Origin of the sequence: Anaeromyxobacter oryzisoli (genome assembly GCF_022690765.1) — a bacterium.
In the GTDB taxonomy this organism is placed as follows: Bacteria; Myxococcota; Myxococcia; order Myxococcales; family Anaeromyxobacteraceae; genus Anaeromyxobacter; species Anaeromyxobacter oryzisoli.
On the sequence record NZ_JALCZA010000033.1, the window covers coordinates 1 to 51,323 of the forward strand.

The following is a 51,323-nucleotide window of genomic DNA, read 5'->3' on the forward strand; positions in this document are numbered from 1 at the left end:
GGGGCCCCACCCCTGGCTCCGCGGGGCCCACGCGCGCTGGCGCGCGCTGTCCCGCGGGGAGGGGCGCTGCCCCTCCCCACCTGCGGTGGGGCCCCTCCCGTGCTCGTCCTCGAATCATCATCGGCCGTTCAGGCGACCCGGGCGCGCGCGTCCCACTTCCCCTCGCGCCGCAGCGCCTCGACGAGCTCGCGCGCGCGCTCCCGCAGCACGAGGTAGTCCGTCTTCGCGACGCGGTTGAGCGGCAAGCCGCCCGGAGGCAACACCTCGACGTGGCTCGGGCGCGCGTACGACGCGACCGCGCCGCAGGCGCGCTGTACTTCGGCGGCGGTGACGGCGGCGCCGGGCGCGACCTCGACGAAGGCGACGATCGCCTCGGTCCAGACCGCGTGCTCCGCCCCGACGCAGGCGGCGGCCGTGACCCGGCCGGCGAGCCCGGTCACGATGGCGTCCTCCACGTCTCCGGGGAACACCTGGAACCCCTTCGGCTTCAGGGTGAGCTGGGTGCGGCCCGCGAGGCGCAGCCCGCGCTCGTCGTACGTCCCGAGATCGCCCGTGTAGAGGATCCCCTCCCGCGACACCGCCCGCGCCGTCGCCTCGGGGTCCCCGAGGTAGCCGAGGAACACCTGCGGCCCGGAGAAGCAGACCTCGCCGATCTCGCCGGGGGGCAGCTCCGCGCCGGCGGCGCCGTCCGGCCCCATCGGCGCGCGGATCGAGATGGGGCAGAGGGCCGTGTCGCGGCCGATCCCCGCCGCGAGGTCCTCCGCGCTCGCGCCCGGCCTGGTGTAGGTGCAGAACCCGGAGGTCTCGGTGAGGCCGAGCCCCGTGCCGATCTCCGGCGCCATCTTCCGCAGCCGCTCCAGGAACGCCCGCGGCACGCCCTGGCCGCCGTAGATCGCCGCGCGCAGGCTGGACAGGTCGAGCTCCGCGTAGCGGCGGTGGTTCCACTCCATGTTGAAGAGGGCGGGGATCTGGCCGACCACCGTCACCCGGTGCTGCTGGATCGCCTCCAGGCTCTTCTCGGCGTCGAAGACGTGGAGCAGGACCGAGGTGATGCCCGCGTACAGCGCGGTCCCGAGGAGCTCGGTCGTGCAGCCGACGTGGGAGGGCGGGAGGTTCACGAGGAGCCGGTCGTCCGGGCGCAGCGCGAACCCGACCGTGAGCCCGATGTTCTGCGTGAGGATGCTCTCGTGCGAGAGGAGGGCCGCCTTCGGCGAGCCGGTCGAGCCGGTCGTGAAGATGACCAGGCAGCCGTCGCGACGGGAGACCTTCCGGCGGGCGCGGCGCACCGTGCCGAGGAGCCGCGACACGACGTAGGCCGACTTCACGCCGCGGGTGAAGTCCTTCACCCAGGTGGCGCCCGGGAGGATCCCCGCGGGCTCCTTCTGGAACTGCACCCAGTGCACGACCCCGGGGAAGGCGCCGACGAGCTCGCGCATCACCGGGAGGAGCGCCGGCGCGCCCGCGTAGAGGTAGCCCCTGGGCCGGAGCTTCTCGAAGCAGGTGCGGAGCTCGCTCGCGCGGAGCCGGAGATCGAGCGGCGCCATCACGACGCCGATCCGGTAGCAGGCGAGGAGCAGGAACACGTGCTCCTTGAGGAGCGGCAGGCTGGTCGCGAGGAGGTCGCCCTTGCGGTACCCGCGCCGGAGCAGCAGCGCGGCGAACGCGTCCGCGGCCGTGTCGAGCGCCTTCCAGGTGACCCGCTCCCCCGTGTTGTGCTCGACGAGGGCGAGGCCGTCCGGATCCCGGCGCGCGTGCGCCGCCACGTGGTCGGCGATGTTGGCGAGGAGGGCGGCGTGACGCTCGCGGCAGGCGCGGTCCTGGGCTTCGGTGTGCATGGAGACGGAGACCTCGGTGCCGTCGCGCCGGTCCCGGGGTGGTCGGCTCGAGCGCGCGGCGGGCCCTGTCCTTACCACGCGGCGCCGCCGGCCGTCATGACGCCACGGCGCGTCGTGACGGGAGACGGCACGACCTCACTTCCTGCCGGCCTGGGTCCTCCCCGCGAGCTGGTACGTCGCGATCCGGCGCCGCTCGTCGCACGCGACGCACAGCCGATGGCCGTCGCGCTCGCGTGCGTACGAGGCGAGGACGCTCTCCCCGCACGCGTCGCACTCGACGGTCTCGAACGTCCGGCTCGGGTTCTCGATGCCGAGCGGGAACACCGGGCTCACGGTGAAGAGCGCCTCGTCGGAGGCCTGGAGGAGCTCCTCGATGACCGTCCCGGCGACGGTCGCGCAGTCCCCGGCGAACTTGCCGCTCGACGAGCAGACCCGGAACCAGTCGCTGCCCTCGATCTTCGCGATCGTGTCGAGGTGGGGGACGACCCGGACCGCACACCCGCGCGCCTGGTCCACGAGTCGCACGCTCGCCTTGCCGTGCGGGATCCGGACGATGAGGTCCTTGCCGAACGTGCAGCCGGTCGCGACCTGGATCCCGTCCGCGAACCCCTGGGCGTAGTGGTCGCTCCCGAGCTCGACGAACGCGAACAGCTCGCGATCGAGCGCGCGGCCGACCCCGAGGCGGGTCATCGCCACGAAGCCCGCCCGGATCCCGAGCACGAGCGGCGGGCACGCGTGCCCGTGCGTCAGCGTCCCACAATCGACGAAGGTGGCGAGCTCGTCCATGGTGATCGGCACGGGCGCGCGCGGAACGCGCACGCTCCCGCGCTGGATGAGAGCCGCCGCAGGGCGCGCCGGTTCGGACGCCGACGCCCTCGGGCGATCCGGCGCCCCGCGCCGCGCCGGCGAAGGTGCCATGCATCGAGCCGCAACGCGGATCCGGCGGAGTATCATCGATGAGATCCCGACCGTACGCCGCCTCTCCCCCCTCCCAGGAGCGCTCGCACATGTCCCTCGCCGACCTCGTGGCCCGGAACCGCAGCTATCGTCGGTTCCACGAGGACGAACCCGTGCCCCTCGAGACGTTGCGCGACCTCGTCGCGCTCGCGCGCCTCGCGCCGAGCACCGGGAACTTCCAGCCGCTCAAGTTCTTCCTGTCCGCGGACCCGGCGCGGAACGCCGCGATCTTCCCGCACCTCGCCTTCGCCGCCCGCCTCCGGGGCTGGGGCGGGCCCGCGCAGGGTGAACGGCCTGCCGCGTACGTGGTGATCCTCGGGGATCAGCGGCTGAAGGCCCAGTCCGGCTTCGGCGTCGACCCCGGCATCGTCGCGCAGACGATGCTGCTCGGCGCGGTCGAGCGGGGCCTCGGCGGGGTCATCGTCGGCGCCGTCAAGCGGGCGGCGCTCGCGCAGGCGCTCGGCCTGCCCGAGCACCTCGAGGTGATGCTCGTCCTCGCCCTCGGCCGCCCTCGCGAGGAGGTGATCGTGGAGGAGCTGCCCGAGAGCGGAGACACCGCGTACTGGCGGGACGCCGCGGGGCGCCACCACGTGCCGAAGCGCTCGCTCGACGAGCTCATCGTGGGTTGAAGCGCCGGCGCCGATCGCGCGCTCAGGATCGAGCGGGCTCCGGGACGGCGCGCGAGGCCCGGGAGGCCGGCGCGCGCGCCAGCGCGACCCGGGCGCGGGTGACGAGCGCGCCGGCGTCCGAGGCGATCGCGGCGACGATCGTCCCGGGCGGAGGCGTCGTGGTCGCCGCGAAGGCGCGGGCCGCCTCGCCGGCGCGGGCCAGCGCGTTCGCCTCCACCTCGGTGAGGAGCCCGCCCGGCACGAGGTGGGCGTGGACCGCCGCGAAGAGCGCCGCCGGGTCGGCGCCGGGATCGCCGCGCGGGTCGAGCGCCCGGCACGCGAGGCTCATCGCGTCCTGGAACAGCCGGAGCGCTTCTCCCGGCTGGCCTGCCGCGACGAGCGCACCCGCGCCGGCCCGCTTGCGCTCGGCCAGGGCGACCAGCTCCCGGCACGACGCGAGAGCGGCGTCGGTGGCTTCGCCGCCAGGCGCGGCGCGGTAGAGGACCTCGGCCCCGGCGAACGGCGAGGAGCTCCCGAGGGGATCGAGCGCCTCGACGGCGCGCGCCGGCAGCAGCACGGCGCCGTCCGTTCCGGCCTCCGCCCCCGCCGGCGCCTCGCCGCGGACCACCCCGACCAGGCGGCCCTCGGGGAGCCTGAGCACCTGCTGGAGCGCGTCGCCGAGCCGCTCGCGCATCGCCGCCACGGGATCGGGCGGCGGCGCCGCGGCAGGGGGCCGACCGGTGGAGGCCGCGAACTCGCCCGCGAGCAGGGTCGCGATCCGGCGCGCCATGGTCGAGCGCTCCAGCTCCACCGTCTCCCGATCGTCCCCCACGGCTGCGGCGGACAGCGCGCGCTTCCCGTCGAGCGTCCTCTCCAGGCGCTCCTCGAAGCTGCCCTCCGACACGAGGAGGACCACGTTCACCGCCTCGCGCTGGCCGAGCCGGTGGACGCGGGCGATGCGCTGGGCGAGCACCGCCGGGTTCCACGGCAGGTCGAGGTTCACGACGTGGCTCGCCGCCTGGAGGTTGAGCCCCACCCCGCCCGCGTCGGTGGAGAGGAAGACCTGGCAGCCCGGATCGTCCCGGAAACGATCGATGAGCCGGCCGCGCGCGCCCGAGGGCACGCCGCCGTGGAGCCGCACGTGCCCGATCCCCAACCGCTCGCACTTCTCCGCGGCGAGCGCCTGCATCCGCTCCCACTCCGAGAAGACGACGACCTTGCGGCCGCCCGCGACGCAGATCTCCTCGAGCAGCCGCTCGAGCTCTTCGAGCTTGGGCGCGCCGACGGTCTCCCCGTCCACGAGACCCGCCGCGTCGCACGCCATGCGCATCCGCTGGAACGCGCGCATGAGGCGTTGCTCCTCGATCGGAGACAGCGGACGTCGCTTCTGGATCGCGAGGAGCCGCCCTACGCGCTCCTCCGCGTCCGCGTGGATCTCCTGTTGCGCGCGGGTCATGGGCACGGTGAGCCGCGAGACGAGCCGGGCCGGGAGCTCGGCGAGCACCTCCTCCTTGCGGCGGCGCACGACCACCGGCGCGATCCGCGCCCGGAGCCGATCCAGGTTGCGGTAGCCGTTGGGGCGACCGCTCTCGTCGAGGCGTGTGAACTCTTCGTTGAAGCGCCAGAGTGGTCCGAACAGGTGCGGGTCCACCACCTGCATGAGGCTGTAGAGGTCGTCGAGCCGGTTCTCGAGCGGCGTGCCGGTGAGGACGAAGGCGAAGCGGCTCCCGAGCCCCTTCACCACGGCGGCGGTTCGGGTCCGCCAGTTCTTGATGCGCTGTGCCTCGTCGAGGACGAGGAGGTCCGGCGCGACCTCGGCGAGCTCGCGCTCGTCGGCGCGGGCCAGCTCGTAGCTCGTGACGAGCACCGGCGGCGCCGCGACGTAGCTCGCCCGCCGTGCCTCGCGGGGGCCCGCCACCACCGCGACGTCATCGGGGCCGAGGCCGGTGAACTGCAGGAGCTCGCGGAGCCACTGGTGCTTCAGCGACGCCGGGCAGACGATCAGCGTGCGCCGCACCTCGCCGCGCCGGCCGAGGTGCACCATCGCCGCGATGGCCTGGGCGGTCTTCCCGAGCCCCATCTCGTCGGCGAGGAGCGCGCGCCCGCGCGAGGCGAGGAAGGCCACACCCTCGACCTGGTACGGGTAGAGCTTCATCCGCAGGCCGGGCTGCTCCGCCCCGGCCGCGCGCACCTCGGCCTCGACCGCCTCGCGCCGCCGCTGGAGGTGCCCGGCCTCGACCGCCCGCTCGGCCAGGCGCGCCACCTCCCGCGGGATCTCGACGCCGGCCTCTATTGCGGCGCGCTCGAGCTCGGGCCACGCCTCCTCGAGCGCGCCGCGCAGCCTGCCGTCCGTCCCGAAGAAGCGTGCCGCCAGGCGTCGCTCCACCGGACGCGCGGCGCCCGCGAGCCGGATCCCGAGCGATTCGGCCGGGTCGAACACCAGGTGGAGGTAGCTCGCCCGTGGACCCTCGGCGAGCGCCCGCTCCACGCGCCGGGGTGCGTCGGCGCGCAGGCGGTGCAGCACCGCCTCGATGTGCTTGCAGGTGCCGAGGAGGTTCGTCTCGTAGTCCGGGCAGGTGCAGCCGTTGTGCGCGTCGTCGAGCGCGCGCAGCGTCACGTCGTAGGCGCGTGAGGACGGGGACGCGACCTGGTACTCCCCGAGGAGCGCGTGCCGCCCGCTCGGCCGCCGCCGGATCTCGAACAATTCGGACGCCCCGCGCGACTCGCGGCGGCGTCGCTCGGCGTCGCGCGGCGACGCGAGCGCCTCCTCGTCCTCGCCTGGCGCGAGCTGCACGTCGCCGATCAGGAGGAGCGCGAGCGCGGCGGCGTGCCCGCACCACGGTTCGCCGCACGTGCACGACGCGGAGAGCCCCTCGCCGCCCCAGGTGAGGCGAGCGCGCCGGACCCGCCGGTCGCCGCCGACGACGACGGCGTCGGCCCGCGCGAGCCGCAGGTCCGGGCGGGACACGCGCCCGTGCTCGACCGCGTCGCGCCCGTCGGCCAGCGCCTCCTCGCGGAAGGCGGCGTACACGACGTCCGGGGTGAGACGCTCCACGAGCGTGGGGAGGCGCGCAGCGGAGGCGAGCATGGAGGGCTCCGGAAGCGAAGGCGATTGACCAGATATCGACGGGGTCTGACGCGGCGGGCGCGCGCCACGTGACGACGCCCTCGACCTGTGCTCTCCTCACGCGCATGAGAGTGGTCGCGTTCAACGGCAGCTCGCGCAAGGAGGGCAACACCGCCACCCTCCTCCGCCGCGTCCTCGACGAGCTCGAGCGGGCGGACATCGCCACCGAGCTGGTCACCCTCGGCGGCCAATCGCTGCACGGCTGCACGGGCTGCCGCCGGTGCGCGGCGCTGCAGACCCAGCGCTGCTCGAAGGAGGACGACGTCGTGAACGCGTGCATCGAGAAGATGCTCGCCGCCGACGGCATCCTGCTCGGCTCCCCGACCTACTTCTCCGACGTGACCACGGAGATGAAGGCGCTCATCGACCGGTGCGGCTACGTCGCCAAGGCCAACCGCGACATGTTCCGGCGCAAGGTCGGCGCGGCGGTGGTCGCGGTCCGGCGCGCGGGCTCGACGCACGCCTTCGACACGATGAACCACTTCTTCATGATCAACCAGATGATCGTGCCCGGGTCCTCGTACTGGAACGTGGGCGTGGGGCTGGAGAAGGGCGACGTGGAGAAGGACGAGGAGGGGCTCCGGACGATGAAGGTGCTCGGCGAGAACATGGCCTGGCTCCTGAAGAGGCTCCGCTGACGCGCGCCGCCGCGGGGGCGGGCCGCGCCTCGCGCCAGGAGCTCGCACGCCCCGCGCCCTCGCCGTCCGGATCGACGCCTCCGTCGCCCCGAGCCACTCGACCGGAGGTCGCGTTCGCTGGTACACCGCCGCCATGGTCAAGGTGGTCGACGCGACGCACTTCCTCCCCGACGGCGAGCTCCCTCCGGCCGGCTCGCCCGTCCGCCGTCACGCCCTCGCCATCGCGAGGTTCGTCGAGTACGGCGGCCCGCTGCACCGCGGCGATTCCTGTTTGACGCTCGTCGAGTGCTCGCTCCGCCCCGGGCGGAGGCCCTGCCGCGGGTTCCTGTGGGTCCACAAGACCCTCGACGATCGCATCGAGGCCTCCTGCCCGAGCTGCGGCGAGCTGCAGTACGTCATCTCGAACTGGCGCGGCACGCTCTGGTCCGACGGGCCGATGATCCTGCCGCACGCACCCGACGTCGAGCGGGCGCACTGACGCGCGCCTCCGCGCCGACGTGAAACGGGCGCCCTGCCGGCCGGATGGCCCTTCCGGGACACCGTCGCCGTCCCCGGACCCGTTTGACACCGGGCCTCCCGGATCCATCTTGCGTCCATGTCTTCGCCCCTCATCTTCCGCTGCCCCAGCTGCGGCGCCATGAACCGCCTGGCGCTGCTCGTCCCGGAACGCCAGCCCGTCTGCGGCAAGTGCAAGGCGGACCTCGACACCTCGGGCCCCCCCGCCCACGTGGACCTCGCCGCGCTCGAGCGCGCGGTCGCCTCGAGCCCCGCCCCGGTCCTGGTGGACTTCTGGGCGCCGTGGTGCGCGCCGTGCCGCGCGTTCGCCCCCGTGCTCGAGCGGTTCGCCCGCGAGCAGGCCGGACGGTTCGTGGTGCTGAAGCTCGACACCGAGGCGAACCCCGCCGCCGGCGCGCGCTTCGGGATCCAGGCCATCCCCACGCTCGTCGTCTTCCGCGACGGCAAGGAGGTGGAGCGCGTCTCCGGCGCGCTGCCGCTCGAGGAGCTCCGCCGCTTCGCGTCCGCCGCGACGTTCAGCGTCGCGACCTGATCGGCCCGCGGCGCCGGGGTCGCGTCCTCTCGAGGCTGGAAGCGCTGCCCCCGGAGGCCGAAGACGACCAGGGCCGGAAGCCTGGATCCGTCTCCAGACCTCCGGCCCCGATCACGACGAACGTCAGAAGAGGAACTGGCTTCCGACGACGACGCCCTCCGGGTCTGCGCCCGCGCCCGCCTTGAATCCGTTGGCTCCGAACTGGTAGACCGCGCGCGTCCTGTTCTCGATCCGCGTGTACGCGGCGAAGAGGTACAGGTCCTTCGTCCAGTTGTAGCGGTAGGCCCCGGTGAAGAACTTCGCGCCGGTGCCGTCGTTGTCGGCCAGGAAGTTGCCCTGGTAGTCCGGCGAGACCCCGCCGGAGAGCACGAGCTGGTGGGTGTCACCGAACAGCCCCTGGACCAGGCTCGCGAAGTAGGAGCTCTTCTTGAGCCGCAGCTCCGGAGCCCCCGCGGCCCCAGCGGCCTTGGACTCGAGGCGCTCGAAGGCGAGCCCCACGCGCGTGTGCGTCTCCTTGATCTTGAGGCCGACGCCGGCGCGGGCGGCCCAGTCCGAGCCGTCCACCCCGAGCAGCGCGCCGCCGCAGGACGCCGTGATGTCGTCCGGGTTGCAGCCCTTGCGCCGCTCGTAGGCCACCGAGGCGTAGAGCGGGCTGCCGTTGTCGAACGTCAGGGAGGCGGAGACGACCCACGGCAGGTAGTCGCTCGTCGCCGTGGTCACGCGCTTCTCGCCCGCCACCACCGCCGCGCGGGCCTGGAACCCCTCGAGCTTCGGCGTCCAGTAGTGGATGCCGTTCGACAGGCGCGAGTTCCACCGGTTCGCGGACGTGAAGTTGGTTTGCGAGCCCGCGATCGACTGGCCGAAGACGTCGTAGTACCCGAAGAGCCCGTTTCCGGCCCACGGATCGATCGAGATCGTCGAGTCCTTCAGCGGGGAATCCCAGCGCCCGAGGGCGAGCGTGCCCAGCGGGGTCTTGAGCCCGAAGGCCGTGTTCCGCGTGGAGTTGAAGGGGCTGCTGTTGGTGGAGATGCCGTCCAACGCGACCTGCGGCTCGATCTGCGCCCAGGCCTGCCAGCCCGTCCCGAGGTCGTACTCTCCCCGGAAGCGCAGGAACGAGGAGTTGTTGCTCAACCGGTACACGCGCTTGTAGTCGGTGGACGGGACCGTGGCCCCGACCGCGCGCACGGACTCCGTCGAGACCCAGGCCCGCCCGCTGATGCTGATCCGGCTCCGCTCGGAGACGACGAACGTGCCGCGCTCGGGCTTCTTCACCTCCTGCACCTGCTTCTTCTGGACCTGCTCCTCCTTGTTGAGCGCCTGCGTCTCCTTCCTCGCCTGCTCCGCCTCGCGCGCGCCCAGCGGCGGCTCCGTCTTCTTCTGCTGCACGTCGCCGGCCGCGGCCGGCGTCCCGTCCTGCGGCTGCGCCTCGCCGGGAGCGGCGGCGCCCCCATTCCGTGGCTGCGCCGCGTTCACGCCTTGCTGCTCCTGCTGCGCCTCGACCCGCGGCGCGAGCGCGAGCAGGGCGACGATGACCGAAAGTGTTCTCATGTGTTTGTCCTTGGTGTGGTGCCTCACGGTCCCCCGGCGTCATGCGCCCGTTGATCGCGGACGCATCCTAGATAACGGTCAAACATCCAGTCAAGCGGATGCGGTCTGAAACGCGCCTCTCCGCAGGACGAAGATCACCCTCAGGCGATCCGCGAAGGATCGCTCCGATCCCGGCGGCGCCACCTAGAAGCGCTGGAACCCGCCGTTCCCGTCGCCCCCCGGCGTGCGCTTCCGGGGCTTCACCACCAAGTCCGGGAGGCGCGGCTCCTCGACGGTCGCCGCCGCGGGCCTCGGCGCGGGCGCCGTCGGGACGGGCGACGCGCCGACGCGGGCGCCGCCGATCGCGTCCCTCACCTGGAAGAACCCGACGACCTGGAGGAGCGCCTCGGCCTGCGACGACAGCTCCTCCGCCGTGCTCGAGAGCTCCTCGGCCGCGGACGCGTTCCGCTGGGTCACGCCGTCCACCGTCGCCATCGCCTTCGAGACCTGCTTCACCCCGGCGCTCTGCTCCTGCGACGCCGACGCCACCTCCTGCACCAGGCTCGCCGTCTTCCGGATCGCCGGCACGAGCTCCGCGATGAGGGCGCCGCTGCGCTCGGCCACCCTCACGCTGGAGCCGGCCAGCTCGCCGATGTCCTTCGCCGCCCGCTGCGCACGCTCGGCGAGCTTCCTCACCTCGGTCGCCACCACCGCGAACCCGCGGCCGTGCTCCCCGGCGCGCGCCGCCTCGATCGCCGCGTTCAGCGCGAGCAGGTTGGTCTGGTACGCGATCTCCTCGACGATGGAGATCTTCTCCGCGATCGACCTCATCGCCCGCACCGTCTCGGTCACCGCCTTGCCGCTCTCGTCCGCCTTCCGCGCCCCGTCGTTCGCCATCTGCTCCGTCTCGCGCGAGCTCTCCGCGTTCTGGGTGATGGACGCGCTCATCTCCTCGAGCGACGCCGTCGTCTCCTCCACGCTGGCCGCCTGCTCCCCCGTGCCGCGCGACAGCGTCTGCGAGGTCGCCGACACCTGCGACGAGGCCGCCGTGAGCGCCTCCGCGCCGCCCCTCACCTCGCCGATCACCTGGGCCAGCTTCTCGCCCATCGCGCGCATCGCCGCCTGGAGCGCCCCCACCTCGTCGCGCGAGGTGACCTGGATCGGCTCGCGCAAGTCGCCGTCTGAGATGCGCGTCGCGGCCGAGATCGCGCCGGCGAGCGGGACGACGATGCTCCGGGTGATCCAGATCGCGAGCAGGGCCACCACGACGATCGAGACGACGACCAGGGCGACGGTGACGGCCCTGGCGGAGGCGTAGTCCGCCTCGACGTCGTTCGCGGCGGTCCGGACGTGGACGCCCTCGTGCGCGAAGAACGCGGCCCAGGCCTGCTGGACGTCGTCGAGCCGCGGGAGCACCTCCGACCTCGCGAGGGCGCGGGCCTCCTCGAGCGATCCCTGCTCGATCAGGGCGCGCGCCGTGTCGAAGGCCGTGGCGAAGCGCTTCCGCGCGTCGATGACCTGCTGCATCGCCTCGATGCCGGGCTTGCACCGGAACGACTCGACCCGCTGGCGGAGCGCTCCCGCGAGCGCGTCCGCCTCGCGGTCTGCGGCGTCGGCGCCGGAGATCCCGCTCCGGGCGGCCTCGACGTCGGGGGAGAGGAAGATGGCGGAGACGAGCGCGGTCTCCCGCCCGATCTGCTCCAGCCCCTTCACGCCCTGCTCCGTCTCCTCCCAGCGCGGGCCCGCCACCTTGTCGATCGACTCCTGCTGCCTCGAGAGGCGCTCCACGCCGTGCCAGCCGACGAACGCGACGACGGCGACGAGCAGCGCGAACACGGCGGCGAGCCGTGTGCCGATCCCGAGGTTCTTCATCGCGTTCGCCTTCTCCTTGCGCCGTGGTCGTCGTCTCGCGCCGCGCTGGCGAGCACCGCGAGCGTGCAACTCGCGGCCCGCCACGCGCTCCCTCCGTCCGGGCCGGAGCGGCTGGAAAGGCAAGCGAGTTCAGTGACATCTTGGGACGACCAGCGGGACGCGACCCCTTGTCGCGGCGGGGTCCGGGACACCCAGGGTCCCCACCCGCCCACCTGAGCGGGGAAACACTCCCCACGTTGACGGAACGTGCGTACAGGTGGGGAGGCGCGCCTCGACGCGCTCGCGGAGCGGCAGCCCCCGGCCCCGGCTCACCACACCTTGACGCGCCATCCCTCCCTCTCGCGCACGAGCTCCTCCACCACCTTCCTGGTGACGGGCTCGGAGCGGCCGAGCCTCGGCGACGGCGCGAACACCAGCTCGACCTCGGCGCGGGCGGTGTCGCCGTGCTGCTCGAGCGCCGACGTCTTCCACGAGAGGAGCCGCGACGCCTCGCGACGGTGCCGGACGTACTCGTCGCGGGACACCTTCGACCGGTAGTTCTCGTCGTAGCACGCCCAGGTGGAGACGTAGTCCTGCCGCACGGCGGTGGAGAAGTAGCGATCGAGGAGCTCCCGCGGCCCGTCCCCCGTCCGATGGCAGGCCGTGCCCCCGACGGCGAGGAGGAACACGCTGGCGAGGATGCGCACGATGGGACGGTGGAGAGCGGGCATGGCGGGAGCTCCTCTGTTTTACGTATTCGCTACCGGTGCATCGACGACTGCGGCTGGCTCGTGTGGCAGACGGTGCAGCTCCAGATCCAGTAGTTGTCGCCCTGGAGCTGCATCGGGATGGTCGGGTCCGCCGAGTTCGCGGTCGCCAGCTCGGCGTGCGCGCCGTTGTGGCACGCCTCGCAGTAGAAGCGACCGTTCATGTCGCCCGAGGGCGAGTTCTGCAGCAGGGAGTTGCGATAGAGCGTCCCGGAGCTCTCGGCGTGCTTCGCGTCGTGACAGCCGCCGCACCGGGGCTCCTGGAGCCACGGCTGGCGACCGCCCTGGAGGCCGCTCGTCATGGCGTTCATGTCGCCGTGGCAGTCGTGGCAGGTCTTGCCCGCGCGCGCCATGATGCCCCGGAGGCACTGGGTCTTCGGCCCGGGGTGGCAGTTGTAGCAGTCGGGGGTGGTGCTCGCCGCGACGGACGTCGTCGACATCTTGTCCTTGTGGAAGTTGTGCATCGCGAGCGAGAGGCTCTCCACCCCCGCCTTGCCCGGCGCGCCGAGCGCGTTGTCCGAGTGGCACTCCGAGCAGGCGTGGACCTTCCCGGCCGCGTGATCCGCGGCGAGCGAGGTGCCGCTCAGGCTGTCGTGCTTCTGCAGGATGTCGAGCTGCGGGTTCGTGGTCCCGTGGCAGTTCGCGCACATCATCTCGGTCGAGACCGGCGCCACCACCGTGGCGGTCTGCACCACCTTCCCCGTCGAGTCCTTCACCGTGAGCGTCGCCGTCCCGTACGGATCCCACGTGCCGTCGTCGTCATAGGGCGTCACCGGGATGCCCTGCGCGATGTAGCCGTGGCCGTTCGGATCCGGCTGCATGTCGCCGGCGAGCGGGGTCCCGGAGATGCCGACGTTGGGCGCCACGGGGTAGCCGTACTGCGCGGCGTAGCTCCAGAAGTTCGTGTGGAGGGTGGAGTCGGTCTTCTTCGGGAAGGCGTAGCTCACCGTGAAGCCGCTCGAGTCGCCCCCGCGCTGGATCACCTGCGCGTGCAGCGTGTTGTAGGGCGGCAGGACCATGAAGTACGAGTAGTCGTCCTGGTCGCAGTGCATGCCGAGGTCGTTCCACGCGAGGACGACCGTGGACATGTTCGCGGCCGGGATCTTCTGGGTGCCGTAGGAGCGGGTGAGGGCCCAGTCCACGGTGCTCGTCGCGCTCGAGGACACCGTCACGAGCTGCGACGTCTGCAGGTAGCCGTTCCCGGTCGCCGTGAGCGTCGCCGTGCCCGTCGCCGTACTCGAGAGCGTGTACGCGCCGGCGCTGGAGGTCGTCGCGCTGTGCGTCCCGTCGGAGATCGTCACCCCCGCGAGCGGCGCGCCGGTCGCGATGTCCTTCACGACGCCCGTGACCGTGCTAGTCCCGGCGCCGCCCCCGCCGTTCCCGCCCTTGCCCTTCGCCGACGCAGCCGAGGCGAGCTGCTGCGGGGACCCGCTCTCCGCCGAGCCTCCGCACGCTGTCGCGGCGAGCACCGCCAGTGCTCCCGCGAGGTGCAATACCGTCGTCCTGGCCATCCCAGCTCCTGTCGTCCGATCCGTAAGTGAGGCTCGCCCGTGACCGGCACCCGACGGCGATCCACCCCCTTCCCACGCGCGCTCCAAAGCGCGAGGCGTGCCAGCGGGCGCATGCCCGTGATCGCGGCGGGTTGACACCGACCCAGGGGTGCGCACACCGGGTCCGCGAAACGTCACCCGGAACGTCGCGTTCCAGGTGCGCGACGCGCGGTTTCAGCGGCCGATGCCGAGCTCGCGCATCCAGCGCCAGAGCGTCGTGCGCGAGATCGTCAGCGAGCGCGCGGCGTCGGTGATGCGCCAGCGGCAGTTCTCGAGCGCCGCGACGATCTCCGCGCGCGTGGGCGTCTCGCGCCCGGGTCGTCGCGACCCGGCGGCCTCGTCCGACTCGGGCAGCGACGGCGAGCACACCGCGCGGACCGCCTGCCCCGCGACGCGCCCCGGCGGGCTCGCCTCCGCCTCCGCGGGCGGCGCGCCGACGTCGCGCGGCAGGTCGGCGCGTTCGAGCGTGTACCCCTGCGCGACCGTGGCAGCGTACTCGAGCGCGTTCTCGAGCTCCCGGACGTTCCCTGGCCAGTCGTAGGCGATGAGGGCGCGCCTCGCGGCCGGGGAGAGCCGCAGGGTCCGCCCGACGCGCCGTCCGATCCGGGCGAGCAGGTAGCGCGCGAGCGGCTCGATGTCCTCGCGTCGCTCGCGCAGGGGCGGGATCTCGATGGGGAAGACGCGCAGCCGATAGAGGAGATCCTCCCGGAACCGGCCTGCCTCCACCGCCCACCGGAGATCGCGGTGCGTGGCGGCGACGACCCGGACGTCGGCGACGATCGACCGGCTCTCCCCGACGCGCTCGAACGTGCGGTCCTGCAGGACCCGGAGCAGCTTCGCCTGCAGGTGCAGCGGCAGATCGCCGATCTCGTCGAGGAAGAGCGTTCCCCCCGCCGCCAGCTCGAACCGCCCGATCCGATCGCGCACCGCGCCCGTGAAGGCGCCGCGGACGTGGCCGAACAGCTCGCTCTCCAGCAGCGAGTCCGGGAGCGCCGCGCAGTTCACGGAGACCAGCGGCCCGTCGCGTCGGAGCGAGTTCGCGTGGATGGCCTGCGCGATCACGCCCTTCCCCACGCCGCTCTCCCCCGTCACGAGCACCGAGACGTCCGAGTGCTGCAGCCGCTCGACGAGCCGCAGGACCTCCATCATGGGCCGGGAGCGCGCGATCAGCCCGGCGAACGACGTGGGCACTCCCTTCGACGCGACCTCGTCCTCGTCCGCGGGGCGGAGCACGACGAGGTAGGCCGCCTCGGGGTCGCACGCGCCGGAGACGTGCAGGAGCGGCGCCGCCGAGACCGAGACCAGGCGCGCCCCCTCCGCCTCCCGCTCGAGCCAGGCGCGCCAGGCCTCGCGCCGCTCCCCGGCGGCGAGCGCCTCGCGGATGGAGCCCGCGGCGCCGAACAGCTCGGAGCCGAGCAGCTCCTCGGCGGCGCGTCCCTCGTACCGGCTCGCCGCGCCGGCGCCGAGCAGATCGTCGAGCTTCGGCGAGAGGTGGCGGATCTGGAACCGGGTGTCGAGCGCCAGGCACACGCGGCCGAGCGACGCGAAGGCAGCCGTCACCGCTTCGAATGCCTCTCGACTCGTGCCTCCCATCGCGTGCGTCCCATGACGTTGGTACACAAAGATGTGGGCTGTCGAGGCCACGTGTCGGGGCGCATGCGACCGCTCCGCCGGGGCCACCGCGGGCGGGTCCCCCCGTCCGCCGGCGACCCGCGCTCCGTCGTCCTCGACTCCGGCCCGCTGCGGGCGCCCCCTTTCGGCGCGATCGGGGACGCCCGACGGTCGCCTCGCGACGAGGTTCGCCCCTGGGTCAACTCACCGAGCTGGCCGGTCTCCGCGCGGGGGCCGGAGCTTTGGTTGCGGCGGCGCAGCGCGCCCGACACGTTCACGGGCGAAGCGGAGGTCCGCCGAGGACACGTGCACGCCGAATCGCCGGGGCGAGGGAGGAGCGGCCCGCTCGAGCCGGAAGAGCCCACCGCCATGCGGGGGCTCGCGGCGCGACTGCGGCTCGCCTCGCTGCTCCACCGGTTCCCGGAGCGGCGGGTCTGGGCCGCGTTCGTGTTCGTGAACGGCTTCACGAGCGTGGGCCTGCTCGCCGCGGTCGCGATGCTGTCGCGGACGCCGTTCGTCTTCCCCTCCCTCGGCCCCACCGCCTTCCTGCTGTTCTTCAGCCCGACGACGCCCGCCTCCTCGCCGCGCAACACGATCTACGGACACGCCGTCGGCATCGTCTGCGGGTACGGGGCGCTGTGGGCCTTCGGCCTCGCGCACGCGCCGCCCGCGCTCGCGACGGGCGTGGACCTGGAGCGCGTCCTCGCCTCCGCGCTCTCCATCGCGGCGACGGGGGCAGGGATGATCCTCTTCCGGTGCCCGCACCCGCCGGCCGGCGCGACGACCTTGATCGTCTCGCTGGGCATCGTGACCCGCCCCGCCCACCTCGTGGTGATCGAGGTGGCGGTCGCCGTCCTCACCTTGCAGGCCATCGTCATCAACCGGCTCGCCGGCCTCGACTACCCGCTGTGGGCCCGGCGCACCCCGGCGCGATGAGCTCGATCGTCACGCTGCGTCGTCGCAGCCCCCGCGGGCTCGCGGGCGAGGGCCCCGGCGTGCGGGACCATCCACGGCCGGGGGCGACGAGACGGCGCACTCCCCCTGGGCCCCGACGCGCGCGGCCGGGGTGGTGCATCGTTCGCCGTCACCGTCTCTCACCGCGAGGGACGCAGCTCGCAGCGCGGGGAGGCCGCCTTGAAGGTCCTGTTCGTCCACCCCAGCTCGCTGATGTACTCGGAGATCTTCCTGCGGCTCGAGCCACTGGGGCTCGAGCTGGTGGCGCAGGCGGCGCGACACGCGGGCCACGAGGTGCGCCTGCTCGACCTGCAGGTGTTCCACCACCGCGACTACCTCCGCGCCCTGGACGAGTGGTCCCCGGAGGCGGTCGGGTTCTCCCTGAACTACCTCGCGAACGTCCCGGAGGTGGTGGAGCTGGCGAAGGCGACGCGCGCGCGGCTGCCGGAGTGCTTCGTCTTCGCGGGCGGACACAGCGCGTCGTTCACGGCCCCCGAGCTCCTCGATCAGGCGGCCGGGGCGCTCGACTGCGTGGTGCGCGGCGAGGGCGAGGCGATCACGCCGGAGCTGCTCGAGGCCGCGGCGCGCGGCCGGTCCGAGCTGCATCGGCTGCCCGGCGTCAGCACGCCGGCGGGACAGGGCCCCGCCCCGAGCCTGATCGGCGAGCTCGGCCGGATCGCACCGGCGCGCGACCTGCTCGCGCGACGGAGGAAGTACTTCATCGGCGTGCTGGACCCGTGCGCGTCGGTCGAGTTCACCCGCGGCTGTCCGTGGGACTGCACGTTCTGCAGCGCCTGGACGTTCTACGGCCGCAGCTACCGCAAGGTCGCCGCCGAGCGGGCCGCGGAGGACCTGGCGAGCGTCCGCGAGCCCGGGGCCTTCATCGTGGACGACGTGGCCTTCGTCCACCCCGAGCACGGGTACGCGATCGCCGAGCAGGTGGACCGGCGCCGCATCAGGAAGCGGTACTACCTCGAGACCCGCGGGGACGTGCTCCTCCGCAACAGGGAGGTGTTCCAGTACTGGAAGCGGCTCGGGCTCGAGTACATGTTCCTGGGGCTGGAGGCGATCGACGAGGAGGGGCTCGCCGCCCACCGCAAGCGCGTCACGCTCGGCAAGAGCTTCGAGGCGCTGGAGGTCGCGAGGGCGCTCGGGATCACGGTGGCCGTGAACGTCATCGCGGATCCGAGCTGGGACGAGCGGCGGTTCGCGGCCGTGCGCGAGTGGGCGCTGTCCGTCCCCGAGATCGTGCACCTCACCGTGAACACGCCGTACCCGGGGACGGAGACCTGGCACGCGGAGTCGGCGCGGCTCACCACGCGCGACTACCGTCTCTTCGACGTCCAGCACGCGGTCCTGCCGACCCGGCTCCCGCTCGAGACGTTCTACCGGGAGCTGGTCCGCACGCAGCAGGTGCTCGACAAGAAGCACCTCGGCTGGGCGGCGCTCCGCGGCACCTTCGCGATCGCGGCGAGGCACCTGGCGCACGGCCAGACCAACTTCGTGCGGATGCTCTGGAAGTTCGGCAGCGTGTACGACCCCGAGCGCCAGCACGCCGATCACCGGCGCGAGTGCCGGTACCGGATCCGGCTCCCGGAAGGCCCGCCGCCCGCGAAGGTGGATCCCAGCCGGCTGTACGTGCTCGCGCCCGACGTGCGGGCCGGCTCCGGCGAGCTCGGCCGAGGGCGCTCCGCTTCGTCCACGCCGCCCCGGGAGTGACCGGCGCGGGTCGCGGTTGCGCGGCGCCCCCGGGCCGCTGCTACACTGGGCGCCGCCCCGGGGGGCCAACGAGAGGAGCGCCGGTCGCGATGAGCCGCAAGGTCTCCGCCGAGGAAGCCGTCGCCGTCGTCAAGTCGGGCGACCGGGTGTTCGTCCACAGCGTGGCCGCCGCGCCGCGCCGCCTCATCGACGCGCTCACCGCGCGCGCCGGGGAGCTGCGCGTCGTGGAGATCGTCTCCCTCCACACCGAGGGCGACGCGCCTTACGCGGCGCCGGAGCACGCCAGGAGCTTCCGCCTGAACGCGCTCTTCGTCGGCGCCAACGTCCGCGCGGCGGTGGACGAGGGCCGCGCCGACTACCTCCCCGTCTTCCTCTCCGAGGTGCCGCGCCTCTTCCGCGCGGGCATCCTCCCGCTGGACGTGGCGCTCGTCCACGTCTCGCCGCCCGACCGCCACGGCTACTGCTCGCTCGGCGTCTCGGTGGACGTGTCGCGGGCCGCGGTGCAGACCGCGCGCACGGTGATCGCCCAGGTGAACCCGCGGATGCCGCGGACGCACGGCGACGGCCTCATCCACCTCGACGCGATCGACTACCTCGTGGACGTGGACGAGCCCATCCACGAGCTGCCCGCCCTCCCCATCAGCGCGGTGGAGCAGGCCATCGGGAGCCACTGCGCGGAGCTGGTGGACGACGGCGCCTGCCTCCAGCTCGGCATCGGCGCGATCCCGCAGGCGACCCTGGCCGCGCTCGGCGATCACCAGCGGCTCGGCATCCACACCGAGATGCTCTCCGACGGGATCGTGGACCTGGTCGAGAAGGGCGTCATCACCGGCGAGATGAAGCGGGTCCACCCCGGGAAGATCGTGGGCGGCTTCGCGCTCGGCACCCGGCGCCTGTACGACTTCCTGGACGACAACCCGCTCGTCGCGATGCTCGACATCGCGTACGTGAACGACACCGCGGTGATCCGGCGGAACACCAAGGTCACCGCGATCAACAGCGCCATCGAGGTGGACCTCACCGGCCAGGTGTGCGCCGACTCGATCGGCGATCGCCTCTACTCCGGCGTGGGCGGGCAGATGGACTTCATCCGCGGGGCGGCCCTCTCCGAGGGCGGGAAGCCGATCATCGCGCTCCCGTCCACGACCTCGACCGGCGAGACCCGCATCGTCTCGTTCCTGAAGCCGGGCGCGGGCGTGGTGACGACCCGGGCCCACGTGCACTTCGTGGTGACGGAGTACGGCATCGCCGATCTCTTCGGGAAGAACCTCCGGCAGCGCGCCGCGGCCCTCATCGCGGTCGCGCACCCGGCCCACCGCGACGCCCTCGCCGCCGAGGCCCGCCGCCGCTTCGGCTCCTGGTGATCCCCGCGCGCGGGCCCTCCCGCGGCGGTCCGTCGCCGGGCCAGGGGCGCGGTCACGCGCGGCCCCTCCTCCGGCGTTGCGGCGATCGCGGGGCGTGAGAACCATCGGCCTCGGAGCCCCCGCGAGTCGTCGAGCGAGGCCGCGCCCTGCCGGGCCGGCGCGCCGTCGCGCTGGAGGCCTTCGGGAGGTCGAGATGGCCGGCGGCTGCACCTTCGAGCGCGAGCGCGAGGGGGAGCGCACGGTCCTCCGCCTCGCGGGCACCTTCGACCGGGCCGCGGCCCTCGAGCTCGCCCGCCGCGTGGAGGCGGAGCGGGGACGCGAGCTGATCCTGGACTTCAGCCTCGTGCGCGAGTTCGCCGACCTCGGCGTCGCGACCCTCGCTCAAGGGCTCGCCCACACCGAGCGGAGGCTCGTCCTCCGCGGCCTGCGCCAGCACCAGCTCCGGATGTTCCGCTACTTCGGCGTGGACGTGGAGCCGTCGCGCGGCGCGGTCGATCCCGGCGCCGCGTGAGCGAGCGAGCGCCCGCGCCCTCCGATGGCGACCCCCGCGCCCGTCGAGCTCCTGGCGGCGCACGTCGCGCGCGGCGGGAGAGGCGCCCCACCCGCCACGCGCAGCGCGCGTTGCCGTCGCCCGGCCGGGGACGGATCGTTCCCGCGGGAGGCGCGCATGGCGAGGGCGATCTGGAGCGGGTCCCTGTCCTTCGGGCTGGTGAACATCCCGGTGAAGCTGTTCGGCGCGGTCTCGCCGAAGGACGTGCGCTTCCACATGCTCCACGACGCCGACGGCGGGCGGATCCGCCTCAGGCGGTTCTGCGAGGTGGAGGACCGGGAGGTCCCCTACGAGCACGTCGTGAAGGGCTTCGAGGTGGGGGCGAACCGGTACGTCACGGTCACCCGCGAGGAGCTCGAGGCGTACGATCCGAAGGCGACGCGCACGATCGAGATCCACGACTTCGTGGAGCTCGCCGGCATCGACCCGGTCTTCTTCGAGAGCACCTACTACCTCGTGCCCGAGCGGAGCGCGGCGAAGGCCTACCGGCTCCTCGGCCAGGCGATGCGGCGCGCCGGCAAGGTGGGCATCGCCACCGCGGTGCTGCGGACGCGTGAGTCGCTCTGCTGCGTGCGCCCCTCGGGCGAGGAGGCGCTCGCGCTCTCGACCATGAACCGCGCCGACGAGATCGTCCCGGCCTCCTCGCTGGAGCTCCCCGAGGCCGGTGGGCAGCCCTCGGAGCGCGAGCTCGCGATGGCGGAGCAGCTCGTCGCCTCCCTCGCGGGCCCGTTCGACCCGGAGAGGTACCCCGACCTGCGCAGGCAGCGGATCCTCGAGCTCGTCGAGCGGAAGGCGGAGGGGCAGGCCATCGAGGCGCCGCAGCCGGAGGCCGGTCCGGCGCAGGTGGTGAGCCTCGCCGACGCGCTCGCCGCGAGCCTCGCGGCCGCCCGCGGAGGGGGGAAGGCGGCCGGGGCCGGCGGCGAGGAGGAGCGCGCGGCGGCCCGCCCGGCACGCGCCGCGCGGCGCAGCGCGCCTCCCCAGGCGGCGCGCACCGTCGCCTCGAAGCGCCCCCGGAAGCGGCGGGCCTGAAAGCGCCGCTCGATTGGGCTGAGACTCCCCCGTCCGCTGCTCGCCCTTCGACTCCGGCGCGCAGCGCGCGCCGGAGCCTGTCCTGAGCGGAGCTGCCGCAGGCAGCGGAGTCGAAGGACTCAGGGCGAACGGAACTTCGAATCGCCTGCGCTGCTCCGTCGTCGTGTGCCCCGGCTCGGCGACGGCATCGTGTGCCTCGCGACGGGCTGACCCAACCGAGAGGCGCATGACACCCGGCCGCCGGCCCGCCGCCCGCACCGCGCGGCGGCGCGACGGCCCGCCGATCGCCCCGCGAGCGGCCGATGCGCGGCGCGCAGCGCGGGAGCACCTTGTCCCCGTGCGCCGGCGACCGGCCGGGCGCGCGGAGGAGCCATGGGCGCGAGCGACCAGCCGGGGACCGCCGCGGGACCGCCGCCGCCGGGGACGGCGGTGCGCGAGCTGACGACCCGCGATCTCGTCACCGAGGTCGCCCGCAAGGCGAGCGCGCTCGTCCGCAAGGAGGTGGAGCTCGCGAAGGCGGAGGTCCGGGCCGATCTGCGCGCCGAGATCAAGATGGCGAGCGGGATGGGCGTGGCCGGCCTGTGCGGGGTCTTCACGGTGCAGCTCCTCCTCACGGCGGTGGTCTTCGCCCTCGCCGAGGCCGGCGTGCTCCCGGGCTGGGGGGCCGCGCTGGTCGTGGCGGCGGTGGTGCTCGCGGTGGGCACCGCCGTCGGGCTCTGGGGGTGGGCGAAGCGCGTCCGGAAGCCCCTCGGCGCGACGCGCCGCTCCGTCGAGGAGGACGTGCGATGGGCGAAGGAGCGGCTCGCGTGATGAGCGCCTCGGAGGACGTGCGGCGCGTCTCCGGCGAGATCGAGACGCTCCGCGGCGAGCTGGGAACGCTCGTGGCGGAGCTCGATCGGAGGCGCCACGAGGCGCTCGATCTCGGGCTCCAGGTCCGCCGGCACCCCGCGGTCGTCGCGGTGGTGGCCGGCCTGGCCGCGATCGCCGTCGGCGGCCTCATCGCGTTCGCCGTCCGCTCGCGCCGCGAGCGGCGGCGACCGACGGTCCGCGCCCGCGAGGCCCGGCGTGCGCTCGCCCGCCTCCTCGAGCACCCGGAGCGGGTCGCGTCGTCGGAGCCGAGCCTCCCGGGCAAGGTGGCGAGGGCGCTCGCGGTCGCCGCCGCCAGCACGCTCGCGAAGCGCCTGGTCGAGCGCGCCGTGCAGCCGGCGCGGCCGGCGCGGGCTCGGGCTTGAGGCTCGAGGCCGGGCCCGCCTGCCCCGGATCGCCGCGCAGGCCCCCGGCTGGCTGCCCCCCGGCTCGGAACCTCGCGCTCGGCTAGGCGAGCCCGGCGTCCTCCGTCGCGACGACGCGTCCAGCGCAGTGCGCGCAGCAGAACACGCGCCCCTCCGCCTCGATCCCGTGCCCCATGATCCGGCAGGCGCAGTGGGCGCACCGGGGCGCGAGCGCCTGGATGGCGCACTCGAAGCTGTCGAACACGTGCGGCTTCCCGCCGACCGCGATCTCGAGCACGCGCTCGCTCGCGTTCCCGCAGACCTCGCAGGTCCGGGTCATGCGATCGCCTCCTCGCCGCCGTTCGGCCCGGTGACCGCCTCGAAGCCCGCCTCGTCGAGGAGCGGCCAGATCCCGGCCGCCAGGTAGAACGCCCCCTGTCCGATCGCGAGCCTCCGCCCCGTCCGCTCGACGTGCACCGGTGGACGATGGCCACGCGCCCGACGCGGAGCGAGGCTCGCTCGCGGCCTCGCCGGGGCCCAGGCCCGCGCCGCCGGACGGCTCACCGAAGGGGTCCGGGGAGGGGCGCCGATGTCACGGTGGGACGCGCCGCCGCTCGCGTCGAGCGCGCCTCCGCCGCTCGGTCGTCCGCGGGTGCCCGATCAGGCGATCTGGCCGCCCGGGACGGCGACGGGGACGCGGGCGTGGATCGACGGTGCGTCCGCCTCGGCGCTCACGCGGACCACGCGGTGCGAGGAGGCCTCCGCGAGGACCTTCTTCACGAGCGCCTGGTTCATCGCGTGCCCGCTCTTCGTGGCCGAGAACGCGCCGACGACGGGCATGCCGAGCAGCGCGAGATCGCCGACTGCGTCGAGCACCTTGTGGCGCGCGAACTCGTCGGGGAAGCGCAGCCCCTCGGGGTTCAGGATCGAGAAGTCGTCCACGACGATGGCGTTCTCGAGGCTGCCGCCCCGGGCCAGCCCCATCGCCTGCATCCGCTCGATGTCCCTCAAGAAGCAGAAGGTGCGGGCGCGCGCGATCTCGCGCTCGAAGGACCGATCGGTGAGCGTCACCCGGAACGACTGGTTCGTGATGAGCGGGTGGCCGAAGTCGGCGGTGAACTCCACCGAGAAGGCGTCGGAGGGCTCGAGGCGCGCGACCTTGTCGCCGTCGCGCAGCTCCACCGCCCGGTCCACCACGAGGTAGCGCCTCCCGGCCGAGAGCTCCTTCACGCCCGCCTCGTGCACGAGGCAGACGAACGGCGCGGCGGAGCCGTCGAGGATCGGGATCTCGGGCCCGTCCACCTCGACCCGGCAGTTGTCGATCCCCATCCCGTGGAGCGCCGCCATGACGTGCTCGACCGTGGAGACGCGGGCCTTGCCCACGGCGACGCTGGTCGACAGCATCGTGTCCACGACGAGCTCGTTCCGCGCCGGGATCTCGATCCCGAGATCCATGCGGACGAACGTGATGCCGGCATCCGCCGCCGCGGGGGCGAGCGTCAGCGTCGCGGGGCGGCCGGAGTGGAGGCCGATGCCCGTGCACGAGACCCGCTTCGCAACCGTCCGCTGTTTCCAGTGAGCCATTTTCCAGTGTCCGTCCGTGGGCGACGCGCCCGGCGCCCCACTTGAGCAATCGACGTGCCAGCCAGCGCCTGCCGCGCGTCCTCGCTCCCGAGTCGGGGGCCACCACAACGGCCCGATTTATCGGGAGTTTTTGATACGATGCCCGCCTGCTTCGCCACGCCGTCCCCCGGAGGTGTCGAAGACCTGATCGATCGAGCCCCGAACCGCGACATGCATGTCAGACCGGAGGTTCGGCCCACACCTCGAAGGCGGGCGCTTATAGCATGAGCGGCCGAGGACAGACGGCGTGATCCCCCTCAGCGACGACAACCCGCTCGATCGAACGCCGATCGTCACGATCCTCCTCATCGCCGCGAACGTCCTCGCGTTCCTGTGGCAGATCGATCTGCCCGGGCTCCCCGCCGCGTTCGCCTCCGGCGACGCCCTCGGGTTCATCGAGCGGCAGCTCCAGCTCAGCGCGTTCCGCGGCGGGGTCGTGCCCTACGAGATCCTCAGGCTGACCGATGTCGAGTACCGCGACATCGTGCCGCCGCCCTTCACGATCGTGACGGGCATGTTCCTTCACGGGGGGTTCGTGCACATCGCCTCGAACATGCTGTTCCTCTGGATCTTCGGGAACAACGTCGAGGACGCGCTCGGGCGCCTCCGGTTCACCGTCTTCTACCTCGCCTGCGGCGTCGTCGCGGCGCTCGTCCAGGTGGTCTCCTCCGCGATGACCGGCGACCTGTTCGTCCCGATGGTGGGCGCGAGCGGCGCGATCGCCGGCGTGCTGGCGGCGTACATGGTCCTCTTCCCCCGCGCCCGCGTCACGACCCTCGTCATCGTCCTCGTCTTCGTCCGGATCGTCCCGATCCCCGCCGGCTTCTTCATCGGCGCCTGGTTCCTGCTCCAGGTGCTCTCCGTGGCGTTCGGCGGGAACACCGGCGTGGCGCTCTTCGCGCACATCGGCGGGTTCGTGACCGGGTGGCTGCTCGTGCGGATCATGGGCCGGCGCCCCACGTGGCGGGCGCGCCGGCTGGTGTGGTGAGGGGGCTACAGCAGCCCCTCCTGGTGTGGTGAGGGAGCTACAGCAGCCCCTCCTGCTTCCCGCGCGGCCGCTCCCGCCCGAGGTGCGTGAACGCCGCCGGCAGCGCGACCCGGCCGCGGGGCGTGCGCGCGAGGAAGCCCTCGCGGACGAGGAACGGCTCGTAGACGTCCTCGATCGTGTCGCCCTCCTCGCCCACCGCCGCGGCCACCGCGTCGATGCCGACCGGGCCGCCGCCGAACGTGTCGATGACCGACGCGAGGATGCGACGGTCCATCGCGTCGAGCCCGCGGGAGTCCACCTCGAGGCGCGAGAGCGTCCGCTCGACGATCTCCCGGCTGAGCCGCCCGTCGCCCTCGACCTGCGCGAAGTCCCGGGCGCGCTGGAGGAGCCGGATCGCGATCCGGGGCGTGCCCCGGGCCCGCCGCGCCAGCTCCTCGGCGCCGTCGGGCTCCACCGGGAGCGCGAGCTTCCGCGCGGCGCGGACGGCGATCTCGCGGAGCTCCGCCGCCCCGTAGTACTCGAGCCGCTCCTGGATCGGGAACCGGTCCCGGAGCGGGCTCGCGAGGAGGCCGGTCCGCGTGGTCGCGCCCACGAGGGTGAAGCGCTCGAGCTTCATCTCCATCGTCTGCGCGCCGAGCCCCGCCCCGAGGACCACGTCGAACCGGAAGTCCTCCATCGCCGGGTAGAGCGCCTCCTCCACCGCCGGCGAGAGCCGGTGGATCTCGTCGATGAAGAGGATGTCCCGGGGCGCGAGGGCCGTGAGGAGGCCGGCGAGGTCCCCCTTCTTCACCAGGGCGGGGCCGCTCGTGACGTGCAGCGTGACCCCGAGCTCGTGGGCCAGGATGTAGGCGAGGGAGGTCTTGCCGAGCCCGGGCGGCCCGGACAGGAGGACGTGGTCGAGCGCCTCCCCGCGCCGCTTGGCCGCCGCCGCGTAGACGCGGACGTTCTCGACGATCTTCGCCTGGCCGACGTAGTCCTCGAACGTGGCGGGGCGGAGCGACTGCTCCAGCTTCTCCTCGCCCTCCAGGGCCTTCGGGGAGACGTCGCGGACCGGCTTCACGGGCATGGCGTCGCGAGCCTAGCACGACCGGACGACGCCGCTCCCCGGCGCGCCGCGAGCCCGCGGCTATCCCCGCAGCAGCTTCAGCGCCTCGCGGACCAGCTCGTCGAGCCGCTTCTCCTCCGCGCCCTCGCGCAGCGCGTCGAGCGCGCCGTCCGCCTGGGCCGGCTTGTAGCCGAGGTTCACCAGCGCGGTGCGGAGCTGCTCGAGGACGTCGGCGCCGGGGCGCGCCTTCGCCGGCCCGGCCGCGCGGGCGAGCGCGACGAGCCGCTCCTTCAGCTCGACCACGAGCCGCTCCGCGGTCTTCTTGCCGACGCCCTGCACCTTCGTGAGCCGCGCCACGTCGCCCTGGGCGACCGCCTGGGCGAGCTCCCGCGCCTCGATCCCGGAGAGGATGTTCTGCGCGGCGCGCGGGCCGACGCCCTTCACGCCGATGAGGGCCCGGAAGACCGCCTCCTCGTCCTCGCTCGCGAAGCCGTACAGGTCCAGCGCGTCCTCGCGGACGTGCAGGTACGTCCGGAGCGTCACCGCCTCGCCGCGAGGGGGCAGCGAGGCCAGCGCGACCTGGGACAGGTGGACGAGGTAGCCGACCCCGCCGACGTCCAGGATCGCGTGGTCGTCGGCCTTCTCCGCGAGCTTCCCGGCGAGGCGCGCGATCACGGCGCCCTCCGGTGGTCCCGCCGCGCGGGCACGAGGCGCGCGGCTGCGGCGGCGGCGCGCTGGCCCGCGCCGGGGAGCTGGAGCGGGCGGCGCGCGAGGTGGCAAACGGCGAGGGCGAGGGCGTCGGCCTCGTCGGAGAGGTCGGGCGCGACCCCGAGGAGCATGCGGGCGGTGCGCAGCATCTGGTCCTTGCCGGCGCGGCCGTTGCCGGTGAAGGCGAGCTTCACCTCGGCGGGCGCGTACTCGAACACGGGGAGCCCGGCGCGCGCGGCGACGGCGAGGGCGACGCCGCGCGCCTGCCCGAGCACCAGGGCGGAGCGGGGCGACGCGCCGGAGAAGACCGACTCGAGCGAGACCTCGCCCGGCCGCGCCCGGGCGACGAGCGCCTCGAGGCCGTCCAGGATCCGTCCGAGGCGGATCGCCAGGGGCAGCGCCCCCGGCACGAGCACGCCCGACTCGACCACGCGGAGGCGGGCTCGCTCCCGCTCCACGACGCCGTAGCCGCAGCGCCGCGAGCCGGGATCGATGCCGAGGACGATCACGCGGGCATGCTAGCAGACGCTGAACCGGCGTCCAGCTTCGGGCGCCTCGGATCGAGCCATCAAAGCTGGATCTGCGCGCCCATCTCCACGACGCGGTTCGGCGGCAGCCCGAAGAAGGAGCTCGCGGTCTGGGCGTTCTTCGCCATCAGGATGAAGAGCCGCTTGCGCCAGCTCCAGATCGCCGCCGGGCCGTTCGGGAGCAGCGTCTCCCGCCCGAGGTAGTAGGTCGTCTCCATGGGGACGATCCGGATCCGCGGTCCGGGGCTCGCGAGCGGCCGGGTGGGGAGGGAGTCGAGCAACGCCGGCACGTCCGGCGTCTCCATGAACCCGTAGCGGGCGAGCACCTGGAAGAAGCCGGCCCCGAGCTCGCGGGTGGTCACCCGCTCGCGCTCCGGGATGAACGGGATCTCCTCGGTCATGATCGACACGAGGATCACGCGCTCGTGCAGGATCTTGTTGTGCTTCAGGTGGTGCAGGAGCACCGGCGGGACGCCGCCCGGGTTCGAGGTCATGAAGACCGCGGTCCCGGCCACGCGCTGGAGCTTCTTGCGCCCGACGTCCGCCATGAAGACGTCGAGGGGCAGCCCGGCCTCGCGGAGCATGAAGGCGAGCGCCTCCCGCCCGCGCTTCCAGGTGGACATGAGCGTGAAGACGAGGACCGCCGCGGCGACCGGGAACCAGCCGCCGTCCTCGAACTTGACGAGGTTCGCGCCGAAGAACGCCACGTCCACCGCCAGGAAGAGCACGGTGAGGGGCCACGCCTTGAGCGGGCCCCAGCGCCACTGATCGCGCGCGACGCGGTGGAAGAGGAGCGTCGTCACCATCATGGTGCCGGTGACGGCGATGCCGTACGCGGCGGCGAGCCGCGAGGACGACTGGAACCCGAGCACCAAGGCGACGCAGGCCACCCCCAGCGCCCAGTTCACCTCGGGGATGTAGATCTGCCCGATCTCCGCCGACGAGGTGTGCCGGATGGTGACGCGGGGCGAGTACCCGAGCTGGACCGCCTGCTGCGTGAGGGAGAACGAGCCGGAGATGAGGGCCTGCGAGGCGACGATCGCCGCGGCGGTCGCGATGGCGATCATCGGGTAGAGCGCCCACGACGGCACGAGCAGGTAGAACGGGTTCGTGGCGGCGGCCGGATCGTGCAGGAGCAGCGCCCCCTGCCCGAGGTAGTTGAGGAGGAGCGCCGGCATCGCGAGGGTGAGCCAGGCGAGGCGGATGGGGCGCTTCCCGAAGTGGCCCATGTCCGCGTAGAGCGCCTCCCCGCCGGTGATGACGAGGACCACGCCGCCGAGGACGAGGAACCCCTGCCAGCCGTTCGCGAGGAAGAAGCGGACGCCGTGCACCGGCGAGAGCGCCAGGAGGATCGAGGGGTCCGCGGCGATGCCGCGGATCCCCAGGGCGGCGATGCAGCAGAACCACACCAGCATGACCGGCCCGAACACCGCGCCCACCGTCGCCGTCCCGCGCTTCTGGAACAGGAAGAGCAGGACGAGGATCACGACCGTCACCGGGACGACCAGGTGCCCGAGGGCCGGGGCCGCCACGGTGACGCCCTCGACCGCGCCGAGCACGGAGATCGCCGGCGTGATCACGCCGTCGCCGTACAGCAGGGCCGCGCCGAAGAGGCCGAGCACGAGGAGCACGCGCCGCCCGAGGCGCCGGGTCTCCGTCTTCCCGACGAGCGCCATGAGGGCGAGGATCCCGCCCTCGCCCCGGTTGTCGGCGCGCATCACGAAGGACATGTACTTGAACGTGACGACGAAGGTCATCGCCCAGACCACGAGCGAGAGGACCCCGCGCACGTTGTCCTGGGTCGGCAGCACGCCGTGCGGGCCGGTGAAGCACTCCTTCAGCGAGTAGAGCGGGCTCGTCCCGATGTCGCCGTAGACGACCCCGAGCGCGCCGACCGCGAGGGCGAGGAGCGCCTTGCCGGTGGGCTGCGTCCGATGGCCGAGCGGCACCGGCGTGGCGAGCGGTGCGTCGGGCGGGTGCGACGCGGCCGGGGTGGGGTTCGGCTCCGGCGCTGCGTCGAGGGTGGAGGGTACCTGGGACATCGGGAGGGCGGCGAAGTAACCACGATCGGCTCGTCCCCGTCGAGTGGCTCCCCTGGCACGGACACAATATTCCGGATTTCCTGTCGAATCCCCGTTTTTCGTGCTGCCTGCCGTCCGGGCATTCTCCCCCAATAGAGGGGGAATGCTGCCCGGAGCCGACCAGTCCGCTATCTTCGCGGCCCTCCATGATCTCCCCTGCCCCCTTCCGCGCGGAGCTCCGCGCGCTCGTGCGTCTCGCGCTGCCGCTCTCGATCGCGGCGAGCGGGCAGGCGCTCATGGGGGTCGTCGCGACGGCGGTGGTGGGGCGGGCGGGCGCCGTCGCGATGGCGGGCGCCGGGCTCGGGAACTCGATCTTCTTCGCCGTGAGCGTCCTCGGGATGGGGCTGATGCACGGCGTGGATCCGCTCGTGTCGCAGGCGCTCGGCGCGGGCGACCCGACCCGGGCGCGCCGCTTCCTCTGGCAGGGGATCTGGCTCGCCGGGGCGACCTCGCTCGTCCTCGCCGTCCCGCTCGCCCTCGCGCCGTTGGCGCTCGTGCACCTCGGCATCCCGCCCGAGGTCGCGGCCCAGGCCGGCCGCTACATGCACCTGCGCCTCCCCGGGCTCCCGCTCTTCCTCCTCTACTTCGTCGCCCGCGCCTACCTGCAATCGCACGGGATCGCCCGGCCGATGGTGGTCGCGGTGCTCCTCGCGAACGCCCTGAACCTCCCGGCGGTGGCGATCCTCGTGTTCGGCGGCGGCGCGCTGCCGGCGTGGACCGGGCCGCTCCGGCTCGTGCCGCCCATGGGCGCCGGAGGCGCGGCGCTCGCCACCACGCTCTGCATGCTCGTGCAGTCGGCGGTGCTCGTGGCGGCGATCTCGCGCGTCCCCTTCCCCCGCGGCGCCGGCGGGCACCGCCGCTTCGCGCGGGCGGAGGTCTGGGCGGCGTTCCGGGTGGGCGCCCCCATCGCCCTGCACATGGGCACCGAGGTCGGCTTCTTCGCCCTGGTGGCGTTCCTCGCCGGCCGCCTCGGCGCGGGCGCGATGGCGGCCCACCAGCTCGCGCTCTCCCTCGCGAGCCTCACCTTCACCTTCGCGGTGGGCTTCGGCGAGGCGGGCTCGGTCCGCGTCGGGTGGGCGGTCGGCGCGCGCGATAGGGGCGCGGCCCGCCGCGCCGGGCTCGCCGCCTTCGCCGGCGGCGTCGGGTTCATGTCGGTCTCGGCCCTGACGTTCCTGCTCTTCCCCGCCGCGCTCGCCCGCCTCATGACCGACGACGCGCGGGTGATCGCCACCGCCGTGCCGCTCCTCCGGGTCGCCGCGCTGTTCCAGCTCTCGGACGGGCTCCAGGGGGTGGGCGCCGGCGTGCTGCGCGGGGCGGGCGAGACCCGCTTCACCTTCCTCGCCAACGTGGTCGGCCACTGGCTCGTCGGCCTCCCGGCGACCCTGCTGCTCGGGCTCGCCCTGGGCCACGGCGTGACCGGCCTGTGGGGCGGGTTCTGCTTCGGGCTGACCACCGTCGGGGTCGCGCTCCTCGCGCGGTTCCTCCGCGTCTCGTCCCGCGAGATCGTCCCCCTCGCGGACCGGGCCGCGGCGTAGCCCGGTCGGCGGAGGGCTCGGGGGCCGACCCGGTCCGTGGAGCGGGCCGGCGGGCGCGGCGGCACGGCACGGCGACGGCAGCTCGCGGGGCGGCCCGGCTCGCCGGCCGGCCATGTCATTGGAAGAATCTTTGCGTGCGCCTCGCCCTGCCGCAGCCGTTCGAGGACCTCGACCACACCGCCGACGTGGGCGTGCGCGTCCGGGGCGCGTCGGCCGAGGAGGCCCTCGCGCGGCTCGTCCTCGCCCTGGGCGCGCTCCTCGCCGGCGGCGGGCCGGTGCGCGCGGACGAGTCCGCGCGGATCGCCGTGCCGGGCGGGCCGGGGCTCGCCGGCACGGCGATCGCCCTGCTGCGGGAGCTACTCTACCGGTTCGCGACCGACCGCCGCATCCCGGCCGCGGTCGAGATCCTCCGGCTCGGCGAGGACGGCGTGGAGGCGCTCGTCGAGACCGGCGGCTACGATCCGGCCGCACACGCCGACGGGCTCGACCTCAAGGCGGTGACCTGGCACCTCGCGCGGCTCGAGCCGGAGGGGCGCGAGTGGATCGGCCAGATCCTGTTCGACGTCTGACCCGATCCCGGCTCCGAGGCCCGAGGCGCGCCATGACCCAGCTCCGCCGCATCGAGGGCGACCTGTGGGAGATCCCGCGCGAGGGACGGATGAAGGTGCCCGGCCGCGTCTACGCGGTGGGGCCGCCGGCGCCGGACGACCCCGCCCTCGAGCAGGTGAAGAACGTCGCCCACCTCCCCGGGATCCTGCGCTTCTCGCTGGCGATGCCGGACATCCACTGGGGGTACGGGTTCCCCATCGGCGGGGTCGCGGCGGTGGACGCCGACGCGGGCGCGATCTCGCCCGGCGGCGTCGGCTACGACATCAACTGCGGCGTCCGGGTGATCACGACCGGGCTCGACGCCGAGGAGCTCCGGCCGCGGCTCCACCCGGTCGCGGCGCAGCTCTACCGCGACATCCCCACCGGCGTCGGTGCGAGCCGGGCCATCCCGCGGCTCGATGACGCCGAGCTCGACGGGGTGCTCCGGGACGGCGCCCGGTGGGCGGTCCGGCGCGGCTTCGCCGCGGCGTCGGACGACGCAGAGCGGTGCGAGGAGGGCGGGCGGCTCGCCGGGGCGGACCCGGAGGCGGTGAGCCCGCGCGCGCGCCAGCGCGGCGCCGACCAGGTGGGGACGCTCGGCAGCGGGAACCACTTCGTCGAGGTGGACCGGATCGCCGAGATCCACGATCCGCGCGCCGCCGAGGCGTTCGGGCTCGAGCCGGGGCGCGTCGCGATCCAGATCCACTCGGGGTCGCGCGGCCTCGGCTACCAGGTCTGCGACGAGTCCCTCGCCGCCCTCGCCCCTCGGCTCGCGGGGTACGGGCCCGACTACGCGGCCCTCCCCGATCGGCAGCTCGCCTGCGCGCCGATCTCGAGCCCGGAGGGGCGGCGGTACCTCGGCGCGATGCAGGCGGCCGCGAACTTCGCCTGGGCCAACCGGCAGGTGATGACCGGCCTCGCCGTCCGCGCGTTCCTGCACGCGCTCCGGATCTCCGAGCGGGAGCTCGGGGCGCGGCTCCTCTACGACGTCTGCCACAACGTGGCGAAGCACGAGGAGCACGAGATCGACGGCGTCCCCCGGCGCGTCCTGGTCCATCGGAAGGGCGCCACCCGCGCCTTCGGCCCGGGCGATCCCCGGGTCCCCGCGCCGTACCGGGAGGTCGGGCAGCCGGTGCTCATCCCGGGCGACATGGGGCGCTACTCGTACGTCCTCGCCGGGACCGCCAAGGCGATGCGGGACACCTTCGGGAGCAGCTGCCACGGCGCGGGCCGGCTCCTCTCCCGCGGCGAGGCGCTCAGGCGCGCGCGGGGCCGCTCCATCGCGCGCGAGCTGGCCGATCGGGGGATCGAGATCATCGCCCGCGGGAAGAAGACGCTCGCGGAGGAGATGAGCGAAGCCTACAAGGACGTCGCCCGCGTCGTCGCGGTGATGGACGGCGCCGGGATCTCGAGGCTCGTCGCCCGGCTCGAGCCGCTGGCGGTCATCAAGGGGTGAGACCGGCGCGCCCCTGCAGCCTCTCGGCCGGCGTGCGTAGATTGGCGCCGTATGGCCGACGCGCCCGAGCGCGAGCTGAAGCTGCTGCAAGGCGGCCGCGGCGAGGACGACCCGCCGACCGGGCGCCCGCTCCCCCGGTCCACGCTGCGGGTCATCCCCGGCGGCCCCGCCGGGGATCTCCAGGCGGCGATCGAGGAGACCGTCCAGGCCGCCCGCAGGATGCGCCAGGAGATCGAGGCGCGCATCGCGAAGGAGCTGGAAGACCTGTTCTGACGGCGTGTTGTCCGCGCCCGTCCAGGGCGTTATCGAGCTTCCATGCTCGCCCCCCTCCCCGGCGCGGCCCCGTTCCCGGAGCCGCTCGCGCGACGCCTCGCGGACGCCGTGCGCGCGCGGGGGCCGTCCTACCTCCCGCACACGCGCCACCTCGTGGACGGGGTGCCGCGCTTCACGAACCGGCTCGTGCTCGAGCGGAGCCCGTACCTGCTCCAGCACGCGCACGACCCGGTGAGCTGGTACCCCTGGGGCGACGAGGCGTTCGAGGAGGCGCGCCGCACCGGGCGCCCGGTCTTCCTCTCCATCGGCTACTCCACCTGCCACTGGTGCCACGTGATGGAGCGGGAGTCCTTCGAGGACGAGGAGATCGCCCGGATCCTGAACGAGCGGTACGTGGCGGTGAAGGTCGATCGCGAGGAGCGGCCGGACGTGGACGGGATCTACATGACCGCGGTCCAGCTCCTCACCGGCGGCGGCGGGTGGCCGATGACCGTGTGGCTCACGCCGGAGCGCGAGCCGTTCTTCGGCGGGACCTACTTCCCCCCGCGCGACGGCGCGCGCGGGACGATCCGCGGGCTCCGCGGGCTCCTCGACGAGCTCGCCGACCTCTACGCGAAGGATCGGCCGCGCGTCGCCGCCGCCACCGGCTCGCTCGTGGCGGCGGTCCGCACCGCGCTCGCGTCCGCCGAGCCGCCCGCGGACGCGCCCCCCGGGTCCGCGCCGATCGAGGACGCGGTGGCCCAGATCGGCCGCGTGTTCGACCCGATCCACGGCGGGCTGCGCGCCGCCCCCAAGTTCCCGTCGAGCCTCCCGGTCCGGCTGCTGCTCCGGCACCACCGGCGCACGGGCGATCCCGAGGCGCTGCACATGGCGATCCTGACGCTCGAGAAGATGGCGGCGGGCGGGATCCACGATCAGCTCGGCGGCGGCTTCCACCGCTACTCGACCGACGCGGAGTGGATCGTCCCGCACTTCGAGAAGATGCTCTACGACAACGCGCTCCTCGCCGTGGCGTACGCGGAGGCGTGGCAGGTCACCGGCCGGCGCGACCTCGCCCGGGTGACCCGGCAGACGCTGGACTACCTCCTGCGCGAGCTGACCTCGCCGGAGGGCGGGCTCTGGTCGGCCACGGACGCGGACTCGGAGGGCGAGGAGGGGCGGTTCTTCGTCTGGGACGAGCGGGAGCTGCGCGACGCGCTCGGGCCGGACGCGGATCGCTTCATCGCCTTCCACGGCGTCACGCGGGAGGGGAACTTCGAGGGGCGCAACGTCCTCAGGGTCCCCCGGCCGAACGACGAGACCTGGGACGCGCTGGCCCCCGCCCGCGCCAGGCTGTACGCGCTCCGGGCGCGCCGGCCGGCGCCGCTCCGCGACGAGAAGGTGCTCGCCGGCTGGAACGGCCTCGCCGTCTCCGCCCTCGCCTTCGGCGGCCGGGTGCTCGGGGAGCGCCGCTACGTGGACGCGGCGGTCCGCGCGGCGGAGTTCGTGCTCGGGCGGATGGTGGAGGACGGCCGCCTCCGCCGCTCCTGGCTCGCCGGCGAGGCGGGCGGTCCGGCGTTCCTCGACGATCACGCGTTCCTCGCGCAGGGGCTCCTGGACCTGTTCGAGGCGACGTTCGAGCCGCGCTGGCTCAGCGCGGCGCTCGAGCTCTCCGAGCGGCTCGAGCAGCTCTTCGGCGATCCCGCGGGCGGCGGCTGGTTCACCACCGCCGCGGACCAGGAGCAGCTCCTCGCCCGGGAGAAGCCCACCCGCGACGGCGCCGAGCCCTCCGGCGCCTCGGTCGCCGCCCTGAACGCGCTCCGGCTCGACGCGTTCACCACCGACGCGCGCTGGCGCGGCCGCGCCGAGGCCGCGCTCCGCCACTACCGCGACGTCCTCGAGACCCAGCCCACCGCCCTCCAGGACCTGCTCCTCGCGCTCGACTTCGCCACCGACGCCCCCCGCGAGGTGGTGCTGCTCTGGCCCGAGGGCGAGCCCGCGCCCGAGCCGTTCCTCGAGGTCCTCCGCCGGACCTTCCTCCCGAACCGGGCGCTCGCCGGCGCCGCGGAGGGCGACGCCGCCGCGCGGCTCGGCGCGGTCGCCGCCATCGCCGCCGGCAAGGCGACCGTGGGCCGGCGCCCGACCGCCTACGTCTGCGAGCGCGGCGCGTGCCGGCTGCCCGCCATCGCGCCGGAGAAGCTCGCGGCGCAGATCAAGCCGGTCCGGCCGTACCGCTGATCCCGCGGGAGCTGCGCCCCCGCTCCGTCGGCCCTGAGCTCGTCGAAGGGGTCGCCGGGGCTCCTCCCCCTGTGGCTCCCACTGGATTCAACACATCTCGGGCGGAGAGCGGGCCCGGTCGAGGAAGGACCTTGCAGGCGAACGGCCCTGAATGAGGAGCGGTCTGGGCTCGGGAAGATGAAAAGGGCCGGGCGTCGCAGTGCGTGGGCATCGTCTGCGCAAGATCGGCCCCGAAGAAGCCCGCGTTTCACCGGTAGCGCTACGAACCTTCGCCGGCACCGTGGTCCTGAATCGCACGTCCGGCTGCCGCCCATTCGCGAGGCGGCCGACGGTTTCACGGTGAGCGTTGGGCCCGCAGCCCTTTCGCGGGAACCCCGATTTCACCAATCGGCTGTTGACGGACTTTCCGGTGGGTGACGCTTCGCGAGCCCAGGTCGTTCGAATAGGCCTTTCTCGCAGCGTCGCGGGGGCGCCGTGCGCCGCGAGTCTGCGCGGAGCCGAGGCGCGAGGGACCGTTCCCGTTCTCGTGCCTGGCGCCGAATGCGTGCGTCTGGGGAGGTCGCGAGATCGCGTGAGACCATCGGTTCATGCACGCACGCGATCTCTCCGCCCGCCTCTCCGAGCTCCTCCGCCGCGAGCACGACTGCATGGCCGACTTCCTGGTCGCCCTCGCCGACTTCGATCGCCGGCGGCTCTGGGTCGAGCTCGGCTACTCGAGCCTGTTCTGGTTCCTCCATCGCGAGCTCGGACTCTCGAAGGGGGCCGCGTTCTACCGGAAGACCGCGGCCGAGCTGGTGCAGCGGTTCCCCGAGGTCACCGAGCCGCTACGCGACGGGAAGCTTTGCATCTCGAGCATCGCGGAGCTCGAAGGTGATCTCGCCCGAGAACCGGTCGGAGGTTCTGCCGCGGTTCTTCCACCGCTCGAAGCACGAGGCGGCGGAGGTTGCAGCCGAGATCAAGCCGGTCGAGAAGGCGCCGCATCGCGAGGTCGTGACGGCGGTGCGCGTCCCAGCCACGGTGGAGGCTGCTCCGCTCCTCGAGATCGCGGCGGCGGCGCTCTCGGTCGCGGCTCCGAACATCGTCACGGCGGCGCCATTCGAGCCGCTCGAGGCGCGAGGTTCGCCGGAAAACCCTGTCGATGCCAACTCTCCGCGCGCTGCGGCGCACGCCCCATCTTCCCGCGAGCCCCGTGGCACATCCATCGAGCCGCTCAGCGCCGACCTCCGGCGCCTTCATTTCAACGTCTCCCGCCGCTTCCTCGAGAAGCTCGACGCTGCGCGGGATGCGCTCTCCCATTCGCATTTCGGCGCCACCACGGAGGAGATCCTCGAGGTCGGCCTCGACCTCCTCCTCTCCCGGAGCGCCAAACGGAAGGGGCTCGTGCAGAAGCCGCTCGCGGAGCGCCGCCCATCGAAGCCGGAGCACCTCTCCGCGGAGGTGAAGCGCCTGGTCTGGCTCCGCGACGGCGGCCGCTGCCAGTACCCTCTCGACTCTGGCGGCATCTGCGGCTCGACCTACCTGCTCGAGTTCGATCACCGCGAAGCCGAGGCCCTGGGCGGCCCGCCGACGGTCGAGAACATTCACCTTCTCTGTTTCTTCCATAACCAGCTCGCCGCTCGGAAGGTCTTCGGGAACGCCTTGATGGACCGCTATACGCGCCGGTCGAACGACGAGCTCTTCGACTCCGCACCTGCCGCGCGAACGGGAACGGCGCCGCGGTGCGCGGTGAAGAAGAAGCGCTCGGGGTGAGCGGATGGCCGGCCCGGCTCTCAGGCGACGGTGACCGGAGCCGGCGTGCGGCTGTCGTACCTGCTCCAACTCTGCGCGCACCGCGCAACGACGGCTCGGCCGCTGCCATGGCGAGCGCCTCACCCTGCTGGTGAAGCACGGGCTTCTTCGGGGCCGATCTCGTCACTCCGGTTCCCGCCCGCGGGCGGCGCCCCGGCCTCCACCTCCTTCCTGAGCCAGCCCCACGTTTGCCGTGCAGGTGCGCTCGTACTCGCGGCCCCTCACCACGAAACGCCTCGCGACAGCGAGTCATGATTGGCCGTTCAGCCTCCCCCGGCCCCCTCGTCCTTCCACCGGGAGACGTCGATCCCGAAGTCGACGATCTTCTTCGCGACGGTCGGGTAGGAGACGCCCATCCAGCGGGCGACCTGGCTCTTGTTGCCGGCCGCGCGGGCGAGGAGCTCCTCGAGGTAGGCCCGCTCGACCTCGGCGAGCGTCGGCGGCGGCGCCGCGCCCGGCGAGGAGCGCGCGGGCGCGACCGGCTCGGGCGGCGCGGCGGGCGCCTCCGGACCGCCGCGGAGCAGGACCGACTCGGGCGAGAGGACGTCCCCCGACTCCAGCACGACCGCGCGCTCGATCACGTTCCGCAGCTCGCGCACGTTCCCGGGGAACCGGTACGCGAGCAGCCGGCGCTCCGTCTCCGGTGCGAGCTCGCGGATCGGCTTCCCCGCCCGCGCCGCGAGCTCGCCCAGGAAGAAGCGCGCGAGGGGGAGGACGTCCTCGCGTCGCTCGCGGAGCGGCGGGATGCGGATCCGGAAGACGTCGAGCCGGTGGAACAGATCGTGCCGGAAGCGCCCGGCCCGCACCTCCGCGGCGAGATCGCGGTGGGTCGCGGCGAGGAACCGGACGTCGGCCTGGAGATCGCGGACGCCGCCTAGGCGCCGGAACACCTGCGTCTCGATCACCCTGAGCAGCTTCGCCTGGGTCGCGGCGGGCATGTCGCCGATCTCGTCGAGGAAGAGGGTCCCGCCCTCGGCCTCCTCGAGGAGCCCGGGCTTCGCCCGCTTCGCGTCGGTGAACGCGCCCCGCTCGAACCCGAACAGCTCCGACTCGAGGAGCGTCTCCGGGATCGCCGCGCAGTTGAGCTCGACGAGGGGGCCGTCGCGCCGCCCCGGCGTCCGCACGTGCAGGAGGTGCGCGATCACCTCCTTGCCGGTCCCGCTCTCGCCCTCCAGGAGCACCGTGGTGTCCGGCGACGCGGCCACCTGCTCCGCGAGCCGGACCACCGCGCGCATCGCCGCGGACGCCCCGACGCAGAACCCGCGCTCCACGCGGCGCCGGGTCGCCCCGGAGAGCCCCTCCGCGCGCCGCCGGAGCCGGCGCGCCGCGAGCGCCTTCTCGATGGTGAGGACGAGGGCCGGGAGCTGGATGGGCTTCGTGAGGTAGTCGAACGCCCCCGCCTTGATCGCCTGGACCGCGTTCTCGATCTCGCCGTACGCGGTCGCCATCACCACGAGCGGCGCGCCCTCCCCGCCCTCCTCCCGCAGCCGCGCCAGGATCTCGAGGCCGTCGGCGTCGGGGAGGTTGCGGTCGAGCACGACGACCTGCGGGTCGAACGCGCGCGCCACGCCGAGCGCCTCGCCGCCGCTCGCCGCGGTCCGCACCTCGTGCCCCTCCGCCGCGAGCGCCGCCTGGGCCACCACGCGGAAGGTCCGCTCGTCGTCCACCACCAGCACGCGCGCGCCCATCTACGCTGCCTCCACCGGGAGGATCACCCGGAACGTGGTCCCGCCTGCGGGGCGCTCGAGCGCCTCGATCCGGCCGCCGTGCGCGGTCACCACCCGGGAGGCGATGGCGAGGCCGAGGCCGGTGCCGGTCCGCTTCGTGGTGACGAACGGCTGGAAGAGCCGCGCCCGGACCTCCGGCGCGAGGCCGGGCCCGTCGTCGCGGATCTCGACCACCGCGGCCCCGTCCACCACCCGCGCCTCGAGCTCGAGCCGGCGGGACCGCGCGACCCGCCGGGCGCCGGGCCGCTCACCGAAGGCGCCCGGCCCCATCGCCTCGACGCCGTTCCGGGCGAGGTTCGTCACCGCGCCGAGGAGCTTGGCGGCGTCGCCCCAGGCCGGCACGGGGGCGCCCGCCGTGACCGCCACCTCCACCCCGGAGTCGGCGGCGAGATCGGCGACCGCGGCCGCCGCGTCCCGGCAGAGCTCGGCGAGGTCGACGGGGGCCCGGGCGAGCCGCGGCGTCGCCGCGAAGAGGGTGAGGTCCTCGGCGACGTCCCGGAGCCGCTCGATCTCGGCGCGGGCCTGCGCGTGCACCTGGCGGAGGGCCGCCGGGTCCCCCTTCCCCGTCGCGAGGAGGTCGAGCGCCACCGAGAGCCCGTTCAGCCCGTTCTTCACCTCGTGCGCGATGGCGGCGGAGGTCTTCCCCATCGCCGCGAGGTGGCGCGACCGGTCCAGCTCGACCTCGGCCCGCTCGAGGCGGCGGATGGCCAGCCCGAACGCGGCGCCGCCCAGGATGGCGAGGAGCACCGCGACGGCCACCGTCGCGACGAGCCGCCGGAACGGCGCGAGGAGATCCCCCTCCACGTCGGCCGCGGAGAGGACGAGCCGGAGGATGAGGGGCGTGTCCCCGACCTCGGCCTGCGTGACCAGCCAGCGGCCGCCGGCGGCGTCCCGCACCCACTCCTGCCCCGGTCCGTCGAGGCGCGCCATCCCGGCCGGCACTACGCCGCGCACCTCGCGTGCCACGTCCACCTCTCCCCGCACGGAGTCCCCGGGCAGGACGACGGCCACCGCGCCGCGGTCGCGCACCTCGCCGGCGAGCGCCTCACCGAAGAGCGCGCGCGCCGCCTGCCCGCTCACGATGCCGACGATGGCGCCGCGCCCGGGGATGGGCGCGGCCACGTCGATCTCGCCGCTCGCGAAGTGGAGCGCGGTCCGCCCTTGCCCGCGGGCGAGGCCGACGAGCAGCGCACCCGGCGCCGCCGGGCGCGCCCCCTGGGGCTCGGACCACAGCACCGTCCCCTCCGGATCCAGGATCGCGATCGACATGGCGAAGAGCACCGTGTCGCGCCGGGCGATCCGGAGCACCCGCTTCTCGGGCTCGAGCGTCCCGTCGGCGAGGTCGATCTCGGCGAGCCGCGACAGCCGGGTGATCTCGGCGACCAGGGCGGCGACCTCGTTCCCGATGAGCTGCGCGCGGGAGCGGACGAGGAGCGACTCGCGATCCGTGGCGGAGGCGAGCGCCGCCGCCCGATACCGGGCGAGGAGCAGCCCGCCCGTGGCGCCGACCGCGACGGCCGCGAACGCGGTGAGGAGGAAGACCAGCCAGCCGGGGCGGAGGCGCATCGACCCCATTCTAGGAGGAACGGCCCGGCGCGTGCCCGCGTCGGGGACCGCGTCCGGTCGGCGTCCGTTATTGCGGACGGACTGACACGCCCTCCGTCAAGGTGTACAGTGCCCGCCATGAAAGGCACCACCCCGCACCGCCAGCTCGCGAGCGACAACTACGCCGGCATCTGCCCCGAGGCCTGGGCCTCCCTGGCCGAGGCCAACACAGGCCACGCGCCCGGCTACGGCGACGACCGCTGGACCGCCGAGGCGTCCGACCTCATCCGCGCGACGCTCGGGACCGACTGCGAGGTCTTCTTCGTGTTCAACGGCACCGCGGCGAACTCGCTCGCGCTCGCGGCGCTCTGCCAGTCCTACCACTCGATCCTCTGCCACGAGACCGCGCACGTCGAGACCGACGAGTGCGGCGCCCCGGAGTTCTTCTCGAACGGGACCAAGGTGCTCACCGTCGCCGGCCTGGGCGGCAAGATCGACCCCGCCTCCCTCGACCCGATGGTCCTGCGCCGCCAGGACATCCACTACCCGAAGCCGCGGGCCCTCTCGATCACCGAGCCGACCGAGCTCGGCACCGTCTACACGCTCGCCGAGCTCCGCGCGCTCCGCGACCGCGCGCGGGCCCTCGGCCTGAAGATCCACATGGACGGGACCCGCTTCGGCAACGCGGTGGCCGCCCTCGGCTGCACGCCCCGGGAGCTCGTCGACGCGGCCGGCGTGGACGTGCTCTGCTTCGGCGGCACGAAGGCGGGGATGGCGGTGGGGGACGCGGTGGTCTTCTTCGACCGGGCCCTCGCCGGCGAGTTCGAGTACCGCTGCAAGCAGGCGGGCCAGCTCGCCTCGAAGATGCGGTTCCTCGCGGCGCCGTGGGTGGGGATGCTCCGCGACGGCGCCTGGCTGCGTCACGCCCGGCACGCGAACGAGATGGCGCGGCTCCTCGAGCGCTCCCTCCGGCAGATCCCCGGGGTGCGGATCCTGCAGAACGTCGAGGCGAACTCCGTCTTCGTCGCGCTGCCGCCCGGCGCCGCGGACGCGCTCCGCGCCCAGGGCTGGCGGTTCTACGACTTCATCGCCGGCGGCGGGTCGCGGCTCATGTGCGCGTGGGACGTGACGCCCGAGGACGTGGCCGCGTTCGCGGCGGCGCTGGCGGCCGTCTGATCCCGACCGAGAGAAGTTTTTCGCGGACCATCCGTCCGCCGGGCGGCCGGTTCCGCCCAGGCCACGGAGTCCGGCGCTGCCGCTTCTCCGGATCCCCCGTCCTCCCGGGGCCGGCCACGCGCGGGAACGCTCTGATTGTGAGATGACTACTCCGGAGACGGCTCTCCCGCCTCGGGTGCCGGCGTCGATGGGGGTGGTCTCCGCTCCAGCGCTCCTCGCAGGAACGCGACGATGGCGCCGAGCGTCCGCGCGTCGACTTCGGCCTGTCCCTCGCCCGCGGCGCGAAGCGCGCGGACGCTCACCTCGAGCGAGTGGTTCCCGCCCTCCACCCGGTACAGCGTCGACGGCGCGGACATCCGGCGGCGGACGTCCTCGAGCGCGTCGAGGGGGCAGAGCGGGTCGCGCGTCCCCTGGACGAAGAGGATCGGCGTGCGGAGCGCGAAGAGGACCTCGGATCGGAGATCGCCGCGCGCGCCGCGCAGCGGGTAGCCGAGGCAGACGAGCGCATCGACGGGCTCCTCGAGCGCGACGTGACAGGCGACGCGCGAGCCCATCGACTTGCCGGCCAGGATCACGGGGCCGTGCCGTCCACGGCGAGCGTCCGCGAGCGCCTCGCGGTGGGCTTCGACGAGGACCGGTAGCCGGTCCGGGGTCCGGCGCCCCGCGCGCATGTACGGATAGTCGAACCGGACCACGTCCCCCACGTCACCGAGTCGCTCCGCCCAGGCCGACATCCAGCGCGAGCTGGACGGCGCACCGGCACCGGGTGCGAGGAGCACGAGAGGTCGAGCCATGCGCTCGGAGGGTAATACCGTGAACCGACGCGCGCGGCGGAATGCGACCCGCTCGGGCGAACCCGACCGAACTACTCTCGGTCGGGCGGGGGCCGGGGCGATCGGCCGGCGGGCGGCGTGATCAGCGGGCGGACTCGCGCGATGACTCTCGGTCGAGCTTAAGCTGCATGCATGCACGGCGTCACGGCGGCCGCCAGCCACTCGTTCGAGGAGCACCGCAGCGAGCTCGAGATCCGCATCGAGGCGCCGTCCTTGCCCGCGCTCTTCGCCGAGGCCGGCCGGTCGCTCGTCGAGGTGATGCACGGGACCCCGCTCGAGGCCCCCGGCGCCTGGAGCGACGAGATCGTGGTGACCGCGCGAGACCGCGAGGCGCTCCTCGTCGAGTGGCTGAACGAGCTCGTCTTCCGCGCGGAGGTCGCGAAGGTGCTCTTCACGGAGTTCGAGATCGGGCGCCTGTCGCAGCGCGAGCTCGTCGCCACGGTCCGCGGCTCGCGCGTGTCGGCGCTTCGCAACCCGGTCAAGGCGGCGACCTACCACGGCCTCGCGATCGCCGCGGCCGGCGAAGGCTTCACCGCGAAGGTGATCCTCGATGTCTGAGACGATCGGAGGCCGGGCGCCCACGCCGGCGCCGGGCGACGCGGAGCTTCGCGGCATCGGCCCTTGCCTGTACGAGATCGGGCCTCGCGCCGGCACGGGCATGCGGGTCCCGGCCCGCATCTTCGCGGACGAGGACCTCCTCGGCCAGATCCGCCGCGACCGGAGCATCTCGCAGCTCGTGAACGTGACGACGCTCCCCGGCATCGTGGACGCCGCGCTCGGGATGCCGGACATGCACGAGGGCTACGGCTTCCCGGTCGGCGGCGTCGCCGCGACGCTGCTGCCGGACGGCGTCGTCTCGCCCGGCGGCATCGGGTTCGACATCAACTGCGGGGTGCGCCTGCTCGCGTCCGGCCTGCGCGTCGAGGACGTCCAGCCGTCGCTCGAGCCGCTCGTCCACGAGCTGAGCCGCAGCGTCCCCGCCGGGTACGGCCGGCACGGACGCCTGGCGCTCACCCGGGACGAGCTGGACCGCGTGCTGCGCGACGGCTGCCCGTACCTCGTGCGCGAGCACGGCCTCGGGCGCCCGGACGACCTCCCGCTCATCGAGTCCGGGGGGGTGATCGCCGGCGCGGATCCGGGCCAGGTCTCGGAGCGGGCGAAGAATCGCGGCGAGGATCAGCTGGGCACGCTCGGGGGTGGCAACCACTTCATCGAGGTGCAGGTCGTGGACGCGATCTTCGACGAGGGCGCCGCGCGGGCGTTCCGCCTCTTCCCCGGGCAGGTGACCGTCCTCGTCCACACCGGGTCGCGCGGCCTCGGCCATCAGGTCTGCACCGACTACGTGAAGATCATGGACGAGGCGATGCACCGGTACGGGATCAGCGTCCCCGATCGGCAGCTCGCGTGCGTGCCGCTCTCCTCGCGGGAGGGCAGGAGCTACTTCGGCGCGATGTGCGCGGCGATGAACTTCGCCTTCTGCAACCGCCTGGTGATCGCGCACCGGGCCCAGGACGTGTTCCGGCGCGTGCTGCGCGATTGGCAAGGCGCCGAGCTCCGGCTCGTCTACGACGTGGCGCACAACACCGCCAAGATCGAGCGCTACGGCGCGCGGACGCTCTGCGTGCACCGCAAGGGGGCGACGCGGGCCTTCGGCCCGTCGAGCGAGGAGATCCCGGCGCCGTACCGGGGCGTGGGGCAGCCGGTCCTCATCCCGGGCAGCATGGGGACGGCGTCGTACGTCCTCGTCGGCACCGACGAGGCGGCCGCCCTCTCCTTCAGCAGCTGCTGTCACGGCGCGGGGCGGGCGATGAGCCGCGGCGCCGCGAAGCGCCGCGTGCAGGGACACGTCCTGCGCCAGGAGCTGCTCTCGCGCGGGATCGTGGTCCGCTGTCCGAGCAACCAGGAGCTCGCGGAGGAGGCGCCGCTCGCCTACAAGGACGTCGATCGCGTCGTGGACGTGGTGCACCGCGCGGGCATCGCTCGCAAGGTCGCGCGCCTCCGGCCGATCGGCGTCGTGAAGGGGTGAGCGGAGCGGCTAGTCTGGGGACGCCGCCAGCTCCTCCTTCGCGAGCTGGACGAGGCGCCAGTACGGCGGCGGGTACCCGCGGGCGGCCAGGTGCTCCGCCGCGCGCGCCTCGATTCGCGCGCGGAGGCGCGCGTGCCGGGCCGTGAACCACTGGCTGCGCAGCGCCGCGGTGGCGCTCATGCCCTGCGGGACCGGCCCGATCTCGCCGAACGCGTTCAGGGCCGCGCTCCAGGCCTTGGCGACGCGGGCGAACGGGAGCCGCCAGCGCGAGTAGGGCAGCGGCGCGCCCGCCTCCGCGGCGGCGAGCATCGCGTCGGTGGCCGCGTTGTCGAGGTGCTCGTTCCTCAGCGCCTCGACGTCGCGCCACTCGGCGACGACGCGGAGCTGCGGGTCGTCCTCGAGGTCCGCGGGCTCGAGCGTCTCGAAGTGGCGCACGCCGAGCGCGGCGAGCCAGGCCCGGACCCCGGGCGACGAGACGTGCGACGGCGCCGGCCAGAGCTCGACGCCGAGCTGGCGGTACGCCTGCGCCGCGACCTCAGAGCAGAAGAGGCGCGTCGGATCCTGCGCGTCCATCGCGAAGTCGTAGGCGATCGGGCCCGCCTCCGCGCGCACGAGCGCCGCGGTCGCCGCCGCGTGTGGCAGCATGGGGTCCGCCGCCATGGCGGGCAGGTCGGCGCGCGGCCGGAGCACGAGGACGCGCAGCTTCCGGTCGCCCAGGTACTCGTCCGGAGTGGCGATCGCGACGCCGCGCTCGATGTGCGCCTCGACGAGCCGGACGCGGCCGGTGCCCGGCTCGACGTGCACGAGCGCGACGTGCGAGAAGTTGCCCGGGAAGTCGTTCCCGCGCGCGATGAGGGCCGAGGTGGCCGCCCCACCGCGCGAGAGGAGCACGTCGCCGCTGTGGACCCGCACGCCGTGCACGAGCGCGGACGGCGTGGCCGACGGCTCGTCGACGCCGGCGGTGAGCTCCGGCGGGGCGGCGTCCGGCGGGGCCTGCAGGATGGCCTCCTCGATGGCGGCGCGGCTGCCGTACAGGACGCGGTAGAGCGCCTCGCGCGCGCGCCGGTCGCGCGGGTCCCACCGCTCGGACTGGCGCTTCACCGCGTCGCGGAGCCGCGCCGCGAGCCGGATCGCGTCCGGGAGGAGCTTCGGGCACGCCGCGACGCGCACCGCCGCGTCGAAGACCCGGGCCTCCGCCTCCGCGAGGAGCGGCGCGTCCGGCGCGTGCGTGCCGTGGCCGAGCCGCTCGACGGTGTCCGCCAGCGCGTGCAGCTCGGCGCGCGCCTCGTCGCCCATCGCCTCGCACCCCACCGCGCGCGCCCTCGCGTACCCCTCCTCGAGCCGCTCCCAGTACGCGTCCTGCTGCCACGCGAAGGGACGGGCGCGCGCGGCGTCCGCGCTCTCGGCGGCGGCGGCGCGCACCGGAGCGCGATCCGGCACGAGCAGGAGCAGATAGGCGACGGCCAGCGCGGCGGCCCCGCGGACCACGACTCGCCGGATCCGCCCTGGCCCACCTCCGCGCATGCCGATCCCGCCTCCTCCGCGTGCGCCTCCTTCTTCGCACCCGGCGTCACGTGGATCAAGGCGGAGCGGAGCGCCCTCCGCGGCCGCGCCTACCGGGTCCGCGGGCGATCCACGATCGCGAACGGCCGCTCCCCCTTGAAGATCCGGAAGAGCAGGTGCAGCGCGGGGAAGAGGAGCAGCGCGCCGGCGCCGAGCGCCCACAGGAGCGGGACGAGGGTGGCGCGCGGGCCGGCCGCCGACCTGACGGTGAGGTCCGGCGGGACGAGGTAGGGGTACTGCGAGGCTCCCCACCCGACCACGATGAGCGCGACCTGCAGCGCCGCGGCGGTGCGGGCGGCCCGCACCCTCTTCTTCGCGAGCGCCACGAAGGCGATCACGGCGGCGGCGCCGGTGGCGAGGTGGAGCGGGAGGGTGAACGGCCGCCGGGTGAGCCCCTCGAAGACGAGCGGGGCCTCCCGGGCCGAGATCGCCGCGACGAGCGCGGCGCAGACGAACACCGCGACGCCGGCGCCGATGGCGCGGCGGCGGAAGTCGTCGCGGAGCGACCCCTCGGCCTCGACCGCCAGGTACGTGGCGGCGAGGTACGCGAACAGGGCCGCCGCGAAGACGCCGGTCGCCGCGGAGAACGCCGACAGCCAGTGGCCGGCGCCTGCGCCCGAGCTGCCCGCGCGCCACCCCGCGGCGAGCGCGCCCACCACGGCCCCGAGCATCAGCGGCGCGAGGATCGACGCGCCGGAGAAGAGGACGCCCCAGCGCCGCTGCACGACGTCCTCGGGGTAGTCGTAGGTACGGAACGTGAACGCCGCGCCGCGCAGGACGATGCCGACCAGGAGGAGGACGAGGGGGGTGAAGAGCGCGATCGAGATGCGGGCGAACGCCGCCGGGAACCCGGTGAAGAGCAGGACGACCACGAGGATGAGCCACACGTGGTTCGCCTCCCAGATCGGCCCGATCGCGCGCTCGATCAGGGCGCGCTGCTCCTTCACCCGCGGCCCGGAGGCGAGGAGATCCCAGATGCCGCCGCCGAAGTCGGCGCCGCCGAGCAGCGCGTAGAGCACGAGGGCGGCGAGGATGACCCCGCCGAGGAGGTCGGGGGCGCTCATCGCGTGACCTCCGGGGGCGCGCCGGACGGCTCCGGCGCCGAGGGGACGTGGGCGATCTGGCGCCGGAGCAGGAGGATCACCATCGCGCCGAGGAAGACGTAGAGGAGGAGGAACGCGACGAGCGGGGCGGCCAGCCCCGTGACGGGCGTCACCGCGTCGGCGGTCCGCATCGTCCCCCAGATCGTGTACGGCTGGCGCCCCCACTCCGTGACGAGCCAGCCCGCCTCGAGCGCGAGGAACCCCGCGGGCCCGGCGAGGGCGATCGTGCGGAGCAGCCGCGGCCCGGGCTCCCGCCGCCGAGCGCGCTGGACGATCCAGGCGATCGCCACCACCGCCATGATCGAGCCGAGCCCGACCATCACCTGGAACGCCAGGTGGACGAGTCGGGTGTTGGGCCAGACCTCGCGCGGGAACGCGCCCAGGCCCCTCACCTCGGCGTGCGGATCGTGGAACGCGAGCAGCGACAGGCCGGCGGGGACCTCGAGCGCCCAGCGGGTCTCCTCCCGCTCCGCGTCGGGCAGCCCGCCGATCCGCAGCGGCGCGCCGCGCTCGGTCCGGAACTGGCCCTCGAGCGCGGCGAGCTTCACCGGCTGGGTCTGCGCGATCTGGCGGGCCGAGAAGTCGCCGGAGACGGGCTGGAGGAGCGCCGCCACCGCGCCGACCCCGAACGCGATGCGGAGCGCCGCCCGGTGGAACGCGTGGTCCGGGTGGCGCAGGAGGAGCACGGCGTGGATGCCCGCGACGGCGAAGCCGGTCGCCGCGTACGAGGAGAGGAGGACGTGGACCACCTCGTGCGCCCAGCCGGGCGGGAACATCGCCGTGAACGGCCCGACCTCCACGGGGTTCCCGGCGAAGTCCACGCGGAAGCCGGCGGGGGCGTTCATCCAGGCGTTCGCCAGCGTCACGAAGAAGGCCGACACGGCGCCGCTCACGGCGACGGCGACGCCGGCCGCGAGGTGGAGCCGCGGGCCGGCGCGGTTCCAGCCGTAGAGATAGATGCCGAGGAAGATCGCCTCCGCGAAGAAGGCGAAGCCCTCGAGGGAGAACGGCATCCCGATGATCGGGCCGGCGAAGGCCATGAACCGCGGCCAGAGCAGGCCCAGCTCGAACGAGATCACCGTCCCGGAGACCGCCCCCACCGCGAACAGGATGGCGACGCCCTTCGCCCAGCGGCGCGCCAGGTCGAGGTGCACCGGGTCGCCGGTGCGCCGCCAGCGCCACTCCGCGAGGACCATGAAGAGGGGCATCGAGACGCCGACCGCGGCGAAGACGATGTGGAAGACCAGCGAGACGCCGAAGAGCGCCCGCGCGGCGAGGAGGTCGTTCACGACGCCCTATGTGGTGGCGCACCTCGCGTTTCGCGCGTCCCGGACGGGCGGGGTGGCGCTCTGCCGCCCGGCGTCTTTCGCCCCAGTGCCCCTCCTGGTACGGGCCCGGCGCAGGCGCGGTCGGCTACGGCCAAATTGACACTCCCGAAAGGGGGGCAGTAACCTCCTCGAGCGTCCGACCTGCCCACCGCTTGGCGCTGCGCCGCGCGGGGGCGCTCGCTCCCGGAGGTTGCATGTCCCGCCCGCTGGCGCCCGTCCTCGCCGCCGCCGTCCTCGTCCTGCCCGCGGTGACCCGGGGCGCCGAGCCGCTCGACCTCGATCTTTCGCGCCTCGGCGCGCCCGACGCGAGGGTGTGGGAGGCCCGGGGCGCCACCGCCGCGGACGCGCAGGCGCTCGCGAACGACGCGAAGATCCGCTTCGGCATCCTCTCCTCGGAGCTGGCGCTCGCGCTCTCGTCGGCGATCCTCGAGCCCGCCGGCACCACCGGCCACTCCGGCTTCGACGTCGGCCTCGAGGGCGCGTACGTCGGCGTCCACCCGACCGTCGTGGGCACGGGCGCCACCGCGGCGGACGACTGGCCCACGAGCGGGATGACGCCGCACGAGCTCTTCCTCCCGTCGGTCCACGTGCGGAAGGCCCTGCCCTACAGCTTCGAGGTGGGCGGCCGGATGATCTACCTGTCGCAGTCCTCGTACTTCGCGGGACAGCTCGAGGGGAAGTGGGCGCTGAACGAAGGCTTCGACCTGCTCCCCGACGTCGCCGTCCGCTTCGCCTGGACCCAGCTCTTCGGCCAGCGCGACTGGAACCTGGGCGTCGGCGACGTGGACTTCATGGTGTCGAAGCGCTGGGGGGTGGGCGCGGTCGCGAGCCTCACCCCGTACGCGGCGGCGCGCTACACGTTCGTGCGCGCGTCCACCGACGTGATCCAGTACGGCCCCGCCGGCACCTCCCCCACCGACGCGATGACCACCGCCGCGGCGTTCCCCACGCTCAGCGCGGGCTACTACCGCACCACCGCCGGCCTGCGGCTGACCGCGCTCGCCGTCTCGATGGCCGCCGAGGCGACCTACTTCGGCGGGACGACGACCGGGAAGGCGAACCCGACCGCGAGCCAGTACCCGAGCTACCGCCTGAAGTCGTCGTGGGGCGCCGCCTGGAAGCTGGGGTTCGAGTTTTGAGAAGGTTCACCGCCCGGTCCGCCGCCGCACGAGCTCCCGCGTCCGGCCCGGGACGTTGGTGATGAGCGCCGTCGCGCCGAGCGCCACGAGGCGCTCGGCGTCCTCGGGCGCGTCGACGGTCCAGACGTTCACCGCGAGGCCGCGCGCCTTCCACTCCGCCATCCGCGCCGGCGTCACGAGCACGCGCTCGGGGTGGACCGCCGCCGCCCCCATCAACGTCAGCGCGAGCGCGACCTCGAGCCGCCACGCCTGGCCGTGCTCGAAGAGGAGCCCCACCGGCAGGTGCGGCGCGGCGGCGCGGAACGCCCCGAGGAGCCGGTAGTCGAAGGACGACACGATCACCCGGTCCTCGGCGCGCGCCCGCGCGATCACCCGCGCCACCTCGGCGGCGAGCCCGAGGTCCAGCCCGCTCGACTTGAGCTCCACGTTCACCACGGCGCGGGGGAGCGCGTCGAGCACCTCGGCGAGGAGCGGCATCCGCTCGCCCCGGAACGCGGCGCCGCGGTGCGCGCCGACGTCGAGGGCGCGCAGCTCGGCGAGCGTCGCGTCCTTCACCCGGAGCGGCGAGCCGGCGATCCTCCGCGCGTCCTCGTCGTGGAACACCACCACCTCGCCGGTCGCGCAGCGCCACGCGTCCAGCTCGACGCCGTCGGCGCCCTGCTTCATCGCGAGGCGGAACGCGGCCAGCGTGTTCTCGGGGGCGTCGGCGCTCGCGCCGCGGTGCCCGAGCACGAGCGGGCGGTCCGGCGACCGCGGGGCGCCACGGCGGGGGAAGTCCAACGAGAGCCTCCGTTGCCCCGGCGAAGCCGTGCGACGGCGCTTGGCGGCCGCGGGGGCGCGCGGCTATCCTAACGCCGCCGCCGCGGCTCGCGGCCGAAGAAGCCATGACCGATCTCGCCGTCGTCGTGTTCGTCGCCATCCTCGTGTTCGCCGCGACGCGGATCTCCGCGCTCGGGGACGCGCTCGGCCGGGCCGTCGCCCGCCACGGGCGACGCGCCGGAGACGACCCCCCGCGGGAGGGGAGCGGCACCTCCGCCTCGCCCGAGGCCCGGCCGTAACGGCTCCGCGCGCCGGGCCGCCTCGCGCGGGGCGGCCCGCGCCGAGGCGAGGCGCGCGGCGACCGCGCGAACGAACGGGTGGACGGCCCCGTCGCGCGAGAGCTCCGCGAGGTCCGCCGCCGCGAGGGACGGCAGGAGCTCCACGGCGACGGCGGTCTCGACGAAGGGGTTCTGCGCGATCGCGAGCGCCACCGCGGGCCGCGTCCGCCAGCGCCGCGCCTCGAGGAGGCACCGCAGCGTCCCCGGCCGGATCGGCCGCCGCGCCGCGAGCCGGATCACGAGGTCCTCGGTGAGCCGAGGGTTCCGGAGCAGCTCGCGCACGACCGCCGGCTCGCCCTCCGCGGCGAGGCGCGCGAGCAGGTCCGGATCGCGCTGCGCCCGCGCCGCCGCCTTCTTGTGACCGAGCGTGAGATGGGCGAGGCGCGGGTCGGCCCGGTCGCGCGGCGGCTGGTAGGCCCGCGCCGGTGGCGGCGCGGCGAGCACGCCGGCGATCTCGAGGAGCCCGCGCTCCGTCGCCAGGGCGTAGAGCTCGGCGCGCCAGGCGTACGTCAGCTCGGGATCGGGGCGCGCCAGGGCCGTCGCGGCCGCGGCCCACGCCGCGCGCTCGGCCCCGCCACCGCCTCGGGCGAGCGCGGCGAGCCGGTCCGCCG

46 protein-coding genes are annotated in these 51,323 nt (G+C 74.1%); 24 read left to right on the top strand and 22 right to left on the bottom strand.

Annotation, left to right across the window (positions count from 1 at the left end; all coding sequences use genetic code 11):
* Window positions 1-128: 128 nt before the first annotated feature.
* Together MNZ27_RS12030 and MNZ27_RS12035 are read right to left on the bottom strand one after the other, a co-directional pair.
* A complete protein-coding gene (locus MNZ27_RS12030; protein ID WP_242394319.1) occupies window positions 129-1,835 on the bottom strand; it encodes a class I adenylate-forming enzyme family protein in 1,707 nt (568 codons plus the stop codon).
* 135 nt (window positions 1,836-1,970) lie between these two features.
* Complete coding sequence (locus MNZ27_RS12035) at window positions 1,971-2,621, bottom strand: FmdE family protein (protein ID WP_242394320.1); 651 nt, start codon at window positions 2,619-2,621, stop codon at window positions 1,971-1,973.
* A 170-nt stretch (window positions 2,622-2,791) separates the two neighbouring features.
* Between MNZ27_RS12035 and MNZ27_RS12040 the strand changes: the two genes are divergently transcribed.
* A complete protein-coding gene (locus tag MNZ27_RS12040; RefSeq protein WP_242394321.1) occupies window positions 2,792-3,421 on the top strand; it encodes a nitroreductase family protein in 630 nt (209 codons plus the stop codon).
* A 22-nt stretch (window positions 3,422-3,443) separates the two neighbouring features.
* Here the strand turns inward: MNZ27_RS12040 and MNZ27_RS12045 are convergent, their stop codons facing one another.
* The gene (locus tag MNZ27_RS12045) at window positions 3,444-6,488 is read right to left on the bottom strand and encodes a DEAD/DEAH box helicase (protein WP_242394322.1); all 3,045 of its coding nucleotides are present in this window, start codon (window positions 6,486-6,488) and stop codon (window positions 3,444-3,446) included.
* A gap of 104 nt (window positions 6,489-6,592) precedes the next feature.
* Here MNZ27_RS12045 and MNZ27_RS12050 point away from each other — a divergent pair, with 104 nt between their 5' ends.
* The 3 genes from MNZ27_RS12050 to trxA all read left to right on the top strand — a co-directional run bounded on the left by MNZ27_RS12050 (window position 6,593) and on the right by trxA (window position 8,213).
* A complete protein-coding gene (locus MNZ27_RS12050) occupies window positions 6,593-7,165 on the top strand; it encodes a flavodoxin family protein (protein WP_242394323.1) in 573 nt (190 codons plus the stop codon).
* 133 nt (window positions 7,166-7,298) lie between these two features.
* On the top strand, window positions 7,299-7,643 hold the full coding sequence (locus tag MNZ27_RS12055; protein ID WP_242394324.1) for a hypothetical protein: 345 nt from the start codon (window positions 7,299-7,301) through the stop codon (window positions 7,641-7,643).
* 117 nt (window positions 7,644-7,760) lie between these two features.
* Window positions 7,761-8,213 (top strand): thioredoxin, encoded by a 453-nt coding sequence (trxA, locus tag MNZ27_RS12060; RefSeq protein WP_242394325.1) that lies wholly within the window; start codon window positions 7,761-7,763, stop codon window positions 8,211-8,213.
* Window positions 8,214-8,336: 123 nt separating this feature from the next.
* Here trxA and MNZ27_RS12065 read toward each other — a convergent pair whose 3' ends face one another.
* The 5 genes from MNZ27_RS12065 to MNZ27_RS12085 form a co-directional block, all read right to left on the bottom strand.
* Window positions 8,337-9,761, bottom strand: a complete 1,425-nt coding sequence (locus tag MNZ27_RS12065) for a porin (protein ID WP_242394326.1) — start codon at window positions 9,759-9,761, stop codon at window positions 8,337-8,339.
* Window positions 9,762-9,944: 183 nt separating this feature from the next.
* Entirely contained in the window at window positions 9,945-11,612 is a 1,668-nt protein-coding gene (locus MNZ27_RS12070) for a methyl-accepting chemotaxis protein (RefSeq protein WP_242394327.1), read from the bottom strand.
* Between the two features lie 308 nt (window positions 11,613-11,920).
* The gene (locus MNZ27_RS12075) at window positions 11,921-12,322 is read right to left on the bottom strand and encodes a hypothetical protein (RefSeq protein ID WP_242394328.1); all 402 of its coding nucleotides are present in this window, start codon (window positions 12,320-12,322) and stop codon (window positions 11,921-11,923) included.
* Window positions 12,323-12,351: 29 nt separating this feature from the next.
* Entirely contained in the window at window positions 12,352-13,869 is a 1,518-nt protein-coding gene (locus tag MNZ27_RS12080; RefSeq protein WP_242394329.1) for a carboxypeptidase-like regulatory domain-containing protein, read from the bottom strand.
* A 213-nt stretch (window positions 13,870-14,082) separates the two neighbouring features.
* Window positions 14,083-15,468 (bottom strand): sigma-54 interaction domain-containing protein, encoded by a 1,386-nt coding sequence (locus tag MNZ27_RS12085; protein WP_242394330.1) that lies wholly within the window; start codon window positions 15,466-15,468, stop codon window positions 14,083-14,085.
* Window positions 15,469-15,888: 420 nt separating this feature from the next.
* Here MNZ27_RS12085 and MNZ27_RS12090 point away from each other — a divergent pair, with 420 nt between their 5' ends.
* From MNZ27_RS12090 to MNZ27_RS12120, 7 genes are all read left to right on the top strand, one after another.
* A complete protein-coding gene (locus MNZ27_RS12090) occupies window positions 15,889-16,455 on the top strand; it encodes an HPP family protein (RefSeq protein WP_242394331.1) in 567 nt (188 codons plus the stop codon).
* Between the two features lie 198 nt (window positions 16,456-16,653).
* On the top strand, window positions 16,654-18,192 hold the full coding sequence (hpnR, locus tag MNZ27_RS12095) for a hopanoid C-3 methylase HpnR (RefSeq protein ID WP_242394332.1): 1,539 nt from the start codon (window positions 16,654-16,656) through the stop codon (window positions 18,190-18,192).
* Window positions 18,193-18,281: 89 nt separating this feature from the next.
* Window positions 18,282-19,556, top strand: coding sequence for an acetyl-CoA hydrolase/transferase family protein (locus MNZ27_RS12100; protein WP_242394333.1), 1,275 nt, complete (start codon window positions 18,282-18,284; stop codon window positions 19,554-19,556).
* 193 nt (window positions 19,557-19,749) lie between these two features.
* Window positions 19,750-20,067 carry an STAS domain-containing protein gene (locus MNZ27_RS12105; RefSeq protein WP_242394334.1) on the top strand — a complete coding sequence of 106 codons (318 nt, stop codon included), beginning with the start codon at window positions 19,750-19,752 and terminating at the stop codon, window positions 20,065-20,067.
* A gap of 156 nt (window positions 20,068-20,223) precedes the next feature.
* Window positions 20,224-21,135, top strand: a complete 912-nt coding sequence (gene ku, locus MNZ27_RS12110; protein ID WP_242394335.1) for a non-homologous end joining protein Ku — start codon at window positions 20,224-20,226, stop codon at window positions 21,133-21,135.
* Between the two features lie 372 nt (window positions 21,136-21,507).
* Window positions 21,508-21,945 (top strand): phage holin family protein, encoded by a 438-nt coding sequence (locus tag MNZ27_RS12115; protein ID WP_242394336.1) that lies wholly within the window; start codon window positions 21,508-21,510, stop codon window positions 21,943-21,945.
* Window positions 21,945-22,367 (top strand): hypothetical protein, encoded by a 423-nt coding sequence (locus MNZ27_RS12120; protein ID WP_242394337.1) that lies wholly within the window; start codon window positions 21,945-21,947, stop codon window positions 22,365-22,367. The genes MNZ27_RS12115 and MNZ27_RS12120 overlap by 1 nt, the downstream gene beginning before the upstream one ends.
* An 82-nt stretch (window positions 22,368-22,449) precedes the next feature.
* Here the strand turns inward: MNZ27_RS12120 and MNZ27_RS12125 are convergent, their stop codons facing one another.
* The 3 genes from MNZ27_RS12125 to lpxC all read right to left on the bottom strand — a co-directional run bounded on the left by MNZ27_RS12125 (window position 22,450) and on the right by lpxC (window position 23,930).
* Window positions 22,450-22,686, bottom strand: a complete 237-nt coding sequence (locus MNZ27_RS12125) for a hypothetical protein (protein WP_242394338.1) — start codon at window positions 22,684-22,686, stop codon at window positions 22,450-22,452.
* Window positions 22,683-22,823, bottom strand: coding sequence for a hypothetical protein (locus tag MNZ27_RS12130; RefSeq protein WP_242394339.1), 141 nt, complete (start codon window positions 22,821-22,823; stop codon window positions 22,683-22,685). The genes MNZ27_RS12125 and MNZ27_RS12130 overlap by 4 nt, the downstream gene beginning before the upstream one ends.
* A 183-nt stretch (window positions 22,824-23,006) precedes the next feature.
* A complete protein-coding gene (gene lpxC / locus MNZ27_RS12135; RefSeq protein ID WP_242394340.1) occupies window positions 23,007-23,930 on the bottom strand; it encodes a UDP-3-O-acyl-N-acetylglucosamine deacetylase in 924 nt (307 codons plus the stop codon).
* 286 nt (window positions 23,931-24,216) lie between these two features.
* On the opposite strand from lpxC, the gene MNZ27_RS12140 reads away from it, so the two are divergent.
* Window positions 24,217-24,957 carry a rhomboid family intramembrane serine protease gene (locus MNZ27_RS12140; RefSeq protein ID WP_242394341.1) on the top strand — a complete coding sequence of 247 codons (741 nt, stop codon included), beginning with the start codon at window positions 24,217-24,219 and terminating at the stop codon, window positions 24,955-24,957.
* A 37-nt stretch (window positions 24,958-24,994) separates the two neighbouring features.
* Here the strand turns inward: MNZ27_RS12140 and ruvB are convergent, their stop codons facing one another.
* Genes ruvB through MNZ27_RS12160 form a run of 4 tightly spaced genes read right to left on the bottom strand, consistent with a single transcriptional unit; the run spans window position 24,995 to window position 29,279 of the window.
* Window positions 24,995-26,023, bottom strand: a complete 1,029-nt coding sequence (gene ruvB / locus MNZ27_RS12145; RefSeq protein ID WP_242394342.1) for a Holliday junction branch migration DNA helicase RuvB — start codon at window positions 26,021-26,023, stop codon at window positions 24,995-24,997.
* A gap of 60 nt (window positions 26,024-26,083) precedes the next feature.
* Window positions 26,084-26,677: a Holliday junction branch migration protein RuvA gene (gene ruvA / locus MNZ27_RS12150; RefSeq protein WP_242394343.1), complete on the bottom strand. Its 594-nt coding sequence runs from the start codon at window positions 26,675-26,677 to the stop codon at window positions 26,084-26,086.
* Window positions 26,674-27,219: a crossover junction endodeoxyribonuclease RuvC gene (gene ruvC, locus MNZ27_RS12155; protein ID WP_242394344.1), complete on the bottom strand. Its 546-nt coding sequence runs from the start codon at window positions 27,217-27,219 to the stop codon at window positions 26,674-26,676. The genes ruvA and ruvC overlap by 4 nt, the downstream gene beginning before the upstream one ends.
* Window positions 27,220-27,278: 59 nt before the next feature.
* A complete protein-coding gene (locus MNZ27_RS12160) occupies window positions 27,279-29,279 on the bottom strand; it encodes a potassium transporter Kup (RefSeq protein ID WP_242394345.1) in 2,001 nt (666 codons plus the stop codon).
* A 185-nt stretch (window positions 29,280-29,464) separates the two neighbouring features.
* Here MNZ27_RS12160 and MNZ27_RS12165 point away from each other — a divergent pair, with 185 nt between their 5' ends.
* From MNZ27_RS12165 to MNZ27_RS12190, 6 genes are all read left to right on the top strand, one after another.
* The gene (locus MNZ27_RS12165) at window positions 29,465-30,853 is read left to right on the top strand and encodes an MATE family efflux transporter (protein WP_242394346.1); all 1,389 of its coding nucleotides are present in this window, start codon (window positions 29,465-29,467) and stop codon (window positions 30,851-30,853) included.
* A gap of 134 nt (window positions 30,854-30,987) precedes the next feature.
* Window positions 30,988-31,422, top strand: coding sequence for an archease (locus tag MNZ27_RS12170; RefSeq protein WP_242394347.1), 435 nt, complete (start codon window positions 30,988-30,990; stop codon window positions 31,420-31,422).
* Between the two features lie 32 nt (window positions 31,423-31,454).
* The gene (locus MNZ27_RS12175) at window positions 31,455-32,897 is read left to right on the top strand and encodes an RtcB family protein (RefSeq protein ID WP_242394348.1); all 1,443 of its coding nucleotides are present in this window, start codon (window positions 31,455-31,457) and stop codon (window positions 32,895-32,897) included.
* 51 nt (window positions 32,898-32,948) lie between these two features.
* Window positions 32,949-33,170, top strand: coding sequence for a hypothetical protein (locus MNZ27_RS12180; protein WP_242394349.1), 222 nt, complete (start codon window positions 32,949-32,951; stop codon window positions 33,168-33,170).
* A gap of 42 nt (window positions 33,171-33,212) precedes the next feature.
* The gene (locus MNZ27_RS12185; protein WP_242394350.1) at window positions 33,213-35,387 is read left to right on the top strand and encodes a thioredoxin domain-containing protein; all 2,175 of its coding nucleotides are present in this window, start codon (window positions 33,213-33,215) and stop codon (window positions 35,385-35,387) included.
* A gap of 870 nt (window positions 35,388-36,257) precedes the next feature.
* Window positions 36,258-37,136: an HNH endonuclease gene (locus tag MNZ27_RS12190; protein ID WP_308197951.1), complete on the top strand. Its 879-nt coding sequence runs from the start codon at window positions 36,258-36,260 to the stop codon at window positions 37,134-37,136.
* Between the two features lie 302 nt (window positions 37,137-37,438).
* On the opposite strand, the gene MNZ27_RS12195 is transcribed toward MNZ27_RS12190, so the two are convergent.
* Together MNZ27_RS12195 and MNZ27_RS12200 are read right to left on the bottom strand one after the other, a co-directional pair.
* Entirely contained in the window at window positions 37,439-38,863 is a 1,425-nt protein-coding gene (locus MNZ27_RS12195) for a sigma-54-dependent transcriptional regulator (protein WP_242394351.1), read from the bottom strand.
* Window positions 38,864-40,468 (bottom strand): sensor histidine kinase, encoded by a 1,605-nt coding sequence (locus MNZ27_RS12200; protein ID WP_242394352.1) that lies wholly within the window; start codon window positions 40,466-40,468, stop codon window positions 38,864-38,866.
* A gap of 117 nt (window positions 40,469-40,585) precedes the next feature.
* On the opposite strand from MNZ27_RS12200, the gene MNZ27_RS12205 reads away from it, so the two are divergent.
* Entirely contained in the window at window positions 40,586-41,623 is a 1,038-nt protein-coding gene (locus MNZ27_RS12205; protein ID WP_242394353.1) for a threonine aldolase family protein, read from the top strand.
* Between the two features lie 146 nt (window positions 41,624-41,769).
* Here MNZ27_RS12205 and MNZ27_RS12210 read toward each other — a convergent pair whose 3' ends face one another.
* On the bottom strand, window positions 41,770-42,417 hold the full coding sequence (locus tag MNZ27_RS12210; protein ID WP_242394354.1) for an alpha/beta hydrolase family protein: 648 nt from the start codon (window positions 42,415-42,417) through the stop codon (window positions 41,770-41,772).
* A gap of 171 nt (window positions 42,418-42,588) precedes the next feature.
* On the opposite strand from MNZ27_RS12210, the gene MNZ27_RS12215 reads away from it, so the two are divergent.
* Both MNZ27_RS12215 and MNZ27_RS12220 read left to right on the top strand, forming a co-directional pair.
* Window positions 42,589-43,014, top strand: a complete 426-nt coding sequence (locus tag MNZ27_RS12215; protein ID WP_242394355.1) for an archease — start codon at window positions 42,589-42,591, stop codon at window positions 43,012-43,014.
* Window positions 43,007-44,482 carry an RtcB family protein gene (locus MNZ27_RS12220; protein WP_277957881.1) on the top strand — a complete coding sequence of 492 codons (1,476 nt, stop codon included), beginning with the start codon at window positions 43,007-43,009 and terminating at the stop codon, window positions 44,480-44,482. Before MNZ27_RS12215 ends, MNZ27_RS12220 begins: the two co-directional genes overlap by 8 nt.
* A 9-nt stretch (window positions 44,483-44,491) precedes the next feature.
* On the opposite strand, the gene MNZ27_RS12225 is transcribed toward MNZ27_RS12220, so the two are convergent.
* From MNZ27_RS12225 to MNZ27_RS12235, 3 genes are all read right to left on the bottom strand, one after another.
* On the bottom strand, window positions 44,492-46,006 hold the full coding sequence (locus tag MNZ27_RS12225) for a YiiX/YebB-like N1pC/P60 family cysteine hydrolase (protein WP_242394356.1): 1,515 nt from the start codon (window positions 46,004-46,006) through the stop codon (window positions 44,492-44,494).
* A gap of 89 nt (window positions 46,007-46,095) precedes the next feature.
* Complete coding sequence (locus MNZ27_RS12230) at window positions 46,096-47,109, bottom strand: cytochrome d ubiquinol oxidase subunit II (protein ID WP_242394357.1); 1,014 nt, start codon at window positions 47,107-47,109, stop codon at window positions 46,096-46,098.
* Window positions 47,106-48,437, bottom strand: coding sequence for a cytochrome ubiquinol oxidase subunit I (locus MNZ27_RS12235; protein ID WP_242394358.1), 1,332 nt, complete (start codon window positions 48,435-48,437; stop codon window positions 47,106-47,108). The genes MNZ27_RS12230 and MNZ27_RS12235 overlap by 4 nt, the downstream gene beginning before the upstream one ends.
* 233 nt (window positions 48,438-48,670) lie before the next feature.
* Between MNZ27_RS12235 and MNZ27_RS12240 the strand changes: the two genes are divergently transcribed.
* Window positions 48,671-49,615, top strand: a complete 945-nt coding sequence (locus tag MNZ27_RS12240) for a hypothetical protein (protein WP_242394359.1) — start codon at window positions 48,671-48,673, stop codon at window positions 49,613-49,615.
* Window positions 49,616-49,621: 6 nt separating this feature from the next.
* Here MNZ27_RS12240 and MNZ27_RS12245 read toward each other — a convergent pair whose 3' ends face one another.
* Window positions 49,622-50,395, bottom strand: a complete 774-nt coding sequence (locus MNZ27_RS12245; RefSeq protein ID WP_242394360.1) for a glycerophosphodiester phosphodiesterase — start codon at window positions 50,393-50,395, stop codon at window positions 49,622-49,624.
* A 104-nt stretch (window positions 50,396-50,499) separates the two neighbouring features.
* Between MNZ27_RS12245 and MNZ27_RS24170 the strand changes: the two genes are divergently transcribed.
* Both MNZ27_RS24170 and MNZ27_RS24175 read left to right on the top strand, forming a co-directional pair.
* Window positions 50,500-50,673: a twin-arginine translocase TatA/TatE family subunit gene (locus MNZ27_RS24170; RefSeq protein ID WP_242394361.1), complete on the top strand. Its 174-nt coding sequence runs from the start codon at window positions 50,500-50,502 to the stop codon at window positions 50,671-50,673.
* A 78-nt stretch (window positions 50,674-50,751) separates the two neighbouring features.
* Window positions 50,752-51,323: hypothetical protein (locus tag MNZ27_RS24175; protein WP_408629689.1), on the top strand; the 572-nt coding region annotated here is incomplete at its 3' end.

Bases quoted from the DNA above. Each gene is read 5' to 3' on its own strand.
- MNZ27_RS12030 (WP_242394319.1), bottom strand. From the start codon at position 1,835: ATGCACACCGAAGCCCAGGACCGCGCCTGCCGCGAGCGTCACGCCGCC.
- MNZ27_RS12035 (WP_242394320.1), bottom strand. From the start codon at position 2,621: ATGGACGAGCTCGCCACCTTCGTCGATTGTGGGACGCTGACGCACGGG.
- MNZ27_RS12040 (WP_242394321.1), top strand. From the start codon at position 2,792: ATGAGATCCCGACCGTACGCCGCCTCTCCCCCCTCCCAGGAGCGCTCG.
- MNZ27_RS12045 (WP_242394322.1), bottom strand. From the start codon at position 6,488: ATGCTCGCCTCCGCTGCGCGCCTCCCCACGCTCGTGGAGCGTCTCACC.
- MNZ27_RS12050 (WP_242394323.1), top strand. From the start codon at position 6,593: ATGAGAGTGGTCGCGTTCAACGGCAGCTCGCGCAAGGAGGGCAACACC.
- MNZ27_RS12055 (WP_242394324.1), top strand. From the start codon at position 7,299: ATGGTCAAGGTGGTCGACGCGACGCACTTCCTCCCCGACGGCGAGCTC.
- trxA (WP_242394325.1), top strand. From the start codon at position 7,761: ATGTCTTCGCCCCTCATCTTCCGCTGCCCCAGCTGCGGCGCCATGAAC.
- MNZ27_RS12065 (WP_242394326.1), bottom strand. From the start codon at position 9,761: ATGAGAACACTTTCGGTCATCGTCGCCCTGCTCGCGCTCGCGCCGCGG.
- MNZ27_RS12070 (WP_242394327.1), bottom strand. From the start codon at position 11,612: ATGAAGAACCTCGGGATCGGCACACGGCTCGCCGCCGTGTTCGCGCTG.
- MNZ27_RS12075 (WP_242394328.1), bottom strand. From the start codon at position 12,322: ATGCCCGCTCTCCACCGTCCCATCGTGCGCATCCTCGCCAGCGTGTTC.
- MNZ27_RS12080 (WP_242394329.1), bottom strand. From the start codon at position 13,869: ATGGCCAGGACGACGGTATTGCACCTCGCGGGAGCACTGGCGGTGCTC.
- MNZ27_RS12090 (WP_242394331.1), top strand. From the start codon at position 15,889: ATGCGGGGGCTCGCGGCGCGACTGCGGCTCGCCTCGCTGCTCCACCGG.
- MNZ27_RS12100 (WP_242394333.1), top strand. From the start codon at position 18,282: ATGAGCCGCAAGGTCTCCGCCGAGGAAGCCGTCGCCGTCGTCAAGTCG.
- MNZ27_RS12105 (WP_242394334.1), top strand. From the start codon at position 19,750: ATGGCCGGCGGCTGCACCTTCGAGCGCGAGCGCGAGGGGGAGCGCACG.
- ku (WP_242394335.1), top strand. From the start codon at position 20,224: ATGGCGAGGGCGATCTGGAGCGGGTCCCTGTCCTTCGGGCTGGTGAAC.
- MNZ27_RS12115 (WP_242394336.1), top strand. From the start codon at position 21,508: ATGGGCGCGAGCGACCAGCCGGGGACCGCCGCGGGACCGCCGCCGCCG.
- MNZ27_RS12120 (WP_242394337.1), top strand. From the start codon at position 21,945: ATGAGCGCCTCGGAGGACGTGCGGCGCGTCTCCGGCGAGATCGAGACG.
- MNZ27_RS12125 (WP_242394338.1), bottom strand. From the start codon at position 22,686: ATGACCCGGACCTGCGAGGTCTGCGGGAACGCGAGCGAGCGCGTGCTC.
- lpxC (WP_242394340.1), bottom strand. From the start codon at position 23,930: ATGGCTCACTGGAAACAGCGGACGGTTGCGAAGCGGGTCTCGTGCACG.
- ruvB (WP_242394342.1), bottom strand. From the start codon at position 26,023: ATGCCCGTGAAGCCGGTCCGCGACGTCTCCCCGAAGGCCCTGGAGGGC.
- MNZ27_RS12160 (WP_242394345.1), bottom strand. From the start codon at position 29,279: ATGTCCCAGGTACCCTCCACCCTCGACGCAGCGCCGGAGCCGAACCCC.
- MNZ27_RS12165 (WP_242394346.1), top strand. From the start codon at position 29,465: ATGATCTCCCCTGCCCCCTTCCGCGCGGAGCTCCGCGCGCTCGTGCGT.
- MNZ27_RS12175 (WP_242394348.1), top strand. From the start codon at position 31,455: ATGACCCAGCTCCGCCGCATCGAGGGCGACCTGTGGGAGATCCCGCGC.
- MNZ27_RS12180 (WP_242394349.1), top strand. From the start codon at position 32,949: ATGGCCGACGCGCCCGAGCGCGAGCTGAAGCTGCTGCAAGGCGGCCGC.
- MNZ27_RS12185 (WP_242394350.1), top strand. From the start codon at position 33,213: ATGCTCGCCCCCCTCCCCGGCGCGGCCCCGTTCCCGGAGCCGCTCGCG.
- MNZ27_RS12195 (WP_242394351.1), bottom strand. From the start codon at position 38,863: ATGGGCGCGCGCGTGCTGGTGGTGGACGACGAGCGGACCTTCCGCGTG.
- MNZ27_RS12200 (WP_242394352.1), bottom strand. From the start codon at position 40,468: ATGCGCCTCCGCCCCGGCTGGCTGGTCTTCCTCCTCACCGCGTTCGCG.
- MNZ27_RS12205 (WP_242394353.1), top strand. From the start codon at position 40,586: ATGAAAGGCACCACCCCGCACCGCCAGCTCGCGAGCGACAACTACGCC.
- MNZ27_RS12210 (WP_242394354.1), bottom strand. From the start codon at position 42,417: ATGGCTCGACCTCTCGTGCTCCTCGCACCCGGTGCCGGTGCGCCGTCC.
- MNZ27_RS12215 (WP_242394355.1), top strand. From the start codon at position 42,589: ATGCACGGCGTCACGGCGGCCGCCAGCCACTCGTTCGAGGAGCACCGC.
- MNZ27_RS12220 (WP_277957881.1), top strand. From the start codon at position 43,007: ATGTCTGAGACGATCGGAGGCCGGGCGCCCACGCCGGCGCCGGGCGAC.
- MNZ27_RS12225 (WP_242394356.1), bottom strand. From the start codon at position 46,006: ATGCGCGGAGGTGGGCCAGGGCGGATCCGGCGAGTCGTGGTCCGCGGG.
- MNZ27_RS12230 (WP_242394357.1), bottom strand. From the start codon at position 47,109: ATGAGCGCCCCCGACCTCCTCGGCGGGGTCATCCTCGCCGCCCTCGTG.
- MNZ27_RS12240 (WP_242394359.1), top strand. From the start codon at position 48,671: ATGTCCCGCCCGCTGGCGCCCGTCCTCGCCGCCGCCGTCCTCGTCCTG.
- MNZ27_RS24170 (WP_242394361.1), top strand. From the start codon at position 50,500: ATGACCGATCTCGCCGTCGTCGTGTTCGTCGCCATCCTCGTGTTCGCC.